Annotated in this window: 59 protein-coding genes (2 of these 59 running past the window's edge); 11 read left to right on the top strand and 48 right to left on the bottom strand. The window is 74.9% G+C overall.

Annotated features, from left to right (window positions below; all coding sequences use genetic code 11):
• From nuoN to BLP29_RS08685, 16 genes are all read right to left on the bottom strand, one after another.
• Positions 1-271, bottom strand: partial view of an NADH-quinone oxidoreductase subunit NuoN gene (gene nuoN / locus BLP29_RS08760; protein ID WP_092802511.1) — the 5' portion only. 1271 nt of this gene lie to the left of the window's left edge; 271 of the gene's 1542 nt are visible here — the first part of the coding sequence; it begins with the start codon at positions 269-271; the stop codon falls past the left edge of the window.
• Positions 271-1824, bottom strand: coding sequence for an NADH-quinone oxidoreductase subunit M (locus BLP29_RS08755; protein WP_092802508.1), 1554 nt, complete (start codon positions 1822-1824; stop codon positions 271-273). Before BLP29_RS08755 ends, nuoN begins: the two co-directional genes overlap by 1 nt.
• A 31-nt stretch (positions 1825-1855) precedes the next feature.
• On the bottom strand, positions 1856-3763 hold the full coding sequence (nuoL, locus tag BLP29_RS08750) for an NADH-quinone oxidoreductase subunit L (RefSeq protein WP_092802505.1): 1908 nt from the start codon (positions 3761-3763) through the stop codon (positions 1856-1858).
• 10 nt (positions 3764-3773) lie between these two features.
• Entirely contained in the window at positions 3774-4073 is a 300-nt protein-coding gene (gene nuoK, locus BLP29_RS08745; RefSeq protein ID WP_092802502.1) for an NADH-quinone oxidoreductase subunit NuoK, read from the bottom strand.
• Positions 4070-4885, bottom strand: coding sequence for an NADH-quinone oxidoreductase subunit J (locus tag BLP29_RS08740; protein ID WP_092802498.1), 816 nt, complete (start codon positions 4883-4885; stop codon positions 4070-4072). The genes nuoK and BLP29_RS08740 overlap by 4 nt, the downstream gene beginning before the upstream one ends.
• On the bottom strand, positions 4885-5475 hold the full coding sequence (gene nuoI / locus BLP29_RS08735; protein ID WP_092802495.1) for an NADH-quinone oxidoreductase subunit NuoI: 591 nt from the start codon (positions 5473-5475) through the stop codon (positions 4885-4887). Before nuoI ends, BLP29_RS08740 begins: the two co-directional genes overlap by 1 nt.
• On the bottom strand, positions 5468-6949 hold the full coding sequence (nuoH, locus tag BLP29_RS08730) for an NADH-quinone oxidoreductase subunit NuoH (RefSeq protein ID WP_092802492.1): 1482 nt from the start codon (positions 6947-6949) through the stop codon (positions 5468-5470). The genes nuoI and nuoH overlap by 8 nt, the downstream gene beginning before the upstream one ends.
• Entirely contained in the window at positions 6946-9408 is a 2463-nt protein-coding gene (locus BLP29_RS08725; protein ID WP_092802489.1) for an NADH-quinone oxidoreductase subunit G, read from the bottom strand. Before BLP29_RS08725 ends, nuoH begins: the two co-directional genes overlap by 4 nt.
• Positions 9405-10733, bottom strand: coding sequence for an NADH-quinone oxidoreductase subunit NuoF (gene nuoF / locus BLP29_RS08720; RefSeq protein ID WP_092802486.1), 1329 nt, complete (start codon positions 10731-10733; stop codon positions 9405-9407). The genes BLP29_RS08725 and nuoF overlap by 4 nt, the downstream gene beginning before the upstream one ends.
• Before the next feature lie 4 nt (positions 10734-10737).
• Positions 10738-11838 (bottom strand): NADH-quinone oxidoreductase subunit NuoE, encoded by a 1101-nt coding sequence (gene nuoE, locus BLP29_RS08715; RefSeq protein ID WP_092802483.1) that lies wholly within the window; start codon positions 11836-11838, stop codon positions 10738-10740.
• Positions 11835-13154, bottom strand: a complete 1320-nt coding sequence (locus BLP29_RS08710; RefSeq protein WP_092802480.1) for an NADH-quinone oxidoreductase subunit D — start codon at positions 13152-13154, stop codon at positions 11835-11837. Before BLP29_RS08710 ends, nuoE begins: the two co-directional genes overlap by 4 nt.
• Positions 13151-13822, bottom strand: coding sequence for an NADH-quinone oxidoreductase subunit C (locus BLP29_RS08705; RefSeq protein WP_092802477.1), 672 nt, complete (start codon positions 13820-13822; stop codon positions 13151-13153). The genes BLP29_RS08710 and BLP29_RS08705 overlap by 4 nt, the downstream gene beginning before the upstream one ends.
• Positions 13819-14487 carry a NuoB/complex I 20 kDa subunit family protein gene (locus tag BLP29_RS08700; RefSeq protein ID WP_092802474.1) on the bottom strand — a complete coding sequence of 223 codons (669 nt, stop codon included), beginning with the start codon at positions 14485-14487 and terminating at the stop codon, positions 13819-13821. Before BLP29_RS08700 ends, BLP29_RS08705 begins: the two co-directional genes overlap by 4 nt.
• A gap of 1 nt (position 14488) precedes the next feature.
• On the bottom strand, positions 14489-14851 hold the full coding sequence (locus tag BLP29_RS08695) for an NADH-quinone oxidoreductase subunit A (protein ID WP_092802471.1): 363 nt from the start codon (positions 14849-14851) through the stop codon (positions 14489-14491).
• A gap of 331 nt (positions 14852-15182) precedes the next feature.
• Complete coding sequence (locus BLP29_RS08690) at positions 15183-16427, bottom strand: geranylgeranyl reductase family protein (protein ID WP_092802468.1); 1245 nt, start codon at positions 16425-16427, stop codon at positions 15183-15185.
• Positions 16428-16611: 184 nt separating this feature from the next.
• The gene (locus BLP29_RS08685) at positions 16612-17328 is read right to left on the bottom strand and encodes a demethylmenaquinone methyltransferase (RefSeq protein WP_092802465.1); all 717 of its coding nucleotides are present in this window, start codon (positions 17326-17328) and stop codon (positions 16612-16614) included.
• A gap of 39 nt (positions 17329-17367) precedes the next feature.
• On the opposite strand from BLP29_RS08685, the gene BLP29_RS08680 reads away from it, so the two are divergent.
• Positions 17368-18624 carry an isochorismate synthase gene (locus BLP29_RS08680; protein WP_092802462.1) on the top strand — a complete coding sequence of 419 codons (1257 nt, stop codon included), beginning with the start codon at positions 17368-17370 and terminating at the stop codon, positions 18622-18624.
• 112 nt (positions 18625-18736) lie between these two features.
• Here the strand turns inward: BLP29_RS08680 and menD are convergent, their stop codons facing one another.
• Together menD and BLP29_RS08670 are read right to left on the bottom strand one after the other, a co-directional pair.
• On the bottom strand, positions 18737-20503 hold the full coding sequence (menD, locus tag BLP29_RS08675; protein ID WP_092802458.1) for a 2-succinyl-5-enolpyruvyl-6-hydroxy-3-cyclohexene-1-carboxylic-acid synthase: 1767 nt from the start codon (positions 20501-20503) through the stop codon (positions 18737-18739).
• On the bottom strand, positions 20500-21420 hold the full coding sequence (locus BLP29_RS08670) for an o-succinylbenzoate synthase (RefSeq protein ID WP_092802455.1): 921 nt from the start codon (positions 21418-21420) through the stop codon (positions 20500-20502). Before BLP29_RS08670 ends, menD begins: the two co-directional genes overlap by 4 nt.
• A 27-nt stretch (positions 21421-21447) precedes the next feature.
• Between BLP29_RS08670 and BLP29_RS08665 the strand changes: the two genes are divergently transcribed.
• Positions 21448-22644 (top strand): AMP-binding enzyme, encoded by a 1197-nt coding sequence (locus tag BLP29_RS08665; RefSeq protein WP_092802452.1) that lies wholly within the window; start codon positions 21448-21450, stop codon positions 22642-22644.
• On the top strand, positions 22644-23513 hold the full coding sequence (locus BLP29_RS08660; RefSeq protein ID WP_092802449.1) for a 1,4-dihydroxy-2-naphthoate polyprenyltransferase: 870 nt from the start codon (positions 22644-22646) through the stop codon (positions 23511-23513). The genes BLP29_RS08665 and BLP29_RS08660 overlap by 1 nt, the downstream gene beginning before the upstream one ends.
• Here BLP29_RS08660 and BLP29_RS08655 read toward each other — a convergent pair.
• Complete coding sequence (locus BLP29_RS08655; RefSeq protein WP_092802445.1) at positions 23506-23832, bottom strand: DUF4229 domain-containing protein; 327 nt, start codon at positions 23830-23832, stop codon at positions 23506-23508. The genes BLP29_RS08660 and BLP29_RS08655 overlap by 8 nt on opposite strands.
• Positions 23816-24325 (bottom strand): Lrp/AsnC family transcriptional regulator, encoded by a 510-nt coding sequence (locus BLP29_RS08650; RefSeq protein ID WP_243469802.1) that lies wholly within the window; start codon positions 24323-24325, stop codon positions 23816-23818. Before BLP29_RS08650 ends, BLP29_RS08655 begins: the two co-directional genes overlap by 17 nt.
• Before the next feature lie 72 nt (positions 24326-24397).
• Between BLP29_RS08650 and BLP29_RS08645 the strand changes: the two genes are divergently transcribed.
• Positions 24398-24628 carry a hypothetical protein gene (locus BLP29_RS08645; RefSeq protein ID WP_092802442.1) on the top strand — a complete coding sequence of 77 codons (231 nt, stop codon included), beginning with the start codon at positions 24398-24400 and terminating at the stop codon, positions 24626-24628.
• A gap of 49 nt (positions 24629-24677) precedes the next feature.
• On the opposite strand, the gene BLP29_RS08640 is transcribed toward BLP29_RS08645, so the two are convergent.
• The 15 genes from BLP29_RS08640 to BLP29_RS08570 form a co-directional block, all read right to left on the bottom strand.
• A complete protein-coding gene (locus BLP29_RS08640; RefSeq protein WP_092802439.1) occupies positions 24678-25019 on the bottom strand; it encodes a hypothetical protein in 342 nt (113 codons plus the stop codon).
• Positions 25020-25133: 114 nt separating this feature from the next.
• Entirely contained in the window at positions 25134-26093 is a 960-nt protein-coding gene (gene ccsB / locus BLP29_RS08635; RefSeq protein ID WP_092802436.1) for a c-type cytochrome biogenesis protein CcsB, read from the bottom strand.
• Positions 26090-27622, bottom strand: a complete 1533-nt coding sequence (gene resB / locus BLP29_RS08630) for a cytochrome c biogenesis protein ResB (RefSeq protein WP_243469801.1) — start codon at positions 27620-27622, stop codon at positions 26090-26092. The genes ccsB and resB overlap by 4 nt, the downstream gene beginning before the upstream one ends.
• 146 nt (positions 27623-27768) lie before the next feature.
• Positions 27769-28599 carry a cytochrome c biogenesis CcdA family protein gene (locus BLP29_RS08625; RefSeq protein ID WP_092802433.1) on the bottom strand — a complete coding sequence of 277 codons (831 nt, stop codon included), beginning with the start codon at positions 28597-28599 and terminating at the stop codon, positions 27769-27771.
• Positions 28600-28602: 3 nt separating this feature from the next.
• Positions 28603-29172 carry a TlpA family protein disulfide reductase gene (locus tag BLP29_RS08620; RefSeq protein WP_092802430.1) on the bottom strand — a complete coding sequence of 190 codons (570 nt, stop codon included), beginning with the start codon at positions 29170-29172 and terminating at the stop codon, positions 28603-28605.
• Positions 29169-29810 (bottom strand): histidine phosphatase family protein, encoded by a 642-nt coding sequence (locus tag BLP29_RS08615; protein WP_243469800.1) that lies wholly within the window; start codon positions 29808-29810, stop codon positions 29169-29171. Before BLP29_RS08615 ends, BLP29_RS08620 begins: the two co-directional genes overlap by 4 nt.
• On the bottom strand, positions 29807-31162 hold the full coding sequence (gene hemL, locus BLP29_RS08610; protein WP_092802427.1) for a glutamate-1-semialdehyde 2,1-aminomutase: 1356 nt from the start codon (positions 31160-31162) through the stop codon (positions 29807-29809). Before hemL ends, BLP29_RS08615 begins: the two co-directional genes overlap by 4 nt.
• Positions 31159-31644 (bottom strand): hypothetical protein, encoded by a 486-nt coding sequence (locus BLP29_RS08605; protein ID WP_243469799.1) that lies wholly within the window; start codon positions 31642-31644, stop codon positions 31159-31161. Before BLP29_RS08605 ends, hemL begins: the two co-directional genes overlap by 4 nt.
• A complete protein-coding gene (hemB, locus tag BLP29_RS08600; protein ID WP_092802424.1) occupies positions 31641-32630 on the bottom strand; it encodes a porphobilinogen synthase in 990 nt (329 codons plus the stop codon). Before hemB ends, BLP29_RS08605 begins: the two co-directional genes overlap by 4 nt.
• Positions 32627-34171 carry a bifunctional uroporphyrinogen-III C-methyltransferase/uroporphyrinogen-III synthase gene (locus BLP29_RS08595; RefSeq protein WP_092802422.1) on the bottom strand — a complete coding sequence of 515 codons (1545 nt, stop codon included), beginning with the start codon at positions 34169-34171 and terminating at the stop codon, positions 32627-32629. The genes hemB and BLP29_RS08595 overlap by 4 nt, the downstream gene beginning before the upstream one ends.
• A gap of 79 nt (positions 34172-34250) precedes the next feature.
• On the bottom strand, positions 34251-35192 hold the full coding sequence (hemC, locus tag BLP29_RS08590) for a hydroxymethylbilane synthase (protein ID WP_092802419.1): 942 nt from the start codon (positions 35190-35192) through the stop codon (positions 34251-34253).
• Positions 35189-36559 carry a glutamyl-tRNA reductase gene (locus BLP29_RS08585; protein WP_092802416.1) on the bottom strand — a complete coding sequence of 457 codons (1371 nt, stop codon included), beginning with the start codon at positions 36557-36559 and terminating at the stop codon, positions 35189-35191. Before BLP29_RS08585 ends, hemC begins: the two co-directional genes overlap by 4 nt.
• Positions 36556-37251 carry a redox-sensing transcriptional repressor Rex gene (locus tag BLP29_RS08580; protein WP_092802413.1) on the bottom strand — a complete coding sequence of 232 codons (696 nt, stop codon included), beginning with the start codon at positions 37249-37251 and terminating at the stop codon, positions 36556-36558. The genes BLP29_RS08585 and BLP29_RS08580 overlap by 4 nt, the downstream gene beginning before the upstream one ends.
• 223 nt (positions 37252-37474) lie before the next feature.
• A complete protein-coding gene (locus tag BLP29_RS08575; RefSeq protein WP_092802409.1) occupies positions 37475-37723 on the bottom strand; it encodes a glutaredoxin family protein in 249 nt (82 codons plus the stop codon).
• Complete coding sequence (locus BLP29_RS08570) at positions 37716-39299, bottom strand: AMP-binding protein (protein WP_243469798.1); 1584 nt, start codon at positions 39297-39299, stop codon at positions 37716-37718. Before BLP29_RS08570 ends, BLP29_RS08575 begins: the two co-directional genes overlap by 8 nt.
• A 181-nt stretch (positions 39300-39480) precedes the next feature.
• Between BLP29_RS08570 and BLP29_RS08565 the strand changes: the two genes are divergently transcribed.
• The 3 genes from BLP29_RS08565 to BLP29_RS08555 all read left to right on the top strand — a co-directional run bounded on the left by BLP29_RS08565 (position 39481) and on the right by BLP29_RS08555 (position 42624).
• The gene (locus tag BLP29_RS08565) at positions 39481-40347 is read left to right on the top strand and encodes a sigma-70 family RNA polymerase sigma factor (protein ID WP_243469797.1); all 867 of its coding nucleotides are present in this window, start codon (positions 39481-39483) and stop codon (positions 40345-40347) included.
• 121 nt (positions 40348-40468) lie between these two features.
• Entirely contained in the window at positions 40469-41614 is a 1146-nt protein-coding gene (locus tag BLP29_RS08560; protein ID WP_092802400.1) for a DUF5667 domain-containing protein, read from the top strand.
• 95 nt (positions 41615-41709) lie between these two features.
• Positions 41710-42624 carry an HAD family hydrolase gene (locus BLP29_RS08555; protein ID WP_092802397.1) on the top strand — a complete coding sequence of 305 codons (915 nt, stop codon included), beginning with the start codon at positions 41710-41712 and terminating at the stop codon, positions 42622-42624.
• Positions 42625-42645: 21 nt separating this feature from the next.
• On the opposite strand, the gene BLP29_RS08550 is transcribed toward BLP29_RS08555, so the two are convergent.
• The 7 genes from BLP29_RS08550 to BLP29_RS08520 all read right to left on the bottom strand — a co-directional run bounded on the left by BLP29_RS08550 (position 42646) and on the right by BLP29_RS08520 (position 48448).
• Complete coding sequence (locus BLP29_RS08550; protein WP_092802394.1) at positions 42646-43551, bottom strand: lysophospholipid acyltransferase family protein; 906 nt, start codon at positions 43549-43551, stop codon at positions 42646-42648.
• Complete coding sequence (locus tag BLP29_RS08545; RefSeq protein ID WP_092802391.1) at positions 43544-44656, bottom strand: NAD-dependent epimerase/dehydratase family protein; 1113 nt, start codon at positions 44654-44656, stop codon at positions 43544-43546. Before BLP29_RS08545 ends, BLP29_RS08550 begins: the two co-directional genes overlap by 8 nt.
• Positions 44657-44666: 10 nt before the next feature.
• Positions 44667-44765: a 30S ribosomal protein bS22 gene (locus tag BLP29_RS08540; RefSeq protein WP_012854759.1), complete on the bottom strand. Its 99-nt coding sequence runs from the start codon at positions 44763-44765 to the stop codon at positions 44667-44669.
• A gap of 365 nt (positions 44766-45130) precedes the next feature.
• Positions 45131-45469, bottom strand: a complete 339-nt coding sequence (locus BLP29_RS22000) for a helix-turn-helix domain-containing protein (protein ID WP_243469796.1) — start codon at positions 45467-45469, stop codon at positions 45131-45133.
• Positions 45470-45773: 304 nt separating this feature from the next.
• Entirely contained in the window at positions 45774-46595 is an 822-nt protein-coding gene (proC, locus tag BLP29_RS08530; RefSeq protein WP_092802389.1) for a pyrroline-5-carboxylate reductase, read from the bottom strand.
• Between the two features lie 21 nt (positions 46596-46616).
• Complete coding sequence (locus BLP29_RS08525; RefSeq protein ID WP_092802386.1) at positions 46617-47507, bottom strand: hypothetical protein; 891 nt, start codon at positions 47505-47507, stop codon at positions 46617-46619.
• Positions 47504-48448 (bottom strand): Ppx/GppA family phosphatase, encoded by a 945-nt coding sequence (locus BLP29_RS08520; protein ID WP_092803192.1) that lies wholly within the window; start codon positions 48446-48448, stop codon positions 47504-47506. Before BLP29_RS08520 ends, BLP29_RS08525 begins: the two co-directional genes overlap by 4 nt.
• 57 nt (positions 48449-48505) lie before the next feature.
• On the opposite strand from BLP29_RS08520, the gene BLP29_RS08515 reads away from it, so the two are divergent.
• Positions 48506-49315, top strand: coding sequence for a DUF3109 family protein (locus BLP29_RS08515; protein ID WP_092802383.1), 810 nt, complete (start codon positions 48506-48508; stop codon positions 49313-49315).
• On the opposite strand, the gene BLP29_RS08510 is transcribed toward BLP29_RS08515, so the two are convergent.
• Positions 49217-50290 (bottom strand): helix-turn-helix domain-containing protein, encoded by a 1074-nt coding sequence (locus BLP29_RS08510; protein ID WP_092802380.1) that lies wholly within the window; start codon positions 50288-50290, stop codon positions 49217-49219. The two genes, BLP29_RS08515 and BLP29_RS08510, sit on opposite strands and share 99 nt — an antisense overlap.
• 81 nt (positions 50291-50371) lie before the next feature.
• Between BLP29_RS08510 and BLP29_RS08505 the strand changes: the two genes are divergently transcribed.
• Both BLP29_RS08505 and BLP29_RS08500 read left to right on the top strand, forming a co-directional pair.
• On the top strand, positions 50372-50599 hold the full coding sequence (locus BLP29_RS08505; protein ID WP_092802377.1) for a hypothetical protein: 228 nt from the start codon (positions 50372-50374) through the stop codon (positions 50597-50599).
• 10 nt (positions 50600-50609) lie between these two features.
• On the top strand, positions 50610-50837 hold the full coding sequence (locus BLP29_RS08500) for a DUF3072 domain-containing protein (protein WP_092802374.1): 228 nt from the start codon (positions 50610-50612) through the stop codon (positions 50835-50837).
• Between the two features lie 33 nt (positions 50838-50870).
• Here the strand turns inward: BLP29_RS08500 and BLP29_RS08495 are convergent, their stop codons facing one another.
• Both BLP29_RS08495 and BLP29_RS08490 read right to left on the bottom strand, forming a co-directional pair.
• The gene (locus BLP29_RS08495; protein ID WP_092802371.1) at positions 50871-51551 is read right to left on the bottom strand and encodes a response regulator transcription factor; all 681 of its coding nucleotides are present in this window, start codon (positions 51549-51551) and stop codon (positions 50871-50873) included.
• Complete coding sequence (locus tag BLP29_RS08490) at positions 51548-52825, bottom strand: sensor histidine kinase (protein WP_092802367.1); 1278 nt, start codon at positions 52823-52825, stop codon at positions 51548-51550. The genes BLP29_RS08495 and BLP29_RS08490 overlap by 4 nt, the downstream gene beginning before the upstream one ends.
• A gap of 216 nt (positions 52826-53041) precedes the next feature.
• Here BLP29_RS08490 and phoU point away from each other — a divergent pair, with 216 nt between their 5' ends.
• Positions 53042-53728: a phosphate signaling complex protein PhoU gene (gene phoU / locus BLP29_RS08485; RefSeq protein ID WP_243469795.1), complete on the top strand. Its 687-nt coding sequence runs from the start codon at positions 53042-53044 to the stop codon at positions 53726-53728.
• A 143-nt stretch (positions 53729-53871) separates the two neighbouring features.
• Here phoU and BLP29_RS08480 read toward each other — a convergent pair whose 3' ends face one another.
• The 3 genes in view from BLP29_RS08480 to BLP29_RS08470 are tightly spaced (at most 13 nt apart) and all read right to left on the bottom strand, a layout consistent with a single transcriptional unit that may run on beyond the window.
• The gene (locus BLP29_RS08480; protein ID WP_092802364.1) at positions 53872-54630 is read right to left on the bottom strand and encodes a phosphoglyceromutase; all 759 of its coding nucleotides are present in this window, start codon (positions 54628-54630) and stop codon (positions 53872-53874) included.
• 13 nt (positions 54631-54643) lie between these two features.
• Positions 54644-54943 (bottom strand): hypothetical protein, encoded by a 300-nt coding sequence (locus BLP29_RS08475; protein WP_092802361.1) that lies wholly within the window; start codon positions 54941-54943, stop codon positions 54644-54646.
• A gap of 10 nt (positions 54944-54953) precedes the next feature.
• Positions 54954-55484: the 3' portion of a hypothetical protein gene (locus tag BLP29_RS08470; RefSeq protein ID WP_092802358.1), read on the bottom strand. Its footprint extends 93 nt past the window's final position; the window shows 531 of its 624 coding nt (coding positions 94-624); the start codon falls outside the window, past its right edge; it ends in the stop codon at positions 54954-54956.

Here is a 55484-nt window from a genome sequence, read left to right as displayed (position 1 = left end):
CGGCGATGGTGGCCTGCAGGAACAGCCCGGCGCCGTCGACGGCGAGCGCGCCGGCCGCGGTCACCTCTCCGGGGTCTGCGCCGTCGGCCAGGGCGAGGAACACGGTCGAGGCGAACCCGCCGACCGTGCCGACCAGGGCCAGGGCGACCTGCACCGGCTGGCGCACGTGCCGGGGTGCGAAGGACTCGACCAGCACGCCGACGAGCGCGGCCCCGAAGACGAACAGCAGCGGGGTGAGCGCGGCGAGGGAGAGGTCCGGTGCCTCGATCATCAGTTGGCCCCCTGCTCGGCGGTGGCGGGCTGGTGGACCGGCTGGGTGCCGGCGGGATCGGAGCCGACGTCGACCATGGTCGCGCTCACGGCCGGGTCGATCAGGTCGAGCAGGGGCTGCGGGTAGACGCCCAGGCCGATGATGAGCGCCACCAGCGGTGCGACCACGGCGAGCTCGCGGCGGCGGAGGTCGGGGAAGGGCTGGCTCTCCACCAGCCCGCGCACGGGCCCGTGCACCGAGCGCTGGATGAGCAGCAGCACGTACAGCGCGGCGAGCACGATGCCGACGGTGGCCACGACCGTGAACACCGGGCGGGCCGGGAACGACCCGATGAGCACGAGGAACTCGGACACGAAGCTGTTGGTGCCCGGCAGCGCGAGGCTGGCCAGCCCGGCGACCAGGAACACCCCGGCCAGCAGGGGGGCCTTCTTCGCGATGCCGCCGTAGTCGGCGATGCGTCGGGAGCCGCCGCGGCTGATGACCATGCCGACGACGAGGAACAGGATCCCGGTGCTGATGCCGTGGTTGACCATGTAGAGCACCGCACCGCTGCCGCCCTCGAGGGTGAAGGCGAAGATGCCCAGCGCGATGAAGCCGAAGTGCGCGATCGACGTGTAGGTGACCAGCCGCTTGATGTCGGACTGCCCGATGGCCAGCAGCGCGCCGTAGAGGATGCCGGCGACGGCCAGGCCCAGGATCCAGGGCGCGAACGTGCGCGAGGCATCCGGGAACAGCGGCAGGCAGTACCGGATGAAGCCGAACGTGCCGACCTTGTCCAGCACCCCGACCAGCAGCACGGCCCCGCCGATGGGGGCCTCCGCGCCGGAGTCGGGCAGCCAGGTGTGGAAGGGCACCAGCGGGGCCTTGATCGCGAAGGCGACGAAGAAGCCCAGGAACAGCAGCTTCTGCACGCCGGGGTCGATGTCGAGCTGGCGCAGCGCGTCGAAGGCGAAGGTGCCCTCGCCGATCTGGGAGTTGCTGACCACGTACAGCCCGATGACCGAGGCCAGCATGACCAGCCCGCCCAGCAGGCTGTAGAGGAAGAACTTCATCGCCGCGAACTGCCGGCGCGGCCCGCCGAAGCTGCCGATGATGAAGTACATCGGGACGAGCATGGCCTCGAAGAACACGTAGAACAGGAAGACGTCGGTGGCGGCGAAGACGCCGACCATCATCGACTCGAGCACCAGCAGCCAGGCGAAGTAGGCCTTCATCGGGCGCCCGCCGGGTCCGGTGTCCTTCCACGACGCCACGACGACCACCGGCACCAGCACCCCGATGAGCAGCAGCATCACCAGCGCGATGCCGTCGACGCCGAGGGCGAACTGCACGCCGAACGCCGGGATCCAGTCGACCGCGGTGGTGAGCTGGAAGCGGTCGCCGCCGGTGTCGAAGGCGACGGTGGCCAGCACGGCCAGCACCAGCACGGCCAGGCTCACCCCGAGGGTGGCCTGCTTGGCCACCGCGTCGCGGCCCTTGGGCAGGGCGGCCACGGCCGCACCGCCGACCGCCGGCAGCACGACCATCGCCAGCAGCCAGGGGAAGTCGCTCACGACGCGTTCTCCTCGGTCAGGGGGGTGGTGGTCATCCCGCCGTCACCGCCAGCAGGGCCCCGGCGACCAGGACGGCGCCGCCGAGCATGCCGAGGGCGTAGGACCGCACGAACCCGGTCTGCGCCCGGCCCAGCCGGGTCGACGAGCTGCCCAGGCCGGTGCCGATGCCGGTGACCAGGCCGTCGACCCCGCGGTCGTCGACGAGCACCGCGGCCCGGGTCAGGCGCATGCCCGGCCGCATGAACACGGCCTCGTTGACGGCGTCGGCGTACAGGGCGTTGCGGGCCGCACGCACGGGGAACGACACCTGCGCCGGGGCCGTCGTGGGCACGGGGCGCCGGCCGACGGCCAGCCACGCGACCAGCGCCCCGGCCGCCACCACGACGGTGACCAGCACGCTGACCACCAGCGGCGGCACGACGTGGGCCGCGGCCTCCTCGGGCTCCCCGAACACCGGGGCGAGCCAGTCGGCCAGCGGGGCGACCTGCACCAGCACGAAGCCGGCGGCCACCGAGCCGACCGCGAGCACGACCATCGGCAGCGTCATGACCGCCGGCGACTCGTGCGGGTGCACGCCGTCCTCCCAGCGGGGCTTGCCGAAGAAGGTCATGAGCATCAGCCGGGTCATGTAGAACGCGGTGAGCCCGGCGCCGAGCACCGCGACCCCGCCGAGGACCCAGCCCGACACCCCGCCCCGGTCGAAGGCGGCCTCGATGATGGCGTCCTTGGTCCAGTAGCCCGACAGGAACGGGAAGCCGATCAGCGCCAGGTAGCCGAGCCCGAAGGTCACGAAGGTGGTCTTCATCTTCGTGGCCAGCCCGCCGAACCGGCGCATGTCGGTGCGGTCGCCCATGCCGTGCATGACCGACCCGGCGCCGAGGAAGAGCCCGGCCTTGAAGAAGCCGTGGGTGAGCAGGTGGGCGATGCCGGCGGCGTAGCCGATCGGCCCCAGGCCCACCGCCAGGAACATGTAGCCGATCTGGCTGACCGTCGACCAGGCCAGCACCTTCTTGATGTCGTCGTAGGCGCAGCCGGCGATCGCACCGATCATGATCGTGACGGCCCCGATGACCACGACCACGGTCTGGGCGGCCGGGGCGGCGTCGAAGACCGGCGCCGAGCGGGCGATGAGGTAGACGCCGGCGGTGACCATGGTCGCGGCGTGGATGAGCGCCGAGACGGGGGTCGGACCCTCCATGGCGTCGGGCAGCCAGGCCTGCAGCGGGAACTGGCCGGACTTGCCGCAGGCCCCCAGCAGGAGGAGCAGGCCGATCGCGGTGACGGTGCCGCCGGCCAGCAGGCCGACCGAGCCGAGCACGCCCGCGTAGGACGTCGTGCCCAGCTGGGTGAACATGATGAAGATCGCCAGGGCCAGGCCGACGTCGCCGACCCGGTTCATGATGAACGCCTTCTTGGCGGCGGTGGCCGCAGCGGGACGGGTGTACCAGAAGGCGATGAGCAGGTACGACGCCAGGCCGACGCCCTCCCAGCCCACGTAGAGGGCCACGAAGCTGTTGCCCAGCACCAGCAGCAGCATGGCCGCGACGAAGAGGTTCAGGTAGGCGAAGAACCGCCGGCGTGCGGGGTCGTGGGCCATGTAGCCCACCGAGTAGACGTGGATGAGCGCCCCGACGCCGGTGATGAGCAGCGCGAACGTCATCGACAGCGGGTCGACGAGCAGCCCGGCGCTGACGTCGAGCTGCCCGGTGGAGATGAAGGTGAACAGGTCGACCCCGACGCTGCGCTCGTCCAGCCCGGCCAGGGTCACCGTGCTGAGCACGGCCAGCACGAACGACGCCGTCACGGTCGTGATGGCCAGCAGGTGACCCCACCGGTCGGTGCGTCGCCCACCCAGCAGCAGGACGGCGGCACCGGCCAGCGGCAGCGCGATCAGCAGCCAGGAGAGGGACAGGAGCCCGGTCGCGGGCACGGGGTTCATCGCGGCCCCCTCAGTACTTGAGCAGGTTCGCGTCGTCGACCGAGGCCGACCGGCGGGTGCGGTAGATCGACATGATGATCGCGAGTCCGACGACGACCTCGGCCGCGGCGACCACCATGACGAAGAAGGCGATGACCTGGCCGTCGAGCGTGCCGGTGGCCCGCGCGAAGGTGACCAGGGTCAGGTTCACCGAGTTGAGCATCAGCTCGATGCACATGAACACGACGATCGCGTTGCGCCGCACCAGCACCCCGACGGCGCCGACGGTGAACAGGATCGCGGCCAGCACCAGGTAGTTCGTCAGCGTCATCGGGTGCTCCCCCGGGTCGTGCCCAGCGCGGCGTCCGAGCCGCCCTCCGTGGGATGACCCGGCGGGAGCTCCTCGACCACCTGGGGCTCGACGCCGGTGGCGAAGCTGGCCTCCGAGGGGCTGCCGTCGGGCAACCGGCCGGGGGCGGCGATGGAGTTGGCCCGGGCGTAGACGCCGGGGCCGGGCAGCGTCTGCGGGTGGTCGGTGGTGAGGAAGCGCGCCCGCGAGCGCTCCTTCTGCGTCAGCCGGCTGCCGGGCTCGCGCTCGATGTGCGCCAGCACCATCGCGCCGACCGCGGCGGTGATGAGCAGCGCGCTGGTGACCTCGAAGGCCAGCAGGTAGCGGCTGAACAGCAGCCCGGCGATGGCCTCGATGTTGCCGTCGGCGGCCCCGCCGGCCCCGCCCTGCACCTGCTCCAGGCCCACCACCGCCATGCCCTCGGTCGCCCGGGCGATGCCGGCGCCGACCAGCCCGGCGAAGCCGATGCCCAGCACCGTGGCGGCCACCCGCTGCCCGCGCAGGGTCTCCACCACCGAGTCCGAGGAGTCGCGGCCGACCAGCATGAGCACGAACAGGAAGAGGATCATGATCGCGCCGGTGTAGACGATGATCTGCACCGCGCCGAGGAACGGGGCCTCCTGCACGACGTAGAAGACGCCCAGCGCCAGCATCGTGTTGACCAGGAACAGCGCCGAGTGCACCGCGTTGCGGGCGAACACCATGCCCAGCGCCCCGGCGAGCGCGATGGGGCCGAGGATCCAGAAGACGACGGTCTCCGCCGTCCCGATCTCGATGCCCAGGTCGGCGCCCATCAGGAGCCGGCCCGCAGGTAGTAGTCGCGCTCGTCCTCGCCCAGGCGCATGGGGTGCGGGGGCTGCTCCATGCCCGGCAGCAGCGGGGCCATCAGCTGCTCCTTGGTGTAGATCAGGCTGCCGCGGTCGTCGTCGGCCAGCTCGAAGTCGTTGCTCATCGTCAGGGAGCGGGTGGGACAGGCCTCGATGCACAGCCCGCAGAAGATGCAGCGCAGGTAGTTGATCTGGTAGACGGCGCCGTAGCGCTCGCCGGGGCTGAAGCGCTGCTCGTCGGTGTTGGTGCCGCCCTCGACGTAGATGGCGTCGGCCGGGCACGCCCAGGCGCACAGCTCGCAGCCGACGCACTTCTCCAGGCCGTCGGGGTGCCGGTTGAGCACGTGGCGGCCGTGGTAGCGCGGCTTGGTCACCTTGGGCTCGTCCGGGTACTGCTCGGTGGTGACCTTCTTGAACATCGCCGCGAAGGTCACGCCGAAGCCCTGGGCGGGAGCGGGCAGCCGGCTGGTGCGGGCGGCCGGCGCCGACCGGGTGCCACCGGCCTGCTCGACCTCGCCGCCGTGGCCGGGTCGCTTCTCCGGGCTGGTCTCAGGCACGGTCGTCGTCCTTCCGGGGGTGCGGGGTGGGGCGGCGGCGTCCGGTGGCGACCGGGGCGCCGGCGGCGACCGGCTCCCTGCCCTCCGACCGCGTGCCCTCCAGCCGGGGCGAGGGCGGCACGACCAGGTCCATCGGCGGGATCGGGAACCCGCCCTCGGCGCGGGCGGGTCCGGTGCGCTGGGCCGGCCGGCGGCGGGCGCCGCCGGTGCGCACCGGGGGAAGCACCTCGGGCTCGGTCGGGTTGGTCGACCCCGCCGCGGCGTTGAGCGCGGCGATGCGGGTGTCCTCGTTGCTCCTGCGCGACGCCACGAGCAGCACCGCCAGGACCACGGCGGCGATCGGCAGCCCGACGTAGAGGGCCACCTCGCCGCTGGAGAGGTCGGCCTCGCGGGAGACGGTGCGCATGGTGGCGACGGCGAGGATCCAGACCAGCGCCGTGGGCACCAGCACCTTCCAGCCGAAGCGCATGAACTGGTCGTAGCGCAGCCGGGGCAGGGTGCCGCGCAGCCAGATGAAGACGAAGAGCGCCGCGACGATCTTGAGCATCAGCCACAGCAGCGGCCACCAGCCGGAGTTGGCGCCGTCCCAGATCGAGATGGGCCAGGGGGCCCGCCAGCCGCCCAGGAAGAGCGTGGCGGCCAGCGCGGAGACGGTGACCATGTTGACGTACTCGGCCAGGAAGAAGAGCGCGAACTTCAGCGACGAGTACTCGGTGTGGAAGCCGCCGACCAGCTCGCTCTCGGCCTCGGGCAGGTCGAAGGGCGCCCGGTTGGTCTCCCCGACCACCGCGATCACGTAGATGATGAAGCTGACCGGCAGCAGCACCGCGTACCAGCTGGGCCCGTCGAAGGTGAGCCCGAAGAAGTCCAGCCGGTTGTCCCCGGCCTGGGCGGCCACGATCTCCGAGGTGCTCATCGTGCCGGCGTAGAGGAGCACCGCGACGATCGACAGCCCCATCGCGATCTCGTAGCTGACCATCTGGGCGGCGCTGCGCAGGCTGCCCAGCAGCGGGTAGGTCGACCCGGAGGCCCAGCCGCCCAGCACGATGCCGTAGACGCCCATCGCCGAGCAGGCCAGCACCACGAGCACCCCGATGGGGGCGTCGATGAGCTGCAGCGGGGTGCGCTCGCCGAAGATCGAGACCTCGGGCCCCAGCGGGATGACCGAGAACGCCAGGAACGCCGGGATGGTGGCGATGACCGGGGCCAGGAAGTACACCGGCTTGTCGGCCAGCGCCGGCATGATGTCCTCCTTGAACGCCAGCTTCAGGCCGTCGGCCAGGCTCTGGAGGTAGCCGCGCGGGCCGACCCGGTTGGGGCCGCTGCGCTGCTGCATGCGGGCGACGACCTTGCGCTCGAACACGATCGCGAACAGCGTCATGACGACCAGCAGGCCGAAGACGCCGACGATCTTGACCAGCACCAGCCACCAGACGTCCTGGCCGAAGTCGGCCAGCGTCGGGGAGTCGTTCATGCCCTGCTCCCTGGGGTGATCGAGACGACGCCGCCGGGGCCGACGCCCAGGCCGCTGCGCACGTGGCTGCCCGGCGAGCGCATCGGCAGCCACACCACGCGGTCGGGCATCTCGGTGATCCGGGCCGGCAGGGTGATCGCCCCGGCCGGGCCGGTGACGGTCACGTGCTCTCCGTCGGTGACGCCGAGGCGCACCGCGGTGTCCTTGCCCAGCCGGACGACGGCCGGGCGTGCGGTGCCGGCCAGCGCCGGCTCGTCGCGCTGGAGGGTGCCGTCGTCGATCAGCTGCCGCCAGCTGGCGAGCACCGCCTGCTCGGCGCCGACCCGCGGGCTGCCGGCCGGGGCGACGTCCAGCCCGCGCACCTCGCGGGAGCGGCCGGAGCCGCCGAGGGCGACCAGCTCGCGGCGGGCGTCGTCGACGGTCGAGACGCCCAGGCGCACGCCGAGGGCGTCGGCGAGCCCGGAGAGCACGCGGGCGTCGGTGAGCTGGCCGCTGCCGTGCAGGGTCGCGTCGAAGGGCCGCACCCGGCCCTCCCAGTCCAGGTAGCTGCCGGCCTTCTCCGGCGCGGCGGCGACCGGCAGGACGACGTCGGCGTGCTCGGTCACCGCGGTGGGGAACAGCTCGAGGCTGACCACGAACCCGGCGGCGGCCAGCGCGGCCTCCGCCAGCGCCGGGTCGGGCAGGTCGGCGGGGTCGACCCCGCCCACGAGCAGACCACCGAGGCGGCCGTCGCGGGTGGCCTGCAGGATCGCGGTGAGGTCGCGGCCCTCCTTGCGCGGCAGCTCGATCCCCCACGCGGCCTCGACGTCGGCGCGGTCGGCGGCGTCGGTGACCCCGCGCCCGCCGGGCAGCAGGTTCGGCAGCGCACCGACCTCGACGGCGCCCCGCTCCCCCGCCCGGCGCGGCACCCAGGCGATGCGGGCCCCCGACGCCGCGGCCAGTGCCGACAGCGCCGACAGCGCGCCCGGGACCTCGGCCAGCCGCTCGCCGGCCAGCACGACCGCCCCCTCGGCGCGCAGCGCGGTCGCGGCCTGCGCGCCCACCCCGCCGGCGGAGTCGGCGGCCAGCGCCCGCAGGACGGCGGCCTCCAGCCCCGGCGGCGTGGCCAGCAGGGTGGCGTCGAGCTTCTCGTCGGCCAGGGTGGTGAAGGGCGCGACGTCGAAGACCGGCAGGCCCCGCTCGCGGACGGCCCGGCGCAGCCGCAGGAAGACGATCGGCGACTCCTCCTCGGGCTCGAACCCGACCATCAGCACGGCCGGCGCGGCGACCAGCTCCTCGTAGGTCACCGCCCCGGCGCCGGGTGCGGTGCCGGCGACGTGCGCGGCCAGGAAGGCCAGCTCCTCGGCGGAGTGCGCGCGGGCCCGGGCGTCGACGTCGTGGGTGCCCAGCGCGACCCGGGCGAACTTGGCCCACGCGTAGGCGTCCTCGACGGTGAGCCGGCCCCCGGGCAGCACGCCGACCCCGCCGTCCTCGCGGGCGGCGGCCAGGCCGGCGGCCGCGGCGGCCCAGGCCTCGGGCCAGGACGCCGGCTGCAGCACGCCGTCCCGGCGCACCAGCGGGGTGGTGAGCCGCTCGTTGGCCGCGGCGTACCGGAAGGCGAAACGACCCTTGTCGCAGTTCCACTCGGTGTTGACCGCCGGGTCGTCGCCGGCCAGGCGCCGCAGCACAGTGCCGCGGCGGTAGTCGGTGCGCTGCGCGCAGCCCGAGGCGCAGTGCTCGCAGGTGCTCGGCTCGCTGCGCAGGTCGAAGGGCCGCGAGCGGAACCGGTAGGCCGAGCTGGTCAGTGCACCGACCGGGCAGATCTGCACGGTGTTGCCCGAGAAGTAGGACTCGAAGGGCTCGTCCTCGTAGATGCTGACCTGCTGCAGCGCGCCGCGGTCGAACAGCTCGATGAACGGGTCGCCGGCCACCTGCTGGGAGAAGCGGGTGCACCGGGCGCAGAGCACGCAGCGCTCGCGGTCCAGCAGCACCTGCGAGCTGATCGGCAGCGGCTTGGGGTAGGTGCGCTTGGTGCCCTCGAAGCGGCTCTCGGCGTGCCCGTTGCTCATGGCCTGGTTCTGCAGCGGGCACTCACCGCCCTTGTCGCAGACCGGGCAGTCGAGCGGGTGGTTGACCAGCAGCAGCTCGAGCGTGCCGGCCTGGCTGGACTCGGCGACCTCGCTGGTCAGCTGGGTCCTCACGACCATGTCGGGGGTGACCGGCACGGTGCAGGACGCGACCGGCTTGCGCTGGCCCTCGACCTCGACCAGGCACTGCCGGCAGGCTCCGACCGGCTCGAGCAGCGGGTGGTCGCAGAACCGCGGGATCTGCACGCCGATCTGCTCGGCGGCCCGGATGATGAGCGTGCCCTTCGGCACCGCGACGTCGAAGCCGTCGATGGTCAACCGCACGTGGTCCTCGGGGGTGTGCGGACCGGGGACGGCGGGGACCCGTGCTGCGGCGGGTTCGGGGGTGGTCATGCCACCGCCGCCACGGGCTCGAGCTTGAGCGTGCGGCCCAGCCGACCCTGTTCGTCGGGCGGCAGGAGGGCCACGTAGTCGTCGCGGAAGTACTTCAGGGACGACGCGATGCAGCTGGTGGCGCCGTCGCCCAGGGCGCAGAACGAACGGCCCAGGATGTTGTCGCAGGTGTCGGTGAGCAGGTCGAGGTCGCGGGCGGTGCCGTGGCCGGCCACGAGGCGTTCGAGGATCTGGACCAACCAGTAGGTGCCCTCGCGGCACGGGGTGCACTTGCCGCAGCTCTCGTGCGCGTAGAACTCGGTGAACCGCAGGGTGGCCTCGACGATCGAGTCGGTCTCGTCGAAGACCATCAGCGCGGTGGTGCCCAGCATCGAGCCGGCCGCGGCGACCGAGTCGAAGTCGAGCGGGACGTCGAGGTGCTCGGGCGTGAAGTAGGGGGTGCTGGACCCGCCCGGCGTCCAGAACTTCAGCTCGTGGCCGGGCCGCACCCCGCCGGCCATCTCGAGCAGCTCGCGCATCGTCGTCCCCATCGGGGCCTCGTACTGGCCGGGGTGCACGACCCGGCCCGACACCGAGTAGATCTTCGGGCCGGGCGACTTCTCGGGGCCGAACTCCTTGAACCAGGCCGACCCACCGCGGACGACGAACGGCACGCTGGCCAGCGTCTCGACGTTGTTGACCACCGTCGGGGCGCCGTACAGGCCGGCGACGGCGGGGAACGGCGGCTTGAGCCGGGGCTGGCCGCGCCGGCCCTCCAGGGAGTCCAGCAGCGCGGTCTCCTCGCCGCAGATGTAGGCACCGGCGCCGGCGTGCACCACGACGTCGAGGTCGAAGCCCGAGCCGTGCACGTCGCGGCCCAGGTGACCGGCGGCGTAGGCCTCGGCGACCGCGGCGGTGAGCCGGCGGTGGGCGTGCACGGCCTCCCCGCGCACGTAGATGACCGCGTAGTGGCAGCGGATCGCGTAGGAGGCGATGGCCACGCCCTCCACCAGCGAGTGCGGGTCGGCCATCATCAGCGGCAGGTCCTTGCAGGTGCCCGGCTCGCCCTCGTCGGCGTTGACCACGAGGTACTTGGGCTTCGCCGCGGGGCCGGTCGGGGTCTCCCCCGGCTTGGGCTGCGGGATGAAGCTCCACTTCATGCCGGTGGGGAAGCCGGCGCCCCCGCGGCCGCGCAGGCCGGAGTCCTTGACGAGGGTGACCAGCTCGTCGGGGGTCATGCCCAACGCGGTGCGCCAGGCTGTCCAGCCCTCGGTGCGCTCGTAGGTCTCGATGGTCCAGCTGCGCTCGTGCGCGAAGCGGCTGGTGAGCACGGGGGTGAGCGGCATGGCGTCAGACCTCTCGCGGGACCGACGTGCCGGACCCGGACTGGGCCTGGCCGTCGACGTCGGGTGCTGGGGCGTCGCGGTCGGCGGCCTCGCGGCCGGCCGGCTCGGGGCGGTCGGGGTGGTTCTGCTGCGCGCCGGAGCGCTCGGCCGGGTTGTCGGCCGCGGCCACCTGGGCGTCGGCGGCCTCGGCACCGGGCGTCTGCCCGTCGTCCCCGTCGGGCCGGACGGCGTCGCGCGGCGCACCGGCGCCGTCCGACCCGCCCGGGGAAGGGAGCCCTTCCGTACCGGACCGGGGCCCTGCGTGCTGGGAGGGCTCCCCTGCCTCGGTGGGACGGGCATCGGCGGACCCGGCGGCCGACCCGGGCATCGGCGGGGCGGCCTCGCCGCGCTCGGCCGCCAGCCGGACCCCGCGCAGGGTGGGGACGCCGGCGCTGGGCCCGTCGACGGCGGCGCGGGCGGCGGCGTCGTCGGCGTGCTGGCTGAAGCCGGCCAGCTGTCGGGACACGCCCCGGAAGTCGGTGAGCGGCGCCCCGCGGGTGGGGTCGGGCCTCTCGCCGCGGCGCAGCGCGGCGACCAGCTCGAGGGCGGCGCCGACGTCCTGCTGGTCGTAGAACTCGTAGTCCACGGTGACGACCGGTGCGTAGTCGCAGGCGGCCAGGCACTCGGCGTGCTCGAGGGTGATCGAGCCGTCGGCGGTGGTCTCGTCGTGGTGCACCCCGAGCTCGTCGGCCACCGCGTCGTAGATCCTCTGGCCGCCGAGCACCGCGCAGAGCGTGTTGGTGCAGACGCTCACCAGGTGCCGGCCGGTGGGGCGGCGCTTGAACATCGTGTAGAACGTCGCGACCGCGCCGACCTCGGCCTTGGTCAGGCCCAGCTCCTGCGCGCACAGCGCGACGCCCTCGGGGCTCACGTAGCCCTGCACGGACTGCACCAGGTGCAGCATCGGCAGCAGCGCCGAGCGCGGCACCGGGTAGCGGGCCATGATCTCGCGGCACTCGAGCCGGGTCTGCTCGGTCAGCGGGGGCAGGTCCTCGTGCACCTCGACGGCGCTGGAGTCCAGGCCCGTGACCGCCGTCCCCTCCGCGGATCCCGGGAGCGCGCTCATCGGTCCACACCCCCCATGACCGGGTCGATGGAGGCGATGGCCGCGATGACGTCGGCGATCATGCCGCCCTCGCTCATCGCCGCGGTCGCCTGCAGGTTGACGAAGCTGGGGTCGCGCACGTGCACCCGGAAGGGCCGGGTGCCGCCGTCGCTGACCACGTGGAAGCCGAGCTCGCCGCGGGGGCTCTCGATGGCCTGGTAGACCTGCCCGGCCGGCACCCGGAACCCCTCGGTGACCAGCTTGAAGTGGTGGATCAGGGCCTCCATCGACTGGCCCATGATGTGCTTGACGTGGTCGAGGGAGTTGCCCATGCCGTCGGCGCCGAGCGACAGCTGCGCGGGCCAGGCGATCTTCTTGTCCTCCACCATGACCGGGCCCGGGCGCAACCGGTCCAGCGCCTGCTCGATGATCTTCATCGACTCGTTCACCTCGGCCATGCGCACCAGGTAGCGGCCCCAGGCGTCGGCCGTGTCGGCGGTGGGCACCTCGAAGTCGTAGGTCTCGTAGCCGCAGTACGGCTCGACCTTGCGCAGGTCCCAGGGCAGGCCCGCGCTGCGCAGGATCGGCCCGGTGACGCCGAGGGCCACGCAGCCGGTGACGTCGAGGTAGCCGACGTCGCGCAGCCGGCGCTGCCAGATGGGCTGGCCGGTGAGCAGCCGGTGGAAGCCGGCCACCCGCTCGGGCATGATCGTCAGCCACTCGCGGATCTTGGCCTCGATGCCCTCGGGGAGGTCCTGGGCCAGCCCGCCCGGGCGCACGTAGGCGTGGTTCATGCGCAGCCCGGTGATCTCCTCCAGCAGGTCCAGCACGAGCTCGCGCTCGCGGAACCCGTTGGTCATGCCGGTGAGCGCGCCCATCTCCATGCCGAAGGTGGCCAGGCCGACCAGGTGGCTGGCGATGCGGTTGAGCTCCATGACCAGCACCCGGATGGTGGTGGCGCGCTCGGGCACCTCGATGCCCAGCAGCTTCTCCACGGCCAGGCAGTAGGCGGTCTCGTTGAACAACGGCGCCAGGTAGTCCATGCGGGTCACGAAGGTCGTGCCCTGGGTCCAGGTGCGGTACTCGACGTTCTTCTCGATGCCGGTGTGCAGGTAGCCGATGACCACGCGGGCCTTGGTGACCGTCTCGCCCTCGAGGTCGAGCACCAGCCGGAGCACGCCGTGGGTCGAGGGGTGCTGCGGGCCCATGTTGACGACCAGCCGCTCCTCGGCGAGCGGGTCCGAGCCGAAGGTCAGGTCCCAGTCGCCGCCGGTGACGGTGTAGACGCGGCCCTCGGTGGTCTCGCGCGAGCCGGCGTACGGGTCGGTGGTGGTCACCGGTAGGACCGCCTCTCGTCCGGGGGCGGGATGGTCGCGTCGTGGTACTCCACGGGGACCCCGCCGAGCGGGTAGTCCTTGCGCTGGGGGTGGCCGTCCCAGTCGTCGGGCATGAGGATCCGGGTGAGCGCGGGGTGGCCGTCGAAGACGACGCCGAACATGTCGAAGCACTCGCGCTCGTGCCAGTCCGACGTCGGGTAGACCCGGGTGGCGCTGGGCACGTGCGGGTCGGCGGCGGTGACCGCGACCTCGAGCCGGATGCGCCGGCGGTAGGTCATCGACGTCAGGTGGAGGACCACGTGCAGCCGCTCGCCGGTCGGTCCTCCCGAGTCGTGGTAGTCGACCCCGCTGACGCTGCTGCACAGCTCGAAGCGCAGCGCGTCGTCGTCGCGCAGGGCCTGCAGCAGCACGAGCAGGTGCTCCCGGTGCACGAACCAGGTGATCTCGCCGCGGTCGACGAGCACCCGCCGGACGGCGGCGTCGTAGACGTCGTGGCCCACCGCGTCGGCGAGGGCGTCGGCGACCTCGTCGAACCAGCCGCCGTAGGGCCGGTCGGTCGAGTGCAGCGCGACGGCCCCACCCGGCTCGACACGCACCAGGCCGCCGAAGCCGGAGGTGTCACCGCTGCCGGTGACGCCGAAGGCGCCGGTGCGGAACGGGCCGGTCACGGCCGCTCCCCCGGCAGCAGGACGGCGTTGCCCCCGCGCTGCTCGATGGCGAACTGACCGGTGCGGCCCGCCGCGGCGGCCTCCTCGTAGGCCTTGCGGGCGCTCTTGTCGGCCCGGACGGTCGACGGCATCTCGACGTGGAGGTCCTTCGCGGTGCCGTTCGCCCGCGCCGCGGCCAGGGCTGCGGCGCGCTTCTCGCCCAGGGGCTCGTGCTGGATCTTGTGGTGCAGCTTGAGGATCGCGTCCATGAGCATCTCCGGCCGCGGCGGGCAGCCGGGCAGGTACATGTCCACCGGCACGATGTGGTCGACGCCCTGCACGATCGCGTAGTTGTTGAACATGCCGCCCGAGCTCGAGCAGACGCCCATCGCGAGCACCCAGCGGGGCTCGGGCATCTGGTCGTAGATCTGGCGCAGGACCGGGGCCATCTTCTGGCTCACCCGCCCGGCCACGATCATCAGGTCGGCCTGGCGCGGCGAGGCCCGGAAGACCTCCATGCCGAACCGGGCGAGGTCGTAGCGGCCGGCGCCCGAGGCCATCATCTCGATCGCGCAGCAGGCCAGGCCGAACGTCGCCGGCCACAGCGAGGACTTGCGGGTCCAGTTCACCAGCTTCTCGACGCTGGTCAGCAGCACCCCGCTGGGGAGCTTCTCCTCGAGACCCATGTCAGTCCCACTCCAATCCGCCGCGGCGCCAGACGTAGGCGTAGGCGATGAAGACGGTGGCGATGAAGACGACCATCTCGACCAGGCCGAAGAGCCCGAGCTGGTCGTTGGCGACCGCCCAGGGGTAGAGGAAGACGATCTCGATGTCGAAGACGATGAACAACATCGCGGTCAGGTAGTACTTGATCGGGAAGCGCCCGCCCGACAGCGGCTGGTCCACCGGCTCGATGCCGCACTCGTACGCCTCGAGCTTGGCCGAGTTGTACCGGCGCGGGCCGATGAACGGGGCCGCGGTGACCGAGAAGAGCGCGAACCCCGCCGCCAGGACGAACAGCCCGACGAGGGGTGCGTAGGTCGCGAGCATCAGCGCCTCCCCCGGTTCCCGATCTGCTTGTGAATTGGTTCACAAAGCGACACGGTCCGACCCTATGCCCGAGATCACACTCCGCGGAAGCCACCCCCCGTCGGCGCGCCGCAACTCAGGGCGCCCTTACCGGCATCCGCCCAATTCAGGGCCACCCACGCCCCGTCTCCCTCAACCGCGCGCCCAGCCGCTCATCGTGCGGGCAGCCGGTCACCGCACGCACCGACCGGATGTCCACCAGGCGACCGGATGCCGATCGAGTGACCGGATGCCGACCAGGTGACCGGATGCGCACCGGTGACCGGGTGGGGCGCGGTCCGCAGGCGCGACGTCAGCGGGACGGCGTGAGGCGGTGCAGGACGTCGAGGACTCGGTCGACGGCGTCGCCGTCCCGGCCGTCGGAGAGATTGCCCATCAGCCGCAGCGCGATCGACACCGCCGCCGGGCGCTTGAGGCCGTGCGCGGTCGCGAAGCGGACCAGCTCGGGCCGGGCCAGGCCCTTGAGGAACAGCCCACCCAGGCGGTGGTGGGCTCCGAACTCGCGCCGCAGGGTCTCGGGGTAGCGGCGCAGCACCGCCTCGCGGGCCGGCCCCTCGGGTGCGGCCAGCGCGGCGAGCACCGCGGCGGCCCCGGTGCGGCCGGTCTCCATGGCGTAGCTGATGCCCTCGCCGTTGAACGGGTTGACGGTGCCCGCGGAGTCACCGACCAGCAGCAGGCCGCGGGTGTAGGCCGGGCGGCGCGACAGCGAGGTGGGCAGACCGGCGCCGCGCAGCGGGGTGCCGGGTGCGTCCGGGTCGATGCCCCACGAGGGCGGCAGCGAGTCGATCCAGCGCCGGTAGACGGTGCGGGTGTCGTCGTCCCCGGCACAGCGGGTGTCCAGCAGCCCGAACCCGACGTTGGCGGTGCCGTCGCCCATCGGGAAGAACCAGCCGTAGCCGGGCATCGACTCGGCGTCGGGGCCGCGGTCGGTGAGGTCGAAGGAGATGTCGAGGTACGGGTCGTGGGTGCGCGGCGTCGGCAGGTACTGCCGGACGGCGACCCCCAGCGGGACGTCGGTGCGCCGGTTGAGGCCCAGCGCCTTGGCCAGCCGCCCGCTCAGCCCCTCGGCGGAGACGACCAGCGTGGACCGGAACTCCTCGCCGTCGGTGGCGCGCACCCCGCAGACCCGGCCGGCGTCGTCCAGGATCGGCTCGGCGACGGTGACCCCGAACCGCACCTGCGCGCCGGCGGCGACGGCGTGCCGGGCGAGCTGGGCGTCGAGGTCGGCGCGGGTGCGGATCAGCCCGCCGGAGGGCCAGCGGGCCAGCCGGGGCCAGTCGACCTCGGCGACCTGGCCGCCGCCGTGCACCCGCAGGCCGCGGTGGCGCACCCAGCCGTCGTCGGTGGTGTCGATGCCCATCGCGGCCAGCGCGGCCACCCCACGCGGGGTCAGACCGTCGCCGCAGACCTTCTCCCGGGGGAAGTGCGCCTTCTCCAGCACCAGGACGTCCAGCCCGGCCGAGGCCAGCCAGAACGCCGCCGAGGAGCCGGCCGGCCCGGCGCCCACCACCACGACGTCGTGCCGCTGCTCCCCCACGGCGGGGAGTCTAGGAAGGGGGCGGGGCGATCGGGTCGGTCGGGTTCGGCACCGGCGAGGGCGGCGCGGGCTCCGAGGGCACCGGGTCCACCGGGGTGGGCGGCGGGTCGACGGGACCGGGGTCGGGCGTGGGCGGGAACGTCATGCCCACCGGTGTGCCCCGGGTCACCCGGCGCCAACCCCGTCAGGCCGGCTTCGTGCCCCGGTGCAGCGCGACGATGCCGCCGGTGAGGTTGCGCCAGGCCACGTCGGCCCAGCCCGCGGCCTGCAGCTTCGCCGCCATCGGGGCCTGCGCGGGCCAGGCCCGGATCGACTCGGCCAGGTAGACGTAGGCCTCGGGGTTGCTGCTCACCCCGCGGGCGACCTGCGGCAGCGCCCGCATCAGGTACTCGAGGTAGACGGTGCGCCACGGCGTCCAGGTGGGGGTGGAGAACTCGCAGACCACCAGCGTGCCGCCGGGCCGGGTGACGCGGGAGAACTCGCGCAGCGCGGCGTCGGTGTCGGCCACGTTGCGCAGCCCGAAGGAGATGACGACGCCGTCGACGCTCGCGTCGGCCAGCGGCAGCGCCATGGCGTCGCCGGCCACCATCGGCACCGGGCGGTGCGCCCCGGCCCGCAGCATGCCCTGGGAGAAGTCGCAGGCGATCGCGGTGACCCCGCCAGTGGCCAGCTCCACCGTGGAGACCCCGGTGCCGGCCGCGACGTCGAGCACCGTCTGCCCCGGGCGCGCACCGAGCGCCTCGCGGGTGGCCCGCCGCCAGCCGGCGTCCAGGCCACCGGAGAGCACGGTGTTGGTGACGTCGTACTTCCCGGCCACCCGGTCGAACATCGCGGCGACCTCGGCGGGCCGCTTCTCCAGCGTCGCGCGGTAGCCGGTGTGTGTCCGATCTCCTGAGCTCACGCCCGACGACGATACGGCGGGCTGCCTATCGTGGGCGGTGTGACCAGTGCGGCGACCACGACCCGGCGGGTGGTCACGACCCCCCTGGGACGGCGCCGCAGCGACCTGCTCACGAAGCTGCCCGCCGACGGCGCGCTCGCGTGGGTGCGCGACGGCGAGGGGCTGGTCGGCTGGGGCGAGGTCGACCGGCTCGAGGTGAGCGGTCCCGGTGCCCTCGAGCGGGCCGCCGAGTGGTGGGCGCAGCGGTGCGCCGCCGCGGACGTCGTCGACCCGGTGGGGCTGCCCGGCTCGGGCCCGGTGCTGTTCGGCTCGGTGGCCTTCGACCCCGAGCGCGGCACGTCGGTGTTCGTCGTCCCCGCCGTGGTGCTCGGCCGGCGCGACGGGCAGACCTGGGTGACCGTCACCGGCGAGGACCACCCCGAGATCACCGAGGAGTTCCCGGCCCAGGCCGCCGACGCCTCGGTCGGCAGGCTCACCTACGCCGACGGCGCCCTCGACCCGGTCGCGTGGTGCGGCCGGGTCACCGAGGCCGTGCGCCGGATCTCCGCCGGCGAGCTCGGCAAGGTGGTGCTGGCCCGCGACGTCCTCGTCACCGCCGACCACCCGCTGGACCCGCGCCGGCTGCTGCTGCGGCTGGCCGCCCGCTTCCCCTCGTGCTGGACCTTCGCGGTCGAGGGGCTGCTCGGCGCCACACCCGAGCTGCTGCTGCGCCGCACCGGCGACCTCGTCGAGTCCCGCGTGCTGGCCGGCACCGCTGCGCGCAGCTCCGACCCCGCCGCCGACACCGCCCTGGGCGCGGGCCTGGCCGGCAGCGCCAAGGACCACGCCGAGCACCGCTACGCCATCGACTCCCTGGCGGCGTCGCTGCGTCCGTTCTGCACCGACCTCGTGGTGCCCTCGCGCCCGGCGGTGCTGACGCTGCCCAACGTGCGGCACCTGTCCACCGACGTCCGCGGGCACCTCTCCCCCGACGCGCCGGGGCTGCTCGAGCTGCTGTCCGCCGTCCACCCGACCGCCGCCGTCGGGGGCACCCCCACCGAGGCCGCGGTCGAGCTCATCCGCGAGATCGAGGGCATGGACCGCGGCCGCTACGCCGGGCCGGTCGGCTGGGTGGACGCCCGCGGCGACGGCGAGTTCGGGCTGGCCCTGCGCTGCGCCCAGCTCACCGGTGAGCGCGGTGGCGCCGAGGCCCGGCTGTTCGCCGGCTGCGGCATCGTCGGCGACTCCGACCCGATGGCCGAGCTCGCCGAGACCCAGGCCAAGCTCGCCGCCGTCCAGGCCGCCCTCCAGGACTAGCCTGCCTCGGCGTGGATCAGCCGGGTGCACCGGAGCGCGTCCTGGCTCACCGACGCCGGTGAGCCAGAACGGCCGTTGCTGAACCCAGCTGATCCACGCCGGCTCCGAGGGCTCAGTCCAGGGCGGCGTGGGCGGCGTCGCGGAGGCGGGCGGCGAGGTCGGCCTCGGCGCGCTGGTCGCCGCGGACGACGACCACCCGCGGCCCGCCCAGGGCCAGTGCCCCGCGCAGTCCGTCGGCGTCGTGCACCGCGGTGGTCGCCCAGCCCAGCGCCCGGGCCACGGCCACCAGGTCGCGCCCGTGCGGGGTGCCGAACACCCGGCGGAAGCCCGCGGCGTGCTCGGCGCGGCCGGGCTCGAGCTGGGCGAAGATGCCGCCGCCGTCGTTGTCGGGCACCACCAGCGTCAGGTCGGGCACCGGCTCGCCGTCGCCGACCAGCAGCCCCTGCAGGTCGTGCAGGAAGGTGAGGTCACCCATCAAGGCGTAGGCCGGGCCGCCGCCGGCGCCCTGGTGGGCCAGCGCGGCGCCGATCGCGGTGGAGACGGTGCCGTCGATGCCGGCCACGCCCCGGTTGGCCAGCACGGTCAGCCCGGCTCGGGGCACGGCGTACCGGTCGACGTCGCGCACCGGGTTCGACGAGCCCAGCACCAGCAGCGCGCCGGCCGGCAGCGCGGCGACGAGGTCGCGGGCCAACCGGGCGGCGGTGAGGCGGGGATCGGCGTCCAGCACGTCGTCGACGGCGGCCCCGGCCCGCTCGGCGGCCGCGGCCCACTCCTGGGCCCAGCCGTCGGGCACCACGTGCCCGGAGATGTCCGTCCCGCCGACGACGGCCCCGGGGTCGGGCAGCACGCCGGCCACGCGCTGGGTGCCCCGGCCGGCGTCGGGCCAGCCCGGGTGCGGGGTGACGGTGTCGACGACGACGTCGGGGTGGGCCAGCAGCGCCGACACCGGACGGCTCAGGGTGGGTCTGCCCACGACGACGACCCGGTCGGGGCGGTGCTCGGCCGCCCAGGTGCCCGCACCCAGCAGCAAGGCGGCCCCCCGGACCGATCCCGCGCCGCCCCAGGTGCCGCTGCTCGGCTCGCCCAGCACGGGCCAGCCACGCTGCTCGGCGATGACCGACGTGCTGCGGCCCAGCGCGACCGGGGCGTCGCCGGCGACGACGAGCGTGCGGCGGGCCCGCACCGGGCCGCGGGTGCTCCCGGCGGGCGGGGTGGCCAGCATCGCGCCGGGCCCGGTGCCGGAGGTGGCCGTGGTCCACGGCGCACCGTCGGGCCGGCCGGCCCAGGTGCCCGACGGCGGGGCGGGCCGCGGGTCGTGCTCCTCGGGCATCAGCGGGTCGCGCAGCGCGAGGTTCAGGTGCACGGGGCCGGGGTCCCCGGACAGCGCACCGGCCGCGACGACGAGGGCCCGGGCGACCGTGGAGCGCCAGTACCTGTTCTGCGCGGCCTCGCGGCCCTCCTCGGGCACCCCCATGTCGGTCGCCCAGCGGGTGGCGCCGCCGTAGAGGCCGACCTGGTCGATGGTCTGGTTGGCGCCGGTGCCGCGCAGCTCGGGCGGGCGGTCGGCGGTGAGCAGCAGCAGCGGGACGCCGGCGTGCGCGGCCTCCAGGGTGGCCGCGTGCAGGTGCGCGGTCGCCGTCCCCGACGTGGTGAGGACGGGCACCGGGCGGCCGGAGGCCTTGGCCAGGCCGAGGGCCAGGAAGGCCCCGGTGCGCTCGTCGATGCGCACGTGCAGCCGCAGGCGGCCCGACAGCTCGGCCTGGTGCAGGGCGAGGGCCACCGGCGCCGAGCGCGACCCGGGGCACACGACCGCGTCGGTGACCCCACCGCGCACGAGTTCGTCGACCAGCACCCGCGCGAAGGCGGTGGAGGGGTTCACAGGGCGCGCACCCGCTCGAGCCGGGCCAGCCAGTGGCGCTCGGTGCCGGGGTCGGCGGCCGGGAGCCGGTCGGGGACGACCGGGCGCACGGGGAGCGCCCCGTCCACCGGCAGCAGCGGTTCGCTGGTCACGTCGTGGTCGAACAGCGCGACGGTGGCCAGGCCGCAGGCGAAGGGCAGCGCGGGCAGCGCGGCGGCCAGCGCCACGCCGGCGGCGATGCCGACCGAGGACTCCAGCGCCGAGGAGACCACGCACGGGAGCCCGTGCGCCTCGGCGACGGCCAGCGCCGCCCGCACGCCGCCCAGCGGCTGCACCTTGAGGACGACGACGTCGCACGCCTCGCGCAGGTCCACCCCCGCCGGGTCCACGGCCCGGCGGACGACCTCGTCGGCGGCCACCCGGACGTCGACCCGCCTGCGCAGCGCGGCGAGCTCCTCGACGGTGGCGCACGGTTGCTCGACGTACTCGAGGTCGTAGCGGTCCAGCACGGCGATGCGCTCGGCGGCCCGGTCGACCGACCAGGCCGCGTTGGCGTCGACCCGCACCGCGCCGCCCGGGCCCAGGGCGTCGCGCACGGCCTCGACCCGGGCCTCGTCGTCGGCGTCGGTCTGGCCGGGCTCGGCGACCTTCACCTTGGCGGTGCGGCAGCCCGAGGCGGTCACGATCGCGTGCGCCCGCTCGGGGCCCACGGCCGGCACGGTGCAGTTGACCGGCACCGAGGTGCGCACGGGCGCGGGCCAGCCCACCGTGGCGGCCTCCACGGCCGCGGCCCACCAGCGGGTGACCTCGGCGTCGGCGTAGTCCCAGAACGGGGAGAACTCGCCCCACCCGGCCGGACCCCGCACCAGCACCCCGTCGCGCACGTCGATGCCGCGGAACCGGGTGCGCAACGGCGTCGACCACACCCGCACGTCCATCACGGGTCGAGCCTAGGCTGGGTCCTCGTGGCCCGGCAGCTCTCCCTCGTGCCCGCGCCGCCCCCCGGCCCCGCGGTGCTCACCGACGTGTGGCCGCACGTGCGCGCCGCCCTCGACGGCGACGCCCCGCTGGCCGTCGTCCCCGCCGACCCGGGTCCGGCCGCCCGCGCCGCGGCGGTGCTGCGCCCCGAGGTCCCGCTGGAGGACGGCGCCGACCTCGTCGTGCTGACCTCCGGCTCGACCGGCGACGGCCGCGGTGTGCTGCTGACCGCCGCCGCGCTGCGGGCCTCGGCCACCGCCACGCTGGCCCGGCTGGGCGGGCCCGGTGGCTGGGTCCTCGCCCTGCCGGTGAGCGCGATCGCCGGGCTGCAGGTGCTCGTCCGCTCGGCGCTGGCCGGCCGGCCCCCGGCGGTGCTCGGCCCCGGCGACCGGCTGGCCGACGCCCTGGTGCGCACGCCCGGCGAGCGCCGGTACACCGCCCTGGTGCCCACCCAGCTGCGCCGCTTCCTGGCCGCCGAGCCCGAGGCGCTGCGCGGGTTCGACGCGGTGCTGGTCGGCGGCGCGGCCACCGACCCCGCGCTGCTGGCGCAGGCCCGCGATGCCGGGGTCGCCGTGGTCACCACCTACGGCATGAGCGAGACCTCCGGCGGCTGCGTCTACGACGGGGCACCCCTGGACGGCGTCGGCGTGCGGGTCACCGCGCAGGGCATCGAGCTGTCCGGCGCGCAGCTGGCCCAGGGCTACCGGCTCGACCCCGCCGCCACCGCCGAGGCGTTCGTGGTCGACGGCGCGGGCACGCGCTGGTTCCGCACCCGCGACGCCGGTGCCTGGCAGATCGGCACCCGGCGCGCGTACTCGCCGCTGGACCCCGCGGTCGCCGAGCAGGCCCGCCTGGTCGTCGAGGGTCGCCTGGACGACGTGGTGGTCACCGGGGGCGTCAACGTCGCCCCGCCGGCCGTGGAGGCCGCGCTGCGCGAGCACCCGGACGTCGCCGACGCCGTGGTGCTGGGTCGCCCGGACGCCGAGTGGGGCGCCCGCGTGGTGGCCGCCGTCGTCCCCTCCCCCGGCGCCGTGCCCGACCTCGCCGTCCTGCGTGCCTGGGTGTCCGAGCGCCTCGGCCCACCGGCCGCCCCCAAGGAGCTGCACGTGCTCGACGCCGTCCCGGTGCTGCACACCGGCAAGCCCGACCGCCGCGCGGTCACCCGACTGATCGAAGGAACCTGATGGCCACCCCCGCCCAATGGCTGGCCGGCGCCCGCCCGCGCACGCTGCCCGCCGCCGTCGCCCCCGTGCTGGTCGGCACCGGCGTCGCCGTCGCGCTCGACGGCTTCCGGCTGGTGCCCGCGCTGCTGGCCCTCGTGGTGGCCCTCGCGCTGCAGGTGGGCGTGAACTACGCCAACGACCACTCCGACGGCAAGCGCGGCACCGACGCCGACCGGGTCGGACCGATGCGGCTGGTCGGGTCGGGCGCGGCGACGGCGCAGGCCGTCCTGGTGGCCGCGCTGCTGTCCTTCGCCGTCGCCGGCGTGGCCGGGCTGGCGCTGGCCGCGCTGTCGTCGTGGTGGCTGGTGGCGGTCGGCGCGGTGAGCATCGCGGCGGCTTGGACCTACACCGGCGGGCCGATCCCCTACGGCTACCGCGCGCTGGGCGAGGTGTTCGTCTTCGTGTTCTTCGGCCTGGTGGCCGTGGTGGGCACGACCTTCGGGCAGACCCGCACGGTCGAGGGCCTGGCGTTCGCCGCGTCGGTACCGGTCGGGCTGCTGATCACCGCGATCCTGGTGGTGAACAACCTGCGCGACGTGCACGGCGACGCCGCCGTCGGCAAGCGCACCCTCGCGGTGCTGCTCGGCGAGCGGGCGACGCGGTGGTTCTTCACCGGTCTGCTCGTCGCCTCGTTCGTGGTCGTCGCGCTGGTGGGCACCGCACGCCCCTGGGCGCTGCTCGGGCTGCTGGCCGCGCCGCTCGCCGTCCCCCCGGCGCGCACCGTGCTCTCCGGCGCCACCGGCCCGGCGCTGATCGCCGCACTCGGCGGCACCGGCAAGGTCACGCTCGCCACCGGCGTGGTGTTCGCGCTGGGGCTCGCCCTCAGCTGACCGGGTCGTCGGTGCCCTTCAGCCGGGCCCGCAGGTCCTCCTTGGCCGCCTTGCGGGTGACCGAGCGGGCGGCCATGGCCTCGGTGAGCCGCTCGCGCAGCGGCTTGAGCAGCACGAACGACAGCGGCATGGACAGCAGCAGGCCGAACAGCAGGCCCGGGAAGCTGCCCAGGCCGAGCACCCACAGCAGCGCGACGAGCGCGGCCGCCAGGGCGATGCGGCCCAGCGTGTAGAGGGCCAGCAGCGGCCAGACCGACGGGGCCTGCGCCGGCCCCCCGGTCGGGCCCACGGGCCGGTTGGGCTCACTCGGTGCGGCCATGGCGGCCCTCCCACTTGGTCGACAGGACGACGGTCGTCCGGGTGCGCGAGACACCCCTGACCCGGTTCAACGCGTTGATGGTGTCCTCGAGTGCCGGGATGTCGGTCACGCGCACCTTGAGCACGTAGCCCTCGGTGCCGGCGGTGCGCCAGCAGTCCTGCACCTGGGGCAGCGCCGACATCGCCTCGAGCATGCCGACGTCGTCGACCTCGTCGCTGTCGATGATGCCGACCAGGGCGGTGACCCCCAGGCCCACGGCCGAGGGGTCGACGACGGCGGTGTAGCCGGTGATGACCCCGGCGGTCTCGAGCTTGCCCACCCGCTCGTGCACGGCCGGGGCCGACAGCCCCACCTGCCGCGCGAGCTCGGCGTAGCTGGCCCGGCCGTTGGCCTGCAGCAGCGCGAGCAGCTGCTCGTCGACGGCGTCGATGTCGTCCTCCGTGGTCTGGGGCAGGGCGTGCGGGCGGGGTTGGGGGCCCTCCGGGCGGGGCACCACCGAGTATCGCCGCAGCGCCTACATTGGGGTCTCGGCGGGTCGGGCACGTCTGCGGGGAAAGGTGGACCGGTGGTCTTCTTGGTCATGCTGGTGATCGCCGTCGCGGTGGTCGTGCTGGTGATGCGCGCCGCGGCCGTGCAGGGCGGCGGCAACGGGGGCGGCAACGGCGGTCTGCGCCGGCCGCGTCCCCCGCGGGGCCCGAAGCCCCCGCCGCGGATCATCGCCCCCGACGACGACCCCGACTTCCTGCGCGAGCTCGACCGCCGCACCCGTCGCGACGACGGCACCGCCTCGGCCTGAGGAAGGCCCTCGAGCCGCTCCGTGCGGCCCGGGACCCCGCACGGGGCCGCTAGGCGGCGCTGGTGGAGCTGCCCCCGCCGAACAGCCGTCGCCAGCCGCTGCGCCGGGCCGGTTCCGCGGGGCGGGCCTGGTCGGCCTCGGCCGCCGCGTCGAGGGCGGCCAGCAGCGACCCGTCGTCGTCGGGGTGGCGCTGCTCGTCGGCCGCGTGCGGGGTGGCGTGCGGCACCGCCTCGGCCGTCGCCGCCGGGTCGGGCCAGCCGATGCCCTCGCCGCGGCGCGGCTCCTGCGGCCAGCCGACCGGCGAACCGTTCTCGACGCGCCCCCGCTGCTGCAGGGCCGTGGCCACGATGGGGTGCACGACGGCGCCGTCGGCTGCGCTGTGCTTACCCACGGTGCTGCCCCCTGCGCTCGCTCATGTCAGCAGGATCGCACGTCACGCCGCCGCGGGCAGCTCTGGACCGGACGGATTCCCCCGGAAGGGGATCACGCAGAGTGAGCCAGGGGCTCAGCTGACCCCGCCGTAGGAGTGCAGACCGGTCGAGACCATGTTCACGTAGAGCAGGTTGAAGATCATCACGCCGAGGCCCATGACGTTGACCCAGGCCGAGGGCCGGCCCCGCCAGCCGGCGGTGGTGCGGGCGTGCAGGTAGGCCGCGTAGACCACCCAGGCGATGAAGGCCCAGGTCTCCTTGGGGTCCCAACCCCAGAACCGGCCCCAGGCGCTCTCGGCCCAGATGGCCCCGGCGATGACCGCGAAGGTCCAGATCGGGAAGCCGAACACGACCGTGCGGTGGGCGGTGCGGTCGAGCGCGGCGGCCGAGGGCAGCCGGTGCACGATGCGCGAGAGCGGTACCTCGCCGGCGGCGACCTTGGCCTCGTAGCGGCTGCGCACCAGGTACATGACGCTGGCGATGCCGGAGACGAAGAAGATGCCGAACCCGAGGATCGCGGTGGTCACGTGGATGGCCAGCCACGCCGACCGCAGGGCGGCCACGAGCGGACCGGCCTGGGCGTAGAGGAACAGCCCGATGCCGACCATGGAGAGCACGACCGGGGCGAGCACGAAGATGCCGATGTGCCGCAGCGACGGGGTGCGCAGGGCCAGCACCAGGTAGACGACGACGGCGACCAGCACCACGGCCGTGCCGAACTCGTACATGTTGCCCCAGGGCAGGCGGCCGGTGGCCGAGCCGCGGGTGATGAGCACCCCGGCGTGCACCAGGGCGCCGACGATGGTCAGCCCCATCGCGACCAGGCCCCAGCGCCGGGCCCGGGCGGGCTCGTCGTCCTGGGCGGGGACGGCCCGCTCGGCGGTGCCGCCGCCGGCGGCCACCAGCTCGCGGGCCGGGGCGACCTTGCGGCCGAAGGCCAGCTCGGCGCAGAACGCGACGACGGCCAGGGAGTACAACCCGACCGCCACCGAGAAGAGCGTGTCCGAGGTCGCGGCGAGCGATTCGTTGATCACGAGCTGGGGTTCTCCTCGGTGCGGGCGCGGCGGGCCAGAGCGGCCGCGACGTCGTCGGTGAGTGCGGTGAAGCGGGGTGCGGTGTCGGCGCTGCCGCGGGTGAGCGCACCCATGCGCAGGACGGTACCCGCGCCGTCGGGGCCGGCGGCGACGCGGGCGAAGACCCGTTCGCGGCGCAGCAGCAGCATGCCGAGCAGCCCGACCAGGATGGCGATGGCCGAGACCAGCACCCACACCTGGCCCGGGTCGTGCGAGACCTGCATGGCGGCGAACTGCTTGAGCCCGGAGAACGTGATCACCGTGCCGTCCTCGAGGGTGGTGGACTCCCCCAGCGACAGGTTGGCCTGCCCCACGCGGTCGAGCGTGCCGCGGTCGATCTGGGTCTGGTCGATCGTGTACACGTTCTGCGGCAGGCCCGAGTCCAGCCCCAGGTACCCCTCGTAGACGAACAGCGCGACCTGCGGGTCCAGCGGCCGGGGGTCGATCGAGGTCAGCACGCCCTGCTGCACCGAGCCGGTCGGGGCGAAGAAGCCCTCCAGCGCCAACTGCTCGTCGCTGCCCGGGACGTCGGGCAGCTTGAGCGCGCCCTGGCTGGACATCGTCGCGGTGTCCGAGGGCAGGAACGGCGCGGAGATGTCGGTGAAGGAGTCACCGTTGGGGAAGGTCACGCTGAACACCGGCGAGAAGCCGTGCCCGGTGACGTACACGCGGTCGCCGTCGAACCGCAGCGGGCTGTTGACGCCGATGGTGGTGTTGCGGCTGGCCGACCCGGCCAGGCCGTAGGCGATGTCGGCGGTGAACGAGGCCGCGGTGAGGTTCTCCTCGTACTCGGCCTTGAAGTCCTCGAGCGTGACGCACAGCGGGCTCATGCCGGCGGGGTCGACGAACGCGCCCTTGCTGCTGTTGTCGTACTGCTGGAACGTGTTGCAGAAGCGGTCGCCCTCGGTGACCAGGATGCTGCCCTCGTAGCCCCAGAGCTTGCCGCCGGCCAGGCCGAGCAGCAGGGCCAGCAGCGCCAGGTGGAAGACGACGTTGCCGGTCTCCTTCAGGAAGCCCTTCTCGGCCGACAGCTCGGGGCCGTGCGCGCCGTCGCGGCGCACCACGCGGAACCGGCGCACCCGCAGCTCCTCCTCCACGACGTCGAGGGCCGTGGTGGGCCCCAGCGTCGTGGGGACGTCGCCGTTGTCGGGCAGCCGGTGGAGGTGCCGCGGCGCCGGCGGGGGCGCGGCGAACACGGCGCGGCCGTGCTCGAGCGCACGGGGGACGACGCAGCCGATGAGGGAGATGAACAGCAGCAGGTAGATCGCGGCGAACCAGGGCGAGCTGAACACGTCGAACAGGAAGAGCTTGTCCAGCACCGGGGCGAGGTCGGGGTGGTCGGCGAAGTAGGTGGTCACCCGGCTCTGCGACAGCGACCGCTGCGGCAGCAACGAGCCCGGGATGGCCGCGACGGCGAGCAGGAACAGCAGGATGAGCGCCGTCCGCATGGCCGTGAGCGACCGCCACCAGCGCAGCAGCGTGGAGGACACCTTCTCGACGGTCGACGCCCTGCGAGGCGACGGACGAGGCGCGGGGCCGGAGGCTCCCGCCGACTCCGTCGGGTTCAGATCGTCGCCGGTCGGGGACGGCTCCTGGCCGCGGTTGGAGGCCGGAGGCCGACCATCGGACACAGTCGTCACAGGAAGAACTCCCCGAATCCGCTGGCCGCGATCCAGGACCGGAACCAGATCATGCCCTCGGCCCAGAGGCCGGTGAGCAGCAGCAGGCCGACGACCACCAGCACGGCGCCGCCGAAGCGGCTGACCGCGGCGGCGTGCCGGCGCAGGAAGCTCGTCGCCCCGACCGCCCACCGGGCGCCGAGGGCGACGAGCACGAACGGGATGCCCAGGCCCAGGCAGTAGGCGACGCCCAGCAGGGCGCCCCGCCCGGCGGTGGCCGAGGAGAACGACAGGGTCTGGACGGCGGTGAGCGTGGGGCCCAGGCACGGCGTCCAGCCCAGCCCGAACACCACGCCCAGCAGCGGGGCGCCGGCCAGCCCGGTGGCCGGGCGGAGCGAGAGCTTCCTGGTGCGCTGCAGGAAGGGCAGCCAGCCCAGGAAGCCCAGACCGACCAGCACGGTGACCCCGCCCATGACCCGGGTGATCTCGTCGTTGTAGACCAGCAGCCAGCGGCCGAGCCCGCCGAACGCGGCCCCGAAGGCCACGAAGACCGCGGTGAAGCCGAGCACGAACAGCACGGCACCGGTGACCATGCGCCCCCGCGGGGGCCGCTCGTCGGTGCGGACCGCCGTGGCGACCGTGCCCCCGTCCCCTTCGCCCCCACTCGGCTGCGGCGCCGCGGCGGTGCGTGCGCCGGTGCCGACCAGGCCGGTGACGTAGGACAGGTAGCCCGGCACGAGGGGGAGCACGCAGGGCGAGGCGAAGCTGATCAGCCCGACCAGCGCGGCGACGGCGGCGGCGACCAGGAAGGGGCCGTCGAGCACCAGCTGCTGGAAGGTCTCCCCCACCGCTCAGCCCTCCTCGAGGAGGCGGTCGAGGGTGGAGCGCAGGTCGGCCTGCGTGACGGTGGCGGTGAAGACGGCCGCCACCCGGCCGTCGCGGTCGAGCACGATCGTCGAGGGGATGGCCGTGGCCGGGTAGTCGCGGAAGGCCAGGGCCACCTCGCCGGCGGGGTCGAAGAGGGAGGGGAAGGTGACCCCCTTGTTGTCCACGAACGCCTGGGCCAGCTGCTGCTGGTCCTTGACGTTCAGGCCGAGGAACTGCACCCCCTGGTCGGCGACCTCCTCGTAGACCTCCTGGAACTCGGGCGTCTCCACCCGGCAGGGCGGGCACCACGAACCCCAGAAGTTGAGCACCGCGACGTCGCCGGACAGCTCGTCGGAGCTCCAGTCGCCGCCGTCGAGCAGGGTGCCGCTGAACTCCGGTGCCGAGGCGCGCTCGTCGACGGCGATGACCTCACCGGCCGGGGTGCCGGCGACGAACCGGAACTCACCGCCGTTGTTGACGTCGACCTGGTCGGCGCCGGTCGAGCAGCCGGCCAGGGCCAGGGCGGCGACGGCCGCGGCGAGCAGCTTCCTCATGCCCCGCCCACCGTGCCCTTCCCGGCCGGACCCGCGGGCTCGGCGTAGTCGACGCGCACCAGGTCGTCGCCGGCCCAGGTCAACGAGGTGACGCTGGCCAGCCCGCACTGCCGCTTGCGGGGGTCGTGCACGTAGCTGCGGCCCTCGACGGTCAGCCGCAGCACCCAGATGGGCAGCTGGTGGCTGACGCAGACGGCGGCCGACCCGCGGGCGGCGTCGCGGGCGGTGTGCACCGCGCCGAGCATGCGTGCGGCGATCTCCTTGTACGGCTCGCCCCACGAGGGCGTGAACGGGTTGCGCAGCCGCCACCAGTTGGCCGGGTGCTTGAGCGCGCCGTCGCCGACGCCGAAGGTCTGGCCCTCGAACTGGTTGCCCGCCTCGATGAGCCGGTCGTCGGTGGCGATCGGCAGGTCGAGCGCCTCGGCGATGGGGGCGGCGGTCTCCTGGGCCCGCTGCAGCGGCGAGGCCACGAGGTGGGTGATCGGCCGGTGCTGGTCGAACCACTCGGCGGCGGTGCGGGCCATGCCGTGCCCGGCCTCGGAGAGGTGGAACCCGGGCAACCGGCCGTAGAGCACACCGGTCGGGTTGAACACCTCACCGTGCCGCATGACGTGGACGGTGGTGAGCTCGCCGGTCACGGCTGCAGCGCCTGGGCGTCGTGGGAGACCGCGGGGGCGGTGCCGGGAGCGGCGGCCGCGGCGGCCCGGGCGGCGGCGGGCAGCGCGTCGAGCACGTGCTGCACGGCCTCGTCGTCCATCGCGGCGTTGACGAACCACGACTCGAACGCCGACGGCGGCAGGTACACGCCGTCGGCCAGCATCGAGTGGAAGAAGGCGGTGTGCCGGGCGGTCTCCTGGGTGCGGGCGTCGTCGTAGTCGCGCACCGCGCGGCCGTCGGGCACGAAGAAGACGGAGAACATCGACCCGGCGGTCTGCAGCCGGTGCGCGACCCCCGCCTCGGTGAGGGCCTCGGTGAGGGCGCCGGAGATCGTGGCGGCGACGGCGTCGCAGCGGGCGTAGACCTCGTCGGTGCAGTGCCGCAGCGTGGTGAGCCCGGCGGCGACCGCGACGGGGTTCCCGGCCAGCGTGCCGGCCTGGTAGACCGGCCCGAGCGGGGCCAGCTGCTGCATGAGCTCGCGACGTCCGCCGAACGCCGCAGCCGGTAGGCCACCGCCCATGACCTTGCCGAAGGTGACGAGGTCGGCGTCGTAGTGCTCGTGCCCGCGCCAGCCTGCGCGGCTGACCCGGAAGCCGGTCATGACCTCGTCGACCAGCAGCAGCGCACCGTGCGCGGCGGTGATGCGGCGCAGCTCGGCGTTGAACCCCTCGAGCGGCGGGACGACGCCCATGTTGCCGGCGGCGGCCTCGGTGGCCACGACCGCGATCTCGCTGCCGCGCTCGGCGAACACGGCCTCGACGGCGGCGACGTCGTTGTACGGCAGCACGATCGTGTCGGCGGCCGCGCCGGTGGTGACGCCGGGGGTGTCGGGCAGGCCCAGCGTGGCCACCCCGGAGCCGGCCGCGGCCAGCAGGGCGTCGACGTGGCCGTGGTAGCAGCCGGCGAACTTGACGACGACGGAGCGCCCGGTGGCGCCGCGGGCCAGCCGGATCGCCGACAGCACCGCCTCGGTGCCGGAGTTGACCAGCCGCACCTGCTCGACGCCGGCCCGCTCGACGATCTCGGCGGCCAGCTCGACCTCACCGGCGGTGGGGGTGCCGAAGGAGAAGCCCCGGGACGCCGCCTCGGTGACCGCGGCGACCACGGCGGGGTGGGCGTGCCCCAGGATCATCGGGCCCCAGGAGCTGACCAGGTCGACGTAGCGGCGACCGTCGACGTCGGTGATCCAGGGTCCAGCACCCGAGGCCATGAACCGCGGGGTGCCGCCGACCGCGCGGAAGGCGCGCACCGGCGAGTTCACCCCGCCGGGGGTCACGGCGGCGGCGCGCTCGAACAGGTCGGCCGAGGCGGGGGCGTCGTACGGGTAGCTCACGGTCCCACTGTCCCAGGCTGCTCGTCCGGACCGGCGGCCCCCGTCAGAGCTGTGCGCAGGGCCACCCTCAGCTGTGCGGGCCGCCGGGTGGGCACGAGCACCGTCGTCCCGTCGGTGCGGCGCAGCGGCAGGCCCACGCGGCCCTTGGGCACGTCGGCCCCGCCGCCGAGCACGGGGGCCCCGACGTCCGCGCCGACCTCGCCGTCCAGCGACGTCGGGTCGACCTCGGCCAGCGGCAGCCGCTCGCGGCCCACGGTCAGGCCGGCGTCCGGCCCGCGGTCGGTCACGGTGACCGTCCACACGCGGTTGGCCGAGACCGTGCCGGCGGCCACGATGCCGAGCACGGCGACGACCGCGACCACCCACACGAGCAGGGGCACGTCCTGCCCGGGCAGGACGACGTCGAGCACGGCCAGGACGACGAACGCCCCGACCATCGTCCAGAGCGTGCGCCAGGACCCGCCGGGCTCGGTGTAGGTCACCGCAACCAGCCGGCGGCCTCGACCGCCCAGTACGTGAGGACCGTGCCGGCGCCGGCGCGGCGGATGGAGGTCAGGGTCTCGAGGATCGCCCGGCGGCGGTCGACCATGCCGCGCTCGGCGGCGGCCTCGACCATCGCGTACTCACCGCTCACCTGGTAGGCGCTCACCGGGACGTCGACGGCGTCGGCGACCTGGCGCACGATGTCCAGGTAGGGCAGCGCGGGCTTCACCATGACGGCGTCGGCACCCTCGGCGAGGTCCTGGGCCACCTCGCGCAGCGCCTCGGCGGCGTTGGGCGGGTCCATCTGGTAGGTCGAGCGGTCGCCGAACTGCGGGGCACCCTCGGCGGCCTCGCGGAACGGGCCGTAGAAGCCCGAGGCGTACTTGGCGGCGTAGGCCAGGATCGGCACCTCGGTGAAGGCCGCCGAGTCCAGCCCGGCCCGGATGGCGGCGACCTGGCCGTCCATCATCCCGCTGGGGGCGACCAGGTGGGCCCCGGCCTGGGCCTGCGCGATCGCGACCGCGGCGTACCGGTCGAGCGTGGGGTCGTTGTCCACGACGCCCGCGGGCGTCACGACGCCGCAGTGGCCGTGGTCGGTGTACTCGCACAGGCACAGGTCGGCCATGAGCACGAGCTCGTCGCCCAGGTCGGCCCGCAGCTGCTGCAGCGCCACGTTCACGATGCCGTCGGCGGCGTCGGCCTGCGAGCCCACGGCGTCCTTCTCGGCCGGGATGCCGAACAGCATGAGCCCGCCGATGCCGGCCTCGGCCGCCTCCTGGGCCGCCGTGCGCAGCGAGTCCATCGAGTGCTGGACGACGCCGGGCATCGAGGTGATCGGCACCGGCTCGGTGATGTCCTGCTTGACGAACACGGGCAGGACGAAGTCGGCGGGGGCCAGCCGGGTCTGCGCGGTCAGCCGGCGCATCGCCGGTGTCGAGCGCAGCCGCCGTCCCCGCGCGAAGCCCGGGCTGGCCCCGCCCGTCATTCGGCGGACCCGGCCTCGGCCTCGGCGCGGCGGGCCTCGGCGAAGGCCGCGAGCGCGTCGACCAGCGGGCCCACCGCAGCGGTCTCGGGCTGGACGTCGACCCGCAGGCCGAACTCGGTGGCGCTGGCCGCGGTGGCCGGGCCGATCACCGAGACGACGGTGCGGGCGTGCGGCTTGCCCGCGATCCCGACCAGGTTGCGCACGGTCGAGGACGACGTGAAGCACACGGCGTCGAAGCCGCCGCCCTTGATGGCCTCGCGCACGGCGGCGGCCGGCGGGGCGGCCCGCACGGTGCGGTAGGCGGTGACGTCGTCGACCTCCCAGCCGCGGTCCTTCAGGCCCGCGGTCAGGGTCTCGGTGGCGATGTCGGCGCGCGGCAGCAGCACCCGGTCGATCGGGTCGAAGACGTCGTCGAAGGGCGGGAAGTCCACCAGCAGGCCCTCGGAGGACTGCTCGCCCGTGGGCACCAGCTCCGGGACGATGCCGAACTCGCGCACGGCCTCGGCGGTCTGCTCGCCCACGCAGGCGACCTTGACCCCGGCGAAGGCACGGGCGTCCAGGCCCAGCTCGACGAACTTCTCGCGCACGGCGCGGACGGCGTTGGTCGAGGTGAAGACGATCCAGCCGTAACGGCCGGTGACCAGGCCCTTGACGGCGCGGTCCATCTGGGCGGCGCTGCGCGGGGGCTCGACGGCGATGGTGGGCACCTCGACCGGCACGGCCCCGTAGGCGCGCAGCCGCTCGCTCATGTCGCCGGCCTGCTCCTTGGTGCGGGGCACCAGCACGCGCCAGCCGAACAGCGGGCGGGACTCCCACCAGCCGAGCTTGGCGCGCTTGTCCACGACCGAGCCGACGGTGGCCACGACCGGACCGGAGAAGGTCTCGGTGCCGGCGTCCTTCTCGGCGACGGCGCCGAGCTTGGCGACGACGCTGCGCTGCGCGGTGCTCGAGCCGTCGGCGGTGACCACCACGGGGGTGCTCGCCGACAGCCCGCCGTCGACCAGGCCCGCGGCGACCAGCGGGAGCTGGTCGGCCATGACCTGCAGCACCAGCGGGCTGCCGGTGCCCGTGCTGGCCGCGGCGAGGGCCGCGAGGTCGGTGGGGTCCTCACCGCGCAGGTCGGCCTGCACCGAGCCCGCGCCGACGGCCACGCCGGCGAAGGCGGGGACGGCGCTGCCCACGGCGACACCGGGCACCACGTCGAAGGGCACGCTGGTGCGGGTCACGGCCAGCACCTCCTTGACCACGGCGTCGGTGGTGAAGGGGTCGCCGGCGACCAGCCGGACGACGACCGAGCCGGTCTTGGCGGCGGTGACCGCGGTCTTGGCGACCTCGGCCGGCTCGCCGGTGACGACGGTCAGCTCGAGGTCGGGGTGCGCCTCGCGCACGGCGTCGGCCAGCGGGGCCGGCACCTCGGCGTCGGCCAGCACCAGGTCGGCGGCGGCGAGCGCCTCGGCGGCGCGGGTGGTCAGCATCCCGGGGTCACCGGGGCCGCCGCCGACGAAGACGACTCGGCCGGACTGCTTGCGTGAGCGCGTCATCGCGTGCTCTCCATCTCCGACCCCGGGGTGGGGTCGCTTGCGGTCGAACAGGGGGACTGTGGGGGTGCTGCGGTGGTGGTCATCGGCTGGCCGCCACGAGGGCGCCCGCACCGCGGTCGAGCAGGTCGGCGGCGAGCTCGCGGCCCAGCCGGTGCGCTTCGGTCGCGGGCCCGGAGACCGAGCCGCGGACGGCGTCGCTGCCGTCGATCGCGGTGACCGAGGCCCGCAGGTAGAGCTCGTCGCCGCCGTCCTCGCCCTCGCCGATCTCGGCGTGCGCGGCGACGGGGGCACTGCACCCGGCCTCCAGGGTGGCCAGGACGGTGCGCTCGGCGGCGACGCAGGCGCGGGCACCGGCGTCGTCGAGGGCCGCCAGCAGCGACCGGGTGACGTCGTCGTCGCTCCGGCACTCCACGGCCAGGGCACCCTGCGCGGGGGCGGGGAGCACCTGGAGCGGGTCGAGCACCTCGGTGACGGCGTCGAGCCGGCCGAGGCGGGCCAATCCTGCCCGGGCGAGGACCACCGCGTCCAATTCGCCCGAGGTCACCTTGCCCATCCGGGTGTCCACGTTGCCCCGGATCGGCACCACCTCGAGGCCCAGACCCAGGGCCCGCAGCTGCGCGACGCGGCGGGGGGCGCCGGTGCCGACGGTTGCCCCGGCGGGCAGCTCGCCCAGCGTCAGGCCGTCGCGGGCGACGAGGGCGTCACGGGGGTCCTGCCGGGGCGGTACCGCCGCGATGACCAGCCCGGGCTCCTCGGCGGTGGGGAGGTCCTTGTAGCTGTGCACGGCGACGTCGACCCGGCCGTCGTGGAGCGCGTCGCGCAGCGCGCTGACGAACACCCCGGTGCCGCCGAGCTGGGTGATGGCCGCCGACGAGCGGTCGCCCTCGGTGGTGATGTGCACCAGCTCGACCGGCCGGCCGCTGACCGCGGTGATGGCGTCGGCCACGTGCCCGGACTGGGTGAGCGCGAGCTCGCTGCGCCGGGTGCCCAGCCGGATCGGGGTGGCGTCGGGGGCGGTCACGAGACGTCCCGGTCGGTGAGCTGGTCCAGCGTGGTGGTGGTCGAGGCGTCGACGGTCACGGCGTCGGCGAGCTTGCCGCTGGTGTCGGCGTCCAGGCCCAGGCCGAACAGGGCCCGCAGGGCGCCGGCGTAGTCGGTGTCCCCCGGCGCGCTGGCCAGCTCCTTCACCCGCACGGTCGGCTCGTGCAGCAGCTTGTCGACCACCCGGCGCACGGTGCGGGCGATCTCGGCGCGGGCGCGGGCGTCGAGGTCGGGCAACCGGCTCGACAGGCGCAGCAGCTCGGCGTCGACGACGTCGGCGGCCTGGCTGCGCAGTGCGGACACGGTCGGGGCCACCGCCGCGGCCTGCCGCTCGGCCCGCAGCAGCGAGGTCTCGAGCTCGACCAGGGCGTGCGCGGCGGCGATGTCGTCGGCGGCGACGGACCCGGCCACCGGCTCGCCGGGCCGGGCCGCGCGCTCGCCCTGCAGCATCGCGAGGTCCACGACGTGCACGTCGGGCATCGTGCCGACCGCGGCGTCGACGTCGCGGGGCAGCGCCAGGTCGACCACGACCAGCGGGCGGGTGCGGCCGGTCATCGCGGTGCCGACGACGTCGGTGCCGATGACCGTCCCGGTGGCGCCGGTGCAGGTGACCAGGACGTCGGCGTCGGCCAGCTCGCCGGCCAGGTCGTCGAGGTCGGCGGCGCGGCCGCCGACGGCGTCGGCCAGCCGCAGCGCGGTGGCCGGGGTGCGGCTGGTGACGGTGACGGCGGCGCCGCGGCGGGCCAGCGTGGTGGCGGCCAGCGCGCCCATGGAGCCCGCGCCCACGACCAGCACGGGGCGGCCGGCGAGGTCGCCGATGCGGTCGGTGACCCGGTCGAGGGCCACCGACACCAGCGAGGCGCCGGCCTTGTCGATGCCGGTCTCGCTGTGCACCCGCTTGCCCACGCGCAGCGCCCGCTGGGTGATGGGGTGCAGCTCGCGGCCGATCGCGCCCTCGGCCTGGGCCAGGGCGTAGGCCGCGCGCAGCTGGCCGAGCACCTGGGTCTCGCCGACCACCATCGAGTCCAGCCCGGCGGCCACGACGCAGAGGTGGCCGATCGCCTGGTCCTCGTAGTGCACGGTGACGTAGGGCGAGAGCTCCTCGACACCGGCGCCGGCGTGCCGGGCGAGCACGCGGCTGACGTCGGTGACGCCGCCGTGGAAGCGGTCCACCTCGGCGAAGATCTCGACCCGGTTGCAGGTGGCCAGCACCAGCGCCTCGGACACGTGCTCGCTGTCGAGCAGCTCGTGCAGGGTCTTGACCGTGTCGTCGGCGTTCATCGCGACCTGCTCGAGCAGGGTCACCGGCGCGGTCTGGTGGCTGATGCCGACGGCGAGGAGACTCACGGGAGCGCCACCTGCTCGGTCATCGGCCGGGAAGCCTGGTGGGGCACGACGTCCACACCCTTCTGCTGGTCCAGGAAGGCCAGCACCTGCAGTTCCACCGACAGGTCGACCTGCCGGACGTCGACGCCGGCCGGGACGACGAGCGTCACCGGGGCGAAGTTCACGATGCTGCGGACGCCGGCGGCGACGAGGCGGTCGCACACCGACTGGGCCACCCCGGCCGGGGTGGTCACGACGGCGATGGTCACGCCGTGGGCGGCGACGACCTGCTCGAGCTCGTCGACCGGGCGCACCTCGGTGCCGCCGACGACGTCGCCCACGCGCGCCGGGTCGGCGTCCAGCAGGCCGACGAAGGTGAAGCCGCGGGTGCCGAAGCCGGCGTACCCGGCCAGGGCGGAGCCCAGGTTGCCCATGCCGACCAGCACGCACGAGCGGGCCTGCTCGACACCCAGCGCCCGGGCCAGCCGCTCGCGCAGCGACCCGACCGCGTAGCCGACGCCGCGCACGCCGCACGGGCCGAGGTAGGAGAGGTCCTTGCGCAGCCCGGCGGGGTTGACCCCGGCGGCCGAGGCCAGCTCACCGCTGGACACCGAACGCCGCCCGCTCTCGGCCAGCGCGGTCAGCACCCGGAGGTAGACCGCCAGCCGGGCGACGGTCGCCTCGGGGATGACCCGGCTCCGCACCTCGCTCACGCACCCTCCTCCGACGACCGTCCGCGGACACCCCGGACGAGCTCGCGTCACGGGCGTCCCCCGGCGGTGTGCGCGCACGCGGGCGGCGTCGCCGGGGTCGAGGGGTGTCGGCCGGGGCCTCGCGTCCCGGCACCGCCACGGTAACCGCTTGTGAACGTCGGAACAAAGTTCCGCGGGGCATCCGTGCAGGTCACCGGCGTCCGGTGTGTCGGACACCACCGGCTCAGCGGGCGGAGAGGTCCCGCCGCAGGCGGTCGACGTCCACGGTGAAGTAGCTGTGCTCCCGGCCGTCGAGCAGGACGACGGGCACCCGGTCGCCGAACTCGGCCTGCAGGTCGGGGTCGCCGTCGACGTCGACCTCGGTCACGGCCAGCCCGTGCTCACCGGCCACCCGGACCAGCGTCTCGCCGGCCACCACGCACAGGTGGCAGCCGGCGCGGGTCAGCAGCTGCAGCCGGGCGGGCTCAGCCATCGACGCCCTCCGCGTGCCGGGTGTCCTCGGCGATGCGGTCCAGGCCCAGCTCGCGCAGGCGCGCCCGGCTGACCTTGCCGGTGAGCGAGTGCGGCAGCGCCTCGACGACGTGCACCGTCGTGGGCACCTTGAACCGGGCCAGCGAGGTGCGGCTGAAGGTGCGCAGCGTCTCGCCGTCGACCTCGGCGCCGGGCTCCAGCACGACGAAGGCCCGCACCGACTCGCCCGTGCGCTCGTCGGGCAGCCCGATGACGGCGGCCTCGGCGACCTCGGGGTGGCTCTCGAGCACCCGCTCGACCTCCAGCGGGTAGACGTTGAACCCGCTGACCAGGACGAGGTCGCGGCGCCGGTCGACCAGGTGGAGGTCGCCCTGCGCGTCGCGGTAGGCGATGTCGCCGGTCAGCATCCAGCCCTCGTCGTCGGGGCCGTCGGCGCCGTCGGGCCAGTAGCCGGCGAACAGGTTGGGCCCGCGCACGCACACCTCGCCGGCGCTGTCGGGCGGGTCGTCGCCGAAGGGGTCCCCGAACACGTCCTCGCGCACGCGGCTGCCGGGGTCGGGGCCGGCCTCGGGCCCCCCGGCGGTGTCGCGCAGCACGAGCTCCACGCCCGGCAGCGGGGCACCGATGCACGCCGGCTTGGCCCGGCCGGTGGCCAGCGTGGTGGCCAGCACGGGCGCGGCCTCGGTGAGGCCGTAGCCCTCCCAGACGGTGACGGCGGCACGGTCCTTCATCGCCGTCCAGACGCGGGGGGCCAGCGGGGCCGAGCCCGAGCTGGCGGTGTGCACGGCGGCGAAGGCCCGGCGCAGGGCGGCGTCGGACCCGGCGGCGTCCGCGGCCGCCAGCCAGGCCTGGTACATCGGCGGCGCGGCCGGGACCGCGGTCACGCCCTCGCCGGCCATGAGCTCGAGGGTGGCCACCGGGTCGAAGGACCGGACGACCACCCCGCACGACGCGGTGGCCGCGACCAGGCCGAGCCCGCCGTTGAGGCCGTAGACGTGGAACAGCGGCAGGGCCAGCAGCACGACGTCGCCGGGCCGCACCGGTGCCGGGTCGACCGCCAGCACCTGCTGCTGGTTGGCCAGCAGCGCCCGGTGGGTCAGCATCGCCCCGCGCGGGTGCCCGGTGGTGCCGCTGGTGTAGGCCAGCAGCGCCAGCGCGGCGGGGTCGTCGGGGTCGGCGGGGGGCTCGCCGTCGGCGTCCGGGGGCCCGACGAGGACGGGGACGCCGGCCAGGTCCGTGCGCTCGGCCGCGACGACCAGCGCCCGGGCGCCGGAGTCGGTGAGCAGGTGGGTGAGCTCGGGGTCGGTGTAGGCGGTGTTCACCGGGACGACGACCAGACCGGCACGCAGCGCGCCCACCACGGCCACCACCCAGTCGACGCCGTTGGGCAGCTGCACGGCCACCCGGTCACCGGCGGTGAGCCCCCGGGCGGCGTAGCCGGCGGCGGCACGGTCGACGGCGGCGGCGACCTCGGCCCACGTGAGCCGGCGGTCGCCCTCGACCAGGGCGGGGGCGGAGCCGTGGTCGCGCGCGGCTGCGCGCACCAGGCCGTGGAAGGTGCGGGCTGCTGGGGCCACTGCGGCCTCTCCTCCTCCTGCCACCCCGGGCGGGGCGGCCTCGCACGGGCCTCGCACGGGCATCGCACGGGCTCCACGTGGACGTGGGGGCCCGATGTTGTCACCATGGGCCCGACCTGCGCAGGTCAGGGCCCGGTGGCACCCACCCCGGACCGCCTGGGCGACGACGACGGGGGGCGACGTGTCCCGCCAGGGTCGTGCCGCCGACGACCTCCGCGGCGCCGTCGAGGACGGGGTCGCCGGCGACCCGCTCCAGGACGAGCAGCGGCCGGTCCTCCCCCGGCCCCGGCCGACCCCACGGCCCCGCCCCACGCCCCGGCCCCGCACGCCCGAGCCCCGCCGCCCGGCCGGCGACGAGGCGCCCGCCGCGCCCCGCCACCGGGCCGGACCCACCGCGGAGCCGGCCGCCGACCCGACCGCCGGGCCGGTTGCCGTGCCCGAGCCCGAGCCCCCCGTCGAGCCCGTGGTCGAGCCCGAGCCCGACCGACCCGAGGGCGAGGAGCAGGTCGCCGTCTGGACCCTCGTCGAACGCGCCCAGGCCGGCGAGGCCGAGGCCTTCGGCGAGCTCTACGACCGGTACGCCGGGATGGTCTTCCGGTTCCTCCACCACCGCGTCGCCGACCGGCAGACCGCCGAGGACTTCACCAGCGAGACCTTCGTGCGGGCGCTGCGGCGCATCGACTCGCTGACCTTCCAGGGCCGCGACGTCGGCGCGTGGCTGGTCACCATCGCCCGCAACATCGTGCTCGACCACGTGAAGAGCAGCCGGTTCCGCCTCGAGGTCACGACGGCCGACATGCGCGACGCCGACCGCGTCACCGACGGCCCCGAGGACGCCGTCCTGCAGGGGCTCACGAACGCCGAGCTGATGGCCTGCGTCGCGCAGCTGGGCGACGAGCAGAGGGAGTGCATCTCGCTGCGCTTCCTGCAGGGGCTCTCGGTGTCCGAGACGGCCGCGGCGATGGGCAAGAAGGACGGCGCGGTCAAGGCCCTCCAGCACCGGGCCGTCAAGCGGCTGGCGGCCCTGCTCCCGGAGGGTCTGCGATGACCCGCACGGGTGGTGCGGCAAGTTACCTCCCGGTACCCCGTATCGGGGGGCGCCGGTCCTCGTTGACCGCGCTGACACGGCTCGTCGGGCCGGTCGCTGCGCACGGGGGACGGGGACGACGGTGAACGACAGGGAGCTGGAGGAGGCGCTGGTCGGGCGGCTGCGGCTGCTCGCCGGCGACGAGCCCGACCTCGGGGCCGACGTCCGGGCCGCGCAGCGCGCCCGGCTGGTCGCGATGGCCGCGGTGCGCACCCCCGGGGTGCGCTCGCCCGAGGCCCGGCCCTCCCCCTGGCGCCGGCTGCTGGCCGCGCGGGCCGAGGACGCGCCGGTCGCCCGCTGGCGCACCCGGCTCACCGCGGGTCTGGTCGGTGCGGCGATGACGGTCGGGGCGCTGTCCGGCCTGGTGGCGCTCGCCCAGGACGCCGAGCCCGGTGACCTGCTCTACGGCCTGAAGCGGGGCAGCGAGCAGACCCAGCTGGCGCTGGCCTCCGATGCCGACCGCGGCCTCACGCTGCTGGGGTTCGCGTCGGTGCGCCTGCAGGAGCTCACCGAGCTCACCGGGTCCGAGGCCGGGGCGCTGCCCGCGGCCGCGGTGCCGGGCCGGCCCGTGGCGGCCGACGGCGCCGATCCGGCGACGGTGGTCGACGTGCTCGCGACGATGGACGAGCAGACCACCGAGGGCACGGCGGCGCTGACCGCCACCGCGGTGCAGGAGCAGGACACGGCGGCGTTCACCACGCTGGCGGGCTGGACCGGCGACCAGCGCGCCGGGCTCGAGCAGCTCGACGTGCCGGCCGGCGCCGAGCAGGCGCTCGCCGACTCGCTGGCGCTGGTGGACCAGGTGGCTGCCCGGGGTGCGGCCCTGCAGGCGGCGCTGGCCTGCCCGGACGGGTTCGTCGACGCCGGCGCCGACTCGCTGGGCCCGGTGCCGGGCGCGTGCGCCGCGGCCCCGGGCGCCACCCCGAGCACCGCGCCGGACCCGGGGACGGCACCGACCGCCCCCGGCAGCACCGCCGCCCCCGCGCCGACGTCCGACCCGGCCCCGGCCCCGGCGCCTGCGCCGACCGCTGCGCCGGGCGCACCGACGACCACCGCCGCCGGCCCCACGGGCGGCGGCGCGCCGGCGACGAGCGCACCGGCGGTGCCCACCGGCCCGCTCCCGCTGCCCACCCCGGCCGTGCCGACCACCCCGCCGCTGATCGACCTGCCGCCCCTGCTGCCGTCGACGACCATCTGCGTCGGTGGCCTGATCTGCGTGGGCGGCTGACCCGGGCTCCGGTGCGCCGGGGCGCTCAGCGGCTACGGCTAGGGTCGAGCGCGCCGGGCCAGCCCCGGCGAGGCGTCGAGACGAGGGGGCCACGCATGGTTCGAGTGCCGTTCCGCGGCCGTCGTGCGCGCACCCCGGCGGGGCTGGAGGACGAGGAGACCCGTGCCCTGGTGGCCGGCGCCGCCGCGGCCGCCGCCGCCGAGGTGGACACGCCCCCGGCCGTGCAGCCCGACCTCACCGCCGCCGCCTTCTTCGACTGCGACAACACGATGATGATGGGCGCGTCGCTGTTCTGGTTCGCCCGCGGGCTGGCCGCTCGCAAGTACTTCACCGGCCGCGACGTCGCCTCGTTCGTCTGGCAGCAGGCGAAGTTCCGGGTGGCCGGGACCGAGTCGGCGGTGGACATGCACACCGTGCGCGACAACGCCCTGGCCTTCATCGCCGGCCGCTCGGTCGAGGAGATCTCCAGCGCCGGCGAGGAGATCTACGACGAGCTCATGGCCGACCGCATCTGGGCCGGCACCCGCGTGCTCGCCCAGCAGCACCTCGACGCCGGTCAGCGCGTCTGGCTGGTCACCGCCACCCCGATCGAGCTGGCGTCGGTGATCGCCCGCCGGCTCGGGCTCACCGGCGCCCTGGGCACCGTCTCGGAGATCGTCGACGGCAAGTACACCGGCCGGCTGGTCGGCGAGATGATGCACCACGAGGCGAAGGCCCAGGCCGTGCGCGCCCTGGCCGAGCGCGAGGGCCTCGACCTCACCCGGTGCACGGCCTACAGCGACTCCTCCAACGACCTCCCGATGCTGTCCCTGGTGGGCACGGCGGTGGCGGTCAACCCCGACACCGAGCTGAAGGCCGTCGCCCGGTCGCGCGGCTGGCTGGTCAAGGACTTCCGCACCGGCCGCAAAGCCGCCCGCATCGGGGTGCCCACGCTGGGCGCCGCCGCTCTCGGTGGTGGCGCGGTGAGCGGTCTGCTGGCCCTGCGCCGCCGCAACCGCTGGCCGTTCTGACGGCCCCGTCGCGACCTGGCGTCAGCTGAAGACGGAGCGGCGCTGCAGCAGGAGCTGGTAGAGGGACTGCTGGATGGTCTCGCGCACCTGGTCGGTGAGGTTGAAGACCAGCATGGGGTCGTCGGCCGCACCCGGGCCGTAGGACGCGGTCTCGATGGGCTCGCCGAAGGCGATGAACCACTTCGACGGCAGCGGCACCGCACCCAGCGGCCCCAGCAGCGGGAAGGTCGGCGTGATCGGCAGGTACGGCAGCCCGAGGATGCGGGCGGCCGTCTTGGCGTTGCCGATCATCGGGTAGATCTCCTCGGCGCCCACGATCGCGCACGGCACGATCGGCGCCCCGGTGCGCAGCGCCGCGGTGACGAAGCCGCCGCGGCCGAACCGCTGCAGGGTGTAGCGCTCGCTGAAGGACTTGCCGATGCCCTTGAAGCCCTCGGGGAAGACGCCGACGAGCTCGCCGTCGGTCAGCAGCCGCTCGGCGTCCTCGTTGCAGGCCAGGGTCGAGCCGAACTTGCGGGCCATGGCCCCGACGAAGGGGAACTGGAACACCAGGTCGGCGCCCAGCAGCCGGAACCGGCGGGCGGCCGGGTGGTCGTCGTGCAGCGCCACGGTGGTCATCAGCGCGTCGAGCGGCAGCGTGCCCGAGTGGTTGGCCACGACGAGGGCGCCACCGACGTCGGGCACGTTCTCCAGGCCCTGGGTCTCGACGCGGAACCACTTCTGGAACAGCGGGCGCAGCACGGGTAGCAGCAGGTGGTCGGCGAGGTCGGGGTCGAAGCCGAACTCGTCGGTCTCGTACTCGCCGGTGAGCCGGCGGCGCAGGAAGTCCAGACCGCCGGCCACCTGCTCCTCCCAGCCTGCCGACACCGCCGCGGTGGGCTCCTCGGGGCCGTCGGGGTGCAGCCGGATGACGCGGGCCTCAGGCATCGCGCACCGCCCGCAGACCCGGTGCGTGCGGCTGGGCGGGCCGGGTGGCGACCGCCCCGAGCGAGCTCAGCACGCCGGCTGCCCGGCCCACGAGGGAGCCGGCGGTGGACAGCGTCGCGCCGACGGCGCCGGGGTCGACGACGGGGACGACGGTGCGCCCGTAGTCGGCGAGCGCCTCGGCGGTGGTGTAGCGCGGGGTGTAGCCGAACTCCTCGCGCAGCACGCGGGTGTCGACCACCCGGCCGAAGTTCAGGAAGCGCAGCTGCTCGGGCGAGTAGTCGGTGATGCGGGCCTGGCGGATCAGCCGCCCCAGCGGCGCCATCGCCTGCTCGGGCAGGGGCAGCGGCACCCGGCCGAGACGCCGGATGGCCTGCGAGAGCAGCACGGTGCCCTCGGCGCCGACGTTGACGGTGCCGGCGAAGTCGCCGGTGGTGGCCCGGGCCAGGACGGCGACCGCGTCGTCCTCGTGCAGCAGCTGCACGCGGGCGTCGTACCCCAGCGCCGTGGGGACGACGGGCATGCGCAGGAAGCCGGTGAGCAGCGAGTCGATGCGCGGGCCGATGAAGTTGGTGAACCGCAGGACGGCGACCCCGACCTCGGGGCGGCGCCGGGCGAAGGACCGGACGTAGCCCTCGATGTCGAGGCTGTCCTTGGCGAAGCCGCCGCCGGGCACGCGCCGGGCCTGCATCGTCTCGGTGAAGACGGCGGGGTCGCGGGGGCTGGCGCCGTAGACCGCGCTGGTGGACTTGAGCACCAGCCGGCGCACCGACGGCACCCGCTGGCAGGCGGCCAGCAGCTGCATCGTGCCGATGACGTTGAGCTCCTTCATCGACGTGCGGCCGCCGCTCCCCCCGGGGGTGGAGCTGATGTTCATGTGCACGACGGTGTCGACGCCGGCCGCGGCGATGACCTTGCCGATCAGCGGGTTGCGGATGTCGGCGCGCACGAACTCGGTGCGCCCGAGGCGGCGGAGCACCTCGGGACGAGGGGGGACGGTGTCGACCCCCAGGACCCGCTCGACGGAGGGGTCAGCGGCGAGCTCGGCCGCCAGCGCACCGCCCAGCCACCGGCTCACACCGGTGACGAGGACGACCGCGGGCGGCACGAGCCTCAGCTCACTTCTTGTTGCGGCGCTGGACGCGCGTCTTCTTGAGCAGCTTGCGGTGCTTCTTCTTCGCCATCCGCTTGCGGCGCTTCTTGATGACCGAACCCATGGTGATGCTCCCGACTCGTGGTCGCGGGGGCCCGGGGCGGTGACCGGTGGCCACGCCGGGCACCACGCGAGGGTGTTCCGCTCGTGTGCACCGGTGTCCCCGGGTAGCGGGGGCGACGGCGCTCGGCTGTCGAGACTACCTGGTGGCCGGGCGGGGCGGCTCGCTCGCCGGGTGCTGGACCGGGCGGGGCCACCGGCCGGGCGGCCGAGGTCCTCCCCCGCGGGGAGCCGCCGCCGGGACCCGACGGCGGCGACCCCGTACGGAGGGCGCTGCTGTTCTTCAGTGCAGGTGACGCGATGGAACGGCCGCGTCGCAGGGTCCCGCGGCGCACGGAGTGCGTCGTGGGGGGCGACGTGGTCCTTCTGTCAGGCGATGTCGGTGTAGGCGTCGCGCAGGTAGTCCTGGACGGCGCGCTCGGGCACCCGGAAGGAGCGGCCGACGCGGACGGCGGAGAGCTCGCCGCCGTGCACGAGGCGGTACACGGTCATCTTCGAGACGCGCATCATCGCGGCGACCTCGGCGACGGTCAGGAAGGTGACGGCCGAGCGCTGCGGCTGGGGGGCCAGCTGCCGGTTGACCGGCGCGGCGGCCGGGTGGGCGGCGGGCACCGGGCGGGCGACCGACTGGGCCGACACGGGGCGACCCACGGGGCGCGGGCCGGGCTGGGCGGGGCGGACCTGGTAGGCGCGCTGGGGCATCGTCATGGTGTTTCTCCTCCGCTGTGGCGCGCATCGAGGCCGTCGGCTTCCCCACCGGCGGTCGGGTCACGTGCGTGCTGGGAGAAACGTTAGGGGCCTGGTGGGACAGAAGCGATGGGTGAAACGAACAGGCGGACCGGTCCGTCCTGGTCACTTGTCGACACGACTGCCAGTGGTCGGTTGTTCACTGGGCGTGTATGACATGTCGACACGGCGACACGGCGTCAGGGGACCGTCACATCTCCCCAACCCGGACGCCTCGGCGTTGTGCACTCACGCAGCGTGATGTCCGAAAAAGAATTCCCCCGGATCAGCGACCCAGCTCCACCGAGCGGTCGTGCGCGGCCTCGATCGCCGCGATGAGCGCCGCCCGCACGCCGTGCCGCTCGAGCTCCCGGATCGCGGCGATCGTCGTGCCCCCCGGGCTCGTGACCGCCTCGCGCAGCTGCACGGGGTGCTCCCCCGAGTCGCGCAGCATCGTGGCCGCCCCGAGCGCGGTCTGCACGATGAGGTCGGCGGCCAGCGCCCGCGGCAACCCCAGCAGGATGCCGGCGTCGATCATGGCTTCGACCAGGTAGAAGAAGTAGGCGGGCCCGCTGCCCGACAGCGCCGTCACGGCGTCCTGCTGCTTCTCGGGCACCCGCCGCACCTGGCCCACCGCCGACAGCAGGGCCTCGGCCTCGTCGAGGTGGGCCTCCGTGGCGTGCGCGCCGGGCGACAGCACGCTCATGCCCTCGTCCACCAGCGCCGGGGTGTTGGGCATGACCCGCACGACCGGGGTGCCCGGGGGCAGCGCGGCCTCGACACGGGCCGTGGGCACCCCGGCCGCCACCGACACGACCAGGTGACCTGCCCCGACGTGCGGGGCCAGGGAGGTGAGCAGCGCGTCGACGTCCTGGGGCTTCACGGCCACCAGCAGCACCCGGCACGCGGCGGCGGCCTCGGCGAGGTCGAGGGCCCGCACCCCGTACCGCTGCGCCAGGTCGGCGGCCCGCTCGGCGCTGCGCTCGACCACGACGATGCCCTCGGCAGCGCCGGGCCGGCGGGTCAGGCCCGAGAGGAGGGCCTCCCCGATCTTGCCGCCGCCCACGAGGGCGAGGCCGGAGAGCTGCTGGTCGGGTGCGCTGGTCACGCCCAGGACGCTAGCGGGCCCTCACCGAGCGGCGAGCAGCCCCGCCGCCGGGACGACGACCAGCAGGGTGCCGGCGAACAGCAGCAGGAGCAGGACCCTGGTGGGCAGCGGGCCCTGGCCGTGCTTGCTGCGCCAGAACGCCACCCCGCCGACCATGCCGGCGATGGCCAGCGGCGCGGCCACGACGGCCGCGTAGGGCAGCAGCTCCCACAGCACGGTGAACAGGTAGTAGACGCCGACGCCGACGGCGAGGGCGAGCACCAGCTCGCCGACGAAGCGGGCCCACGCCAGGGCGGTCTGCGCCGCGGTCAGCGGCTCGTCGTCCTCCTCGGGCGGGAGCACCACCTTGGGGATCGGGCCGGTGGAGGGCACCGGGTCGGCCCCGGAGCGGGAGCCGACGGCGCCGGCCAGACCCGGGGTGCGCCCGGTGCGCAGGCCCGGGATGGCCGCGGTGGCGCCGGCCGGCTCGGCGGCGAGGGGCTGCTCGACGGTGGCCGGTTCGGCCTCGGGGGCCCGCCGGCGGCCGAAGCGGCCCGCACCCTTCGTGGCCGGCGCGGCCTTCGCGTCGACCGGGGGTGGGGGCGTGGCGTCCTCGGTGCGCCGGCCGCCCACCCGCCGGTCGGAGACCCGGCGGTCGGTGTCGGGCCGCTGGGGGTCGCGCCGGGCACCGGGGCCACCGGTGGCCGGCCCGCCGGAGCCCGTGCCGGGCTCCGCGGTGCGCCCACCGGCGCCGTCGCGGGAGGTGGTGCCGCTGCGGGACTCCTGCTCGGCGCGGGTCTCGTCGACCGTGCGCTTGCGCCGGGCCGGCCGCACCGGACCGGTGGTGCCCGGCCGCGTGCCGGCCTCGGACTCGAGGCCGTGCTCGCGCAGGATCTCGGCCAGGGACCGGACCGAGTGGTCAGCGTCGCTCATGCGCCCTCCAACCCGTCCAGCCGGCGAAGGATGATGCCCTCGCGCAGCGCCCAGGGGCAGATTGCCACGGACGGCACCCCCACCGCCCGCATCGCGGCCCGCGCCACGACCGCGCCGGCGGGCACCTGGTGCGCCCGGTCGACCGAGACCCCGTTGAGCTCGGCGAGCGCCGAGGAGTCGATGCGCGACACGAAGCCCACCAGCTGCTCGAGGCCCACGGTGCTGAGCTGGCGCGGGACCCGCAGGCCGGCCGAGTAGGGCGCGGCGCCGGTGAGCCGGGCCAGGGTGCGGAAGGTCTTCGACGTCGCGACGACCAGGTCCGGTGCCCCGGCGGCGGCCAGTCGCCGCGCGGCGGGGGCCAGCAGGCGTGAGGCGTGCTCGTCGAGGGAGTCCAGCGCAGCGAGGTCGGGACGGCGCCCGGCGTGCGCCTCGGGCAGGAAGCGCCGGGTCATGCGGCCGGCGCCCAGCGGGACCGACAGCGCGACGTCGGGGTCCTCGTCGATCCCGGTGGCCAGCTCGAGGGAGCCGCCACCGATGTCGAGCACGAGCAGCCGCCCGGCGCTCCAGCCGAACCACCGCCGGACGGCGAGGAAGGTCAGCCGGGCCTCGTCCTCACCGCTGAGCACCTGCAGCTGCACCCCGGTGGCCTCGACGACGCGCTCGAGCACCTTCGGGCCGTTGGAGGCCTCGCGGATGGCCGAGGTGACGAAGGCGAGCAGCTCCTCGCACCCGGCCTCGTCGGCCACCTCGCGCGCGCGGCGCACCGAGGCCAGCAGCGCCTTCTCCCCCGCCTTGGACAGCACGCCGTCGTCGCCCACGTGCTCGGCCAGCCGCAGCACCGACTTGTCGGAGAAGGCCGGGGTGGGGTGGGCGCCGCGGTGGGCGTCGACCACGAGCAGGTGCACGGTGTTCGAGCCGACGTCGAGCACTCCCAGCCGCATGGACGCACAGTCTGCCGGGTCGTCCCCCGTCCACGACCACGTGGTGCACTGGACGCCGTGCAGGCACCGCCGGAGGAAGTCGACCCCGACCACGCCCGCGAGTGGGTGGAGTTCACCGACCCCGCCGACCCCGAGCACCGCGTGCGGGCCGACCTCACCTGGCTCACGTCGGCCTGGACCTGCGTCTACGGCCGCGGCTGCGCCGGGGTCGTGGCCGGGCGGGCCCAGGACGGCTGCTGCAACCACGGCGCGTTCTTCACCGACGGCGACGACCTCACCCGGGTGGGCGCCGCCGTCGAGGAGCTCACCGACGCCGACTGGCAGCGCCGTCCGCAGTGGGCCGAGGACTGGACCGAGCCCGACACGCTGGACGAGCCCGGCGTGGACGGCGCCACCGAGGCCGCCCTGCGCACCCGCGTCGTCGACGGGGTGTGCGTGTTCAACAACCGGCCCGACTTCCCCGGGGGCGGGGGCTGCGCCCTGCACGCGCTGGCGCTGCGCACCGGCCGGCACCCGCTGGAGACCAAGCCCGACGTGTGCTGGCAGCTGCCGGTGCGCCGCGAGCAGGAATGGATCGACCGACCCGACGACACCCGCGTGCTGGTCAGCTCGATCGGCGAGTTCGACCGCCGCGGCTGGGGCCCCGGCGGGCACGACCTGCACTGGTGGTGCACGGGGTCCCCGGTGGCCCACGTCGCCGCCGAGCCGCTCGTGGACACCTACGCGGCGGAGCTGACCGAGCTGCTGGGCGCACCGGCCTACGCCGAGCTACGCCGGCTCACCCACGCGCGCCTGGACCTCGGTCTCGTCGCCTCCCACCCGGCCAGCCCGGTACCCGTCGAGCTGCACCGGCGCCGACCCGGCTGACACCCCGGCCGGGGTCGTCGCGAAGGTGCGCCGCCACTCCCGGGGCGCGACCCCCCGGCGCCGGGTGAAGTGCTCGCGGAGGTTGGCCGCCGTCCCGAAGCCGACCAGCCGGGCGACCTCCTCGACCGGCGTGCTGGTCCCGGCCAGCAGGTCCTCCGCAGCGGCCAGCCGCTGGGCCAGCAGCCACGCGTGCGGCGTCGTCCCCGTGGCGGCCTTGAACCGGCGGGCGAAGCTGCGCGGGCTCATCAGCGCGCGGCGGGCCAGCTGGTCGACCGACAGCGGCTCGGCCAGGTGCTCGCGCGCCCAGTCGAGCACCAGCCCGAGCAGGTCGTCCTCGCAGCGGGCCACCGGGGTGTCGATGTACTGGGCCTGCCCGCCGTCGCGGTGGGCCGGCATGACCATCTCCCGCGCCAGGGCGTTGGCCGGACCGGGCCCGTACTCGCGCCGCACCCAGTGCAGCGTGGCGTCGACCGCCGAGGCGGTGCCGGCGCTGGTGATGATCGAGCCCTCGTCGACGTAGAGCACCCGGGGGTCGACCTCGACCGCGGGGTAGCGGTCGGCCAGCTCGCCGGCCATGCGCCAGTGGGTGGTCGCCCGGCGGCCGTCGAGCAGCCCGGCGGCGGCGAGCACGAAGGCACCGCTGCACTGGCTGATCAGCTGCGCTCCGCGCTCGTGCGCCGTGCGGACGGCGGCGACGAGCTCGTCGGGCACGGGGCGGTCGAGGTCCTCCCAGGCACTGACCAGCACCACGTCGGAGATCGCCAACCGGTCCAGCCCGTGCTCGACCAGGACCGCCACCCCGGTGGGGCTGCGGACCGGGCCGAGGACGTCGGAGACCAGCGCGAAGTCGAAGCGGGGCAGCCCGAAGCGGGTGTAGTCGTAGCCGAACACCTCGTTGGCCACGCCCAGGCCGAAGGGCCCGAGGGCACCGTCGGCGACGAGCAGGCTGACCCGGGGGCGGTGTGCGGTGTCCACACCACCATCATGGCAGGAATCCTGCGGTCGGTGTCATCCCTGCCACTCGTGGGGGCGCTCGGGCGCGGCCAGGCTGGTCGCATGCTGCTGATCACGTGCCCCGTCACCCGCACCGACGAGCTGGTCGCAGACCGCCGGGTCCGCCCGGTGGCCGACCCCCGCAACCGTCCCGGCGTGGTCGCCGTGGTCGCCGACTGCCCGTGCGGGGGTGCGCACGTCTTCCTCACCGGACGCCGCATCGAGCAGGCCCGGGCCCGGCTGGCCGCCGCCGACCGCGCTCGCCGGGCGGACGTCGCCGTCCCGGCGTAGCTTCGAACACATGAGCGATGCAGACGCCCCCGTGAACTCCGGCCAGCCCGGCGACCCCACCGCCGAGAAGGACCCGCACGACTGGGTGACCGGCGACGAGCCCGCCACCGGCGCGCAGAAGAGCTACCTGTCCACGCTGGCCCAGCAGGCCGGCGAAGAGGTCCCCGACGACATCTCCAAGGCCGACGCCTCGATCAAGATCGAGGAGCTCCAGGACGAGACCGGCCGCGGGAAGTGACCTCGGGAGCCCCGCCGTCGGCGGGGCTCCCGGTCACGATTCGAACTTGTAGCCCAAACCCCTGACCGTCACGAGCCACTTGGGCGTGGCGGGGTCGGGTTCGATCTTGGCGCGCAGACGCTTGACGTGGACGTCGAGGGTCTTGGTGTCGCCCACGTAGTCCGAGCCCCACACGCGGTCGATCAGCTGGCCCCGGGTGAGCACCCGGCCCGAGTTGCGCAGCAGCAGCTCGAGCAGGTCGAACTCCTTGAGCGGCAGCGAGACCGGCTGGCCGTCGACGGCGACGGTGTGCCGCTCGACGTCCATCCGCACCGGGCCGGCGCTGAGCGTGGCGTCCGGGGGCAGGTCGGTGTCGCTGCCGCGGCGCAGCACCGCGCGGATGCGGGCCAGCAGCTCGCGGGCCGAGTACGGCTTGGTCACGTAGTCGTCGGCGCCCAGCTCCAGGCCGACGACCTTGTCGATCTCGGTGTCCTTGGCCGTGAGCATGATGATCGGCACGGCGCTCTTCGCCCGCAGCGTGCGGCACACCTCGGTGCCCGACAGCCCGGGCAGCATGAGGTCCAGCAGCACGATGTCGGCCCCGCCGCGGTCGAACTCGGCCAACGCGTCGATCCCGTTGCCGGCGACGACGGCCTCGTAGCCCTCGCGGCGCAGCATGTAGGACAGCGCGTCGGAGAAGGACTCCTCGTCCTCCACGACCAGCACTCGGGTCATGACCGTCCTCTCAGCACATCGGTGTCGGCGACGGCTGCGCGCAGCGCGTCGACGCGGTCGCGGGAGATGCCCGCGGGGTCGGTGGACGGGCCGGCCTGCGCCGGGGCGGGGGCCAGCGGGATGCGCAGCGTGAACGTCGACCCCAGGCCCTCCTCGCTCCAGACGGTGACCGAGCCGCCGTGGTTGGTGGCCACGTGCTTGACGATGGCCAGCCCCAGCCCGGTGCCGCCGGTGGCGCTGGCCCGGGACTGGTCGACGCGGTAGAAGCGCTCGAACACCCGCGCCCGGTCGGCCCGGGGGATGCCGATGCCCGAGTCGGTCACCGCGATCTCGGCGAAGCCCTCGCGCGCCCGGGTGCCGACGGCGATCTTCGTGGCCTCCGGCGAGTAGGTGACGGCGTTGGCCAGCAGGTTGGTGACCGCGGTGGCCAGCTGGGCCTCGACGCCGAGCACCACCAGGTCGTCCTGCTCCCCCACCGCCAGCTCGATGCCCTTGGCGACCGCGGCCAGCCGGGTGCGGTCGACCGCCTCGGCGACGACGTCGTGCACCGCCACCGGCTCGAGCTCGGGCAGCGGCTCGGCGCCCTGCAGGCGGGAGAGGTCGATGAGCTCGCGCACCAGCCGGGAGAGCCGGTCGGCCTCGTGGGTCATCCGCGCCGCGAAGCGCTGCACGGTCTCGGGGTCGTCGGCGGCACCCTGGGTGGCCTCGGCCAGCAACGCCAGCGCGCCGACCGGCGTCTTCAGCTCGTGCCCGACGTTGGCGACGAAGTCGCGCCGCACGGCCTCGACCCGGCGGGCCTCCGTGACGTCCTGGAGCACCAGCGCCACCGGGCCCGGTTCGTGCGCCGGCCCGCCCTGCACCCGGACGCCGTGCACCCCGACCATGCGCGGACCGCTGCCCACGAGGTCGGCGGGCAGCTGCACGTCCGAGCGCCGCGGGCCGGACTTGCGCACCTCGTGCGCGACCGCCACCAGCGCCGGCACGAGCAACCGGGTGCCGCGCACGATGCCCATCGCCCGGGCGGCCGGGTTGGCCAGCACCACCGAGTCGTGGACGTCGAGCAGCACGACGGCGGGGTCCATGAGGTCCAGCAGCCGCCGCGCGAGCACCGGCTCGTCGTCGATGCGGGTGGGCGCCCCGGGCAGCGAGGTGGGCACGTGGGTGCCGTCCTCGATGGAGGGCGCGGACGGCCGGCGGGTCGACAGCCGGACGGCGAGGACGCCGACCGCACCGCCCAGGACGAGGCCGAGCGCCAGCCACAGGAGCGGGTGCACGTGGTCGATGCTAGGCCGAGCCGGGGGCTCCTCCGGCCCCCCGACGGGTGGATCACCCCTCCGGGCAAGCAGTGTTCACGGGCCGGTGCCCTGCCGTTCACCTGCTCGTCCCGGCACGGATCCGGTCCGGTACCTACGCTCTGCCGTGGGCGCCCGAGCCGCAACCACACCCGGTTGCGCCGCGCCCCGACGAGACCGCGCACCCGGCGTCACCGGGTGCGGACCTGGGGGGGCACCGTGCGGGACACCTACCGCGAAGAACTGGACGACATCACCACCAGCCTGGTGGAGATGACCAACTCCGTCGGCTCGGCCATGAGCAAGGCCACCACGGCCCTGCTCGACGCCGACGTCGCGCTGGCCGACCTGGTCATCGCCGGCGACGCGCACATCGACGCCGTCCGCGAGAACGTCGACGACCGCTGCTTCACGCTGCTGGCCCGCCAGGCCCCGGTCGCCACCGACCTGCGCTCGGTCACCACCGCGATGGCCACCGTGCAGGACCTCGAGCGCATGGGCGACCTCGCCCAGCACATCGCCAAGGTCGCCCGCATGCGCTTCCCCGACCACGCGGTGCCGCAGGAGGTCCGCCCGGTCTTCCTCGACATGGGCCACACCGCCGAGAGCCTCGTGGCCCAGGCCGGCACGATCATCGCCAAGCGCGACATCGAGGCCGCCGCGCAGCTCGAGGCCGACGACGACCTCATGGACCGCAACCACCAGCAGCTGTTCCGCGAGCTGCTCAGCGACGACTGGCCGCACGGCATCCAGTCGGCCATCGACATCACCCTGCTGGGCCGCTACTACGAGCGCTTCGCCGACCACGCCGTGAGCGTCGCCCGCCGGGTGGTCTACCTGGTGACCGGCGAGCGCCCCCTCCCGGTCGTGGCCGCCGCCAGCTGAGCTGGGCACATCGCGATCCTCCGGATCGCACCAGAAGGGCCCCGGGACACCGTCCCGGGGCCCTTCTGCTCAGTCGGTGCTGGAACGGCCCCGTCGCAGGGTCCCGCCGCGAGCTTGCTCGTGGTGGGGGGCGACGGGGTCCTTCACTTCTTGCCCTGGGCGGCGACGGCCTTGATGGCCTCGGCCGCGGCCTCGGGGTCGAGGTACTGGCCGCCGGGGTTGGTGGGGCGCAGGTCGGCGTCGAGGTCGTAGCGCAGCGGGACACCGGTGGGGATGTTCAGGCCCACCACCTCGTCGTCGCCCATGCCGTCGAGGTGCTTCACCAGCGCCCGCAGGCTGTTGCCGTGCGCGGTGACCAGCACGGTCTTCCCGGCGCGCAGGTCGGGCACGATCGCGTCGTACCAGTACGGCAGCATCCGGACGACGACGTCGGCCAGGCACTCGGTGGCCGGCCGGGCCTCCGGGGGCAGGAAGGCGTAGCGCGGGTCGGCGTCCTGGCTGTACTCGTCGGCCGGGTCGATCGGCGGCGGCGGGGTGGCGTAGCTGCGCCGCCAGGTCATGAACTGCTCCTCGCCGTACTCGGCGAGGGTGGCGGCCTTGTCCTTGCCCTGCAGCGCGCCGTAGTGCCGCTCGTTGAGCCGCCACGAGCGCGTCACGGGGATCCACTGCCGGTCGGCGGCGGCCAGCGCCAGCTCGGCGGTGGTGATCGCCCGCTTGAGCAGAGAGGTGTGCAGGACGTCGGGCAGCAGCCCCTCGCCCTTCAGCAGCTCACCGCCCCGGGTCGCCTCGGCGCGGCCCTTCTCGGACAGGGACACGTCGACCCAGCCGGTGAAGAGGTTGGCCTTGTTCCACTCGCTCTCGCCGTGGCGGAGGAGCACCAGAGTTCCGGTCACGGCGTCCATCCTGCCCGACGGGTCAGCCGGTGAGCAGGGGCCAGGCCAGCCAGAGCTCGAAGAGCACCGGCGGCACCAGCCCGGCCAGCAGCCACGGGCTGACCACCCGTCGTCCGGTGCTCCACCGGTCGACGGCGACCACGGCCACGCACAACCCGGCGCCGGCCGCGCCCCACCCCAGGGCGGCGGGGACGTCGTCGGTGAAGAACTGGGCCAGCGCCACCTGCACCGCGCAGACCAGCAGCGGGTAGACCAGGGCGGTCGCCAGCACGACGCCGGTCAGGGCGCGGGTGCGGCTGCGCAGCTCGGTCTCGTCAGCCACGGCTCGGGCCTCAGGTGAGGGTGCCGGCCCGCCAGCGCCGGGCCGCGGCGCCCAGCTGGTCGGCGGTGCGGGCCAGCGCCGACCCGCCGCGGGTGACCCGGTCGGCGGAGGCGGGGTCGGTGTCGTCGAGGTCGTCGGCCCGCGCTGCGCGGCCGCCGGCCACGATCCAGCAGAAGGCGGCGGCCCGGTCGAGAGCGACGTCCAGGTCGCCCTCGAACACACCGGTGAGCACCGCGTCGGCCAGGTCGCGCACGCCGTCGGGCCCGGGCGGATCGGCGAGCCCCGCGACCACCTCGCGGGGCAGCACCCGCCCCTGGCCGGCCTCGAACTCGCGCGCGGCGGCGACGGGGTCGCGCTGCACCCAGGCGCGCAGCAGGTACAGCCGCCACAGCGCACCGGGCAGCGAGATGGCCGGGGCGTCGGCCCACAGCTCGGCCAGCTCGTCGAGACCCTCGTCGTCGGCGAGGGTGACCAGCCGGCGGGTGACCTCGGGGTCGTCGGTGGAGCGGGCGCGGTCGACCAGCGCGTAGGCCACGCCCCG

The sequence above is a fragment of the Klenkia marina genome, from assembly GCF_900101025.1.
Lineage (GTDB): Bacteria > Actinomycetota > Actinomycetes > Mycobacteriales > Geodermatophilaceae > Klenkia > Klenkia marina.
The sequence above is the reverse complement of the archived record's forward strand: the minus strand, read 5'-3'. Positions and strand labels throughout refer to the sequence as shown.

Excerpts from the sequence above, each read along its gene's own strand:
- nuoE (WP_092802483.1), bottom strand. The coding sequence starts at position 11,838 with ATGAGCGCGCTCCCGGGATCCGCGGAGGGGACGGCGGTCACGGGCCTG.
- BLP29_RS08660 (WP_092802449.1), top strand. The coding sequence starts at position 22,644 with ATGGCCACCCCCGCCCAATGGCTGGCCGGCGCCCGCCCGCGCACGCTG.
- BLP29_RS08500 (WP_092802374.1), top strand. The coding sequence starts at position 50,610 with ATGAGCGATGCAGACGCCCCCGTGAACTCCGGCCAGCCCGGCGACCCC.
- BLP29_RS08505 (WP_092802377.1), top strand. The coding sequence starts at position 50,372 with ATGCTGCTGATCACGTGCCCCGTCACCCGCACCGACGAGCTGGTCGCA.
- BLP29_RS08540 (WP_012854759.1), bottom strand. The coding sequence starts at position 44,765 with ATGGGTTCGGTCATCAAGAAGCGCCGCAAGCGGATGGCGAAGAAGAAG.
- BLP29_RS08695 (WP_092802471.1), bottom strand. The coding sequence starts at position 14,851 with ATGCTCGCGACCTACGCACCCCTCGTCGGGCTGTTCGTCCTGGCGGCG.
- nuoH (WP_092802492.1), bottom strand. The coding sequence starts at position 6,949 with ATGAACGACTCCCCGACGCTGGCCGACTTCGGCCAGGACGTCTGGTGG.
- BLP29_RS08525 (WP_092802386.1), bottom strand. The coding sequence starts at position 47,507 with ATGAGCGACGCTGACCACTCGGTCCGGTCCCTGGCCGAGATCCTGCGC.
- nuoF (WP_092802486.1), bottom strand. The coding sequence starts at position 10,733 with ATGCCGCTCACCCCCGTGCTCACCAGCCGCTTCGCGCACGAGCGCAGC.
- nuoL (WP_092802505.1), bottom strand. The coding sequence starts at position 3,763 with ATGAACCCCGTGCCCGCGACCGGGCTCCTGTCCCTCTCCTGGCTGCTG.
- nuoK (WP_092802502.1), bottom strand. The coding sequence starts at position 4,073 with ATGACGCTGACGAACTACCTGGTGCTGGCCGCGATCCTGTTCACCGTC.
- BLP29_RS08700 (WP_092802474.1), bottom strand. The coding sequence starts at position 14,487 with ATGGGTCTCGAGGAGAAGCTCCCCAGCGGGGTGCTGCTGACCAGCGTC.
- BLP29_RS08670 (WP_092802455.1), bottom strand. The coding sequence starts at position 21,420 with ATGGACGTGCGGGTGTGGTCGACGCCGTTGCGCACCCGGTTCCGCGGC.
- BLP29_RS08740 (WP_092802498.1), bottom strand. The coding sequence starts at position 4,885 with ATGGGCGCCGACCTGGGCATCGAGATCGGGACGGCGGAGACCGTCGTC.
- BLP29_RS08595 (WP_092802422.1), bottom strand. The coding sequence starts at position 34,171 with ATGACGCGCTCACGCAAGCAGTCCGGCCGAGTCGTCTTCGTCGGCGGC.
- BLP29_RS08480 (WP_092802364.1), bottom strand. The coding sequence starts at position 54,630 with ATGGACGCCGTGACCGGAACTCTGGTGCTCCTCCGCCACGGCGAGAGC.
- BLP29_RS08520 (WP_092803192.1), bottom strand. The coding sequence starts at position 48,448 with ATGCGGCTGGGAGTGCTCGACGTCGGCTCGAACACCGTGCACCTGCTC.
- BLP29_RS08495 (WP_092802371.1), bottom strand. The coding sequence starts at position 51,551 with ATGACCCGAGTGCTGGTCGTGGAGGACGAGGAGTCCTTCTCCGACGCG.
- BLP29_RS08550 (WP_092802394.1), bottom strand. The coding sequence starts at position 43,551 with ATGCCTGAGGCCCGCGTCATCCGGCTGCACCCCGACGGCCCCGAGGAG.
- BLP29_RS08655 (WP_092802445.1), bottom strand. The coding sequence starts at position 23,832 with ATGGCCGCACCGAGTGAGCCCAACCGGCCCGTGGGCCCGACCGGGGGG.
- BLP29_RS22000 (WP_243469796.1), bottom strand. The coding sequence starts at position 45,469 with ATGACGATGCCCCAGCGCGCCTACCAGGTCCGCCCCGCCCAGCCCGGC.
- hemB (WP_092802424.1), bottom strand. The coding sequence starts at position 32,630 with ATGACGGGCGGGGCCAGCCCGGGCTTCGCGCGGGGACGGCGGCTGCGC.
- BLP29_RS08555 (WP_092802397.1), top strand. The coding sequence starts at position 41,710 with ATGGTTCGAGTGCCGTTCCGCGGCCGTCGTGCGCGCACCCCGGCGGGG.
- BLP29_RS08575 (WP_092802409.1), bottom strand. The coding sequence starts at position 37,723 with ATGGCTGAGCCCGCCCGGCTGCAGCTGCTGACCCGCGCCGGCTGCCAC.
- BLP29_RS08620 (WP_092802430.1), bottom strand. The coding sequence starts at position 29,172 with ATGAGGAAGCTGCTCGCCGCGGCCGTCGCCGCCCTGGCCCTGGCCGGC.
- BLP29_RS08725 (WP_092802489.1), bottom strand. The coding sequence starts at position 9,408 with ATGACCACCCCCGAACCCGCCGCAGCACGGGTCCCCGCCGTCCCCGGT.